54 protein-coding genes and 1 pseudogene (1 of these 55 running past the window's edge) are annotated in these 55,630 nt (G+C 70.9%); 28 read left to right on the top strand and 27 right to left on the bottom strand.

Annotation, left to right across the window (positions count from 1 at the left end):
• Window positions 1-337, bottom strand: partial view of a decaprenylphosphoryl-beta-D-ribose oxidase gene (gene dprE1 / locus AC2XR2_RS27740; protein WP_491516596.1) — the 5' portion only. The gene continues 1,037 nt to the left of window position 1, outside the view; only the first 337 of its 1,374 coding nucleotides appear in the window; it begins with the start codon at window positions 335-337; its stop codon lies beyond the left edge, outside the window.
• 276 nt (window positions 338-613) lie between these two features.
• Here dprE1 and AC2XR2_RS27745 point away from each other — a divergent pair, with 276 nt between their 5' ends.
• Window positions 614-1,675 (top strand): YihY/virulence factor BrkB family protein, encoded by a 1,062-nt coding sequence (locus AC2XR2_RS27745; protein WP_491516597.1) that lies wholly within the window; start codon window positions 614-616, stop codon window positions 1,673-1,675.
• On the opposite strand, the gene AC2XR2_RS27750 is transcribed toward AC2XR2_RS27745, so the two are convergent.
• Window positions 1,620-2,987 (bottom strand): D-alanyl-D-alanine carboxypeptidase family protein, encoded by a 1,368-nt coding sequence (locus tag AC2XR2_RS27750; protein WP_491516598.1) that lies wholly within the window; start codon window positions 2,985-2,987, stop codon window positions 1,620-1,622. The genes AC2XR2_RS27745 and AC2XR2_RS27750 overlap by 56 nt on opposite strands.
• 91 nt (window positions 2,988-3,078) lie before the next feature.
• Between AC2XR2_RS27750 and AC2XR2_RS27755 the strand changes: the two genes are divergently transcribed.
• The 4 genes from AC2XR2_RS27755 to AC2XR2_RS27770 all read left to right on the top strand — a co-directional run bounded on the left by AC2XR2_RS27755 (window position 3,079) and on the right by AC2XR2_RS27770 (window position 7,181).
• A complete protein-coding gene (locus AC2XR2_RS27755) occupies window positions 3,079-3,339 on the top strand; it encodes an SCO4848 family membrane protein (RefSeq protein WP_330264867.1) in 261 nt (86 codons plus the stop codon).
• A gap of 6 nt (window positions 3,340-3,345) precedes the next feature.
• Window positions 3,346-4,815, top strand: coding sequence for a metallophosphoesterase (locus tag AC2XR2_RS27760; protein WP_491516599.1), 1,470 nt, complete (start codon window positions 3,346-3,348; stop codon window positions 4,813-4,815).
• Between the two features lie 277 nt (window positions 4,816-5,092).
• Complete coding sequence (locus tag AC2XR2_RS27765; protein WP_449351808.1) at window positions 5,093-6,649, top strand: ABC transporter substrate-binding protein; 1,557 nt, start codon at window positions 5,093-5,095, stop codon at window positions 6,647-6,649.
• Window positions 6,650-6,782: 133 nt separating this feature from the next.
• Window positions 6,783-7,181, top strand: coding sequence for an ATP-binding protein (locus AC2XR2_RS27770; protein WP_330264864.1), 399 nt, complete (start codon window positions 6,783-6,785; stop codon window positions 7,179-7,181).
• 86 nt (window positions 7,182-7,267) lie between these two features.
• Here AC2XR2_RS27770 and AC2XR2_RS27775 read toward each other — a convergent pair whose 3' ends face one another.
• Together AC2XR2_RS27775 and AC2XR2_RS27780 are read right to left on the bottom strand one after the other, a co-directional pair.
• Complete coding sequence (locus tag AC2XR2_RS27775) at window positions 7,268-8,725, bottom strand: sensor histidine kinase (protein ID WP_449351807.1); 1,458 nt, start codon at window positions 8,723-8,725, stop codon at window positions 7,268-7,270.
• The gene (locus tag AC2XR2_RS27780) at window positions 8,722-9,423 is read right to left on the bottom strand and encodes a response regulator transcription factor (protein ID WP_381297443.1); all 702 of its coding nucleotides are present in this window, start codon (window positions 9,421-9,423) and stop codon (window positions 8,722-8,724) included. Before AC2XR2_RS27780 ends, AC2XR2_RS27775 begins: the two co-directional genes overlap by 4 nt.
• Before the next feature lie 167 nt (window positions 9,424-9,590).
• Here AC2XR2_RS27780 and AC2XR2_RS27785 point away from each other — a divergent pair, with 167 nt between their 5' ends.
• A complete protein-coding gene (locus AC2XR2_RS27785) occupies window positions 9,591-12,005 on the top strand; it encodes an MMPL family transporter (protein WP_491518510.1) in 2,415 nt (804 codons plus the stop codon).
• 5 nt (window positions 12,006-12,010) lie between these two features.
• On the opposite strand, the gene AC2XR2_RS27790 is transcribed toward AC2XR2_RS27785, so the two are convergent.
• From AC2XR2_RS27790 to AC2XR2_RS27805, 4 genes are all read right to left on the bottom strand, one after another.
• Window positions 12,011-12,754, bottom strand: coding sequence for a TetR family transcriptional regulator (locus tag AC2XR2_RS27790; protein WP_123762649.1), 744 nt, complete (start codon window positions 12,752-12,754; stop codon window positions 12,011-12,013).
• Window positions 12,755-12,765: 11 nt separating this feature from the next.
• On the bottom strand, window positions 12,766-13,260 hold the full coding sequence (locus tag AC2XR2_RS27795) for a thiol-disulfide oxidoreductase DCC family protein (protein ID WP_330264863.1): 495 nt from the start codon (window positions 13,258-13,260) through the stop codon (window positions 12,766-12,768).
• Window positions 13,257-13,652, bottom strand: a complete 396-nt coding sequence (locus AC2XR2_RS27800) for a hypothetical protein (protein WP_330264862.1) — start codon at window positions 13,650-13,652, stop codon at window positions 13,257-13,259. The genes AC2XR2_RS27795 and AC2XR2_RS27800 overlap by 4 nt, the downstream gene beginning before the upstream one ends.
• Window positions 13,653-13,794: 142 nt before the next feature.
• Window positions 13,795-14,205, bottom strand: coding sequence for a VOC family protein (locus tag AC2XR2_RS27805; protein ID WP_449351806.1), 411 nt, complete (start codon window positions 14,203-14,205; stop codon window positions 13,795-13,797).
• Window positions 14,206-14,331: 126 nt separating this feature from the next.
• Between AC2XR2_RS27805 and AC2XR2_RS27810 the strand changes: the two genes are divergently transcribed.
• The 5 genes and pseudogenes from AC2XR2_RS27810 (at window position 14,332) to AC2XR2_RS27830 (ending at window position 18,261) form a co-directional block, all read left to right on the top strand.
• Window positions 14,332-14,811 carry a TM2 domain-containing protein gene (locus AC2XR2_RS27810; protein ID WP_491516600.1) on the top strand — a complete coding sequence of 160 codons (480 nt, stop codon included), beginning with the start codon at window positions 14,332-14,334 and terminating at the stop codon, window positions 14,809-14,811.
• Entirely contained in the window at window positions 14,783-15,235 is a 453-nt protein-coding gene (locus AC2XR2_RS27815; RefSeq protein WP_449351804.1) for a DUF2752 domain-containing protein, read from the top strand. The genes AC2XR2_RS27810 and AC2XR2_RS27815 overlap by 29 nt, the downstream gene beginning before the upstream one ends.
• Before the next feature lie 161 nt (window positions 15,236-15,396).
• Window positions 15,397-15,789 (top strand): hypothetical protein, encoded by a 393-nt coding sequence (locus AC2XR2_RS27820; protein ID WP_356455574.1) that lies wholly within the window; start codon window positions 15,397-15,399, stop codon window positions 15,787-15,789.
• A gap of 2 nt (window positions 15,790-15,791) precedes the next feature.
• Window positions 15,792-17,453 (top strand): annotated as a pseudogene (locus AC2XR2_RS27825) (DUF4132 domain-containing protein); the annotation flags it as partial.
• A 286-nt stretch (window positions 17,454-17,739) separates the two neighbouring features.
• A complete protein-coding gene (locus tag AC2XR2_RS27830; RefSeq protein ID WP_491518511.1) occupies window positions 17,740-18,261 on the top strand; it encodes a DUF7737 domain-containing protein in 522 nt (173 codons plus the stop codon).
• A 21-nt stretch (window positions 18,262-18,282) separates the two neighbouring features.
• On the opposite strand, the gene AC2XR2_RS27835 is transcribed toward AC2XR2_RS27830, so the two are convergent.
• Together AC2XR2_RS27835 and AC2XR2_RS27840 are read right to left on the bottom strand one after the other, a co-directional pair.
• On the bottom strand, window positions 18,283-19,566 hold the full coding sequence (locus tag AC2XR2_RS27835; protein WP_491516601.1) for a M48 family metallopeptidase: 1,284 nt from the start codon (window positions 19,564-19,566) through the stop codon (window positions 18,283-18,285).
• A 97-nt stretch (window positions 19,567-19,663) separates the two neighbouring features.
• The gene (locus AC2XR2_RS27840) at window positions 19,664-20,449 is read right to left on the bottom strand and encodes a hypothetical protein (RefSeq protein WP_491516602.1); all 786 of its coding nucleotides are present in this window, start codon (window positions 20,447-20,449) and stop codon (window positions 19,664-19,666) included.
• A gap of 199 nt (window positions 20,450-20,648) precedes the next feature.
• Between AC2XR2_RS27840 and AC2XR2_RS27845 the strand changes: the two genes are divergently transcribed.
• Together AC2XR2_RS27845 and AC2XR2_RS27850 are read left to right on the top strand one after the other, a co-directional pair.
• On the top strand, window positions 20,649-21,290 hold the full coding sequence (locus AC2XR2_RS27845) for a Uma2 family endonuclease (protein ID WP_491516603.1): 642 nt from the start codon (window positions 20,649-20,651) through the stop codon (window positions 21,288-21,290).
• A gap of 171 nt (window positions 21,291-21,461) precedes the next feature.
• Entirely contained in the window at window positions 21,462-22,325 is an 864-nt protein-coding gene (locus tag AC2XR2_RS27850) for a hypothetical protein (RefSeq protein ID WP_449351798.1), read from the top strand.
• On the opposite strand, the gene AC2XR2_RS27855 is transcribed toward AC2XR2_RS27850, so the two are convergent.
• The 8 genes from AC2XR2_RS27855 to AC2XR2_RS27890 form a co-directional block, all read right to left on the bottom strand.
• Window positions 22,287-22,904, bottom strand: a complete 618-nt coding sequence (locus AC2XR2_RS27855; RefSeq protein WP_449351797.1) for a hypothetical protein — start codon at window positions 22,902-22,904, stop codon at window positions 22,287-22,289. The genes AC2XR2_RS27850 and AC2XR2_RS27855 overlap by 39 nt on opposite strands.
• A 162-nt stretch (window positions 22,905-23,066) precedes the next feature.
• Window positions 23,067-23,282, bottom strand: coding sequence for a hypothetical protein (locus AC2XR2_RS27860; protein WP_449351796.1), 216 nt, complete (start codon window positions 23,280-23,282; stop codon window positions 23,067-23,069).
• Window positions 23,283-23,316: 34 nt separating this feature from the next.
• Window positions 23,317-23,841 carry a hypothetical protein gene (locus tag AC2XR2_RS27865; protein ID WP_449351795.1) on the bottom strand — a complete coding sequence of 175 codons (525 nt, stop codon included), beginning with the start codon at window positions 23,839-23,841 and terminating at the stop codon, window positions 23,317-23,319.
• Between the two features lie 116 nt (window positions 23,842-23,957).
• Window positions 23,958-24,737 carry a succinate dehydrogenase iron-sulfur subunit gene (locus tag AC2XR2_RS27870; RefSeq protein ID WP_123762660.1) on the bottom strand — a complete coding sequence of 260 codons (780 nt, stop codon included), beginning with the start codon at window positions 24,735-24,737 and terminating at the stop codon, window positions 23,958-23,960.
• On the bottom strand, window positions 24,737-26,491 hold the full coding sequence (gene sdhA, locus AC2XR2_RS27875; RefSeq protein ID WP_020135646.1) for a succinate dehydrogenase flavoprotein subunit: 1,755 nt from the start codon (window positions 26,489-26,491) through the stop codon (window positions 24,737-24,739). The genes AC2XR2_RS27870 and sdhA overlap by 1 nt, the downstream gene beginning before the upstream one ends.
• Before the next feature lie 19 nt (window positions 26,492-26,510).
• Entirely contained in the window at window positions 26,511-26,993 is a 483-nt protein-coding gene (locus tag AC2XR2_RS27880) for a succinate dehydrogenase hydrophobic membrane anchor subunit (RefSeq protein ID WP_062023650.1), read from the bottom strand.
• Window positions 26,994-26,998: 5 nt separating this feature from the next.
• Window positions 26,999-27,379, bottom strand: coding sequence for a succinate dehydrogenase, cytochrome b556 subunit (sdhC, locus tag AC2XR2_RS27885; RefSeq protein ID WP_007384241.1), 381 nt, complete (start codon window positions 27,377-27,379; stop codon window positions 26,999-27,001).
• Between the two features lie 190 nt (window positions 27,380-27,569).
• Complete coding sequence (locus AC2XR2_RS27890; protein WP_491516604.1) at window positions 27,570-28,118, bottom strand: 2-oxo-4-hydroxy-4-carboxy-5-ureidoimidazoline decarboxylase; 549 nt, start codon at window positions 28,116-28,118, stop codon at window positions 27,570-27,572.
• Between the two features lie 155 nt (window positions 28,119-28,273).
• On the opposite strand from AC2XR2_RS27890, the gene AC2XR2_RS27895 reads away from it, so the two are divergent.
• From AC2XR2_RS27895 to AC2XR2_RS27910, 4 genes are all read left to right on the top strand, one after another.
• Complete coding sequence (locus AC2XR2_RS27895; protein WP_491516605.1) at window positions 28,274-29,923, top strand: beta-N-acetylhexosaminidase; 1,650 nt, start codon at window positions 28,274-28,276, stop codon at window positions 29,921-29,923.
• A 122-nt stretch (window positions 29,924-30,045) separates the two neighbouring features.
• Window positions 30,046-30,813, top strand: coding sequence for a DUF4328 domain-containing protein (locus tag AC2XR2_RS27900; protein ID WP_381297422.1), 768 nt, complete (start codon window positions 30,046-30,048; stop codon window positions 30,811-30,813).
• An 85-nt stretch (window positions 30,814-30,898) separates the two neighbouring features.
• Window positions 30,899-31,420, top strand: a complete 522-nt coding sequence (locus tag AC2XR2_RS27905) for a hypothetical protein (RefSeq protein WP_381297420.1) — start codon at window positions 30,899-30,901, stop codon at window positions 31,418-31,420.
• A gap of 76 nt (window positions 31,421-31,496) precedes the next feature.
• Complete coding sequence (locus AC2XR2_RS27910; protein ID WP_491516606.1) at window positions 31,497-32,105, top strand: hypothetical protein; 609 nt, start codon at window positions 31,497-31,499, stop codon at window positions 32,103-32,105.
• A gap of 56 nt (window positions 32,106-32,161) precedes the next feature.
• On the opposite strand, the gene AC2XR2_RS27915 is transcribed toward AC2XR2_RS27910, so the two are convergent.
• Complete coding sequence (locus tag AC2XR2_RS27915; protein WP_449351792.1) at window positions 32,162-32,623, bottom strand: DUF1877 domain-containing protein; 462 nt, start codon at window positions 32,621-32,623, stop codon at window positions 32,162-32,164.
• A 224-nt stretch (window positions 32,624-32,847) separates the two neighbouring features.
• On the opposite strand from AC2XR2_RS27915, the gene AC2XR2_RS27920 reads away from it, so the two are divergent.
• Entirely contained in the window at window positions 32,848-33,240 is a 393-nt protein-coding gene (locus AC2XR2_RS27920; protein ID WP_185093249.1) for a hypothetical protein, read from the top strand.
• A gap of 133 nt (window positions 33,241-33,373) precedes the next feature.
• Here the strand turns inward: AC2XR2_RS27920 and AC2XR2_RS27925 are convergent, their stop codons facing one another.
• On the bottom strand, window positions 33,374-35,518 hold the full coding sequence (locus tag AC2XR2_RS27925; RefSeq protein WP_491516607.1) for a peptidoglycan recognition protein family protein: 2,145 nt from the start codon (window positions 35,516-35,518) through the stop codon (window positions 33,374-33,376).
• A 283-nt stretch (window positions 35,519-35,801) separates the two neighbouring features.
• On the opposite strand from AC2XR2_RS27925, the gene AC2XR2_RS27930 reads away from it, so the two are divergent.
• The 4 genes from AC2XR2_RS27930 (at window position 35,802) to AC2XR2_RS27945 (ending at window position 39,441) form a co-directional block, all read left to right on the top strand.
• Window positions 35,802-36,419 carry an RNA polymerase sigma factor gene (locus tag AC2XR2_RS27930; RefSeq protein WP_381297413.1) on the top strand — a complete coding sequence of 206 codons (618 nt, stop codon included), beginning with the start codon at window positions 35,802-35,804 and terminating at the stop codon, window positions 36,417-36,419.
• Window positions 36,416-37,228, top strand: coding sequence for a hypothetical protein (locus AC2XR2_RS27935; RefSeq protein ID WP_491516608.1), 813 nt, complete (start codon window positions 36,416-36,418; stop codon window positions 37,226-37,228). The genes AC2XR2_RS27930 and AC2XR2_RS27935 overlap by 4 nt, the downstream gene beginning before the upstream one ends.
• A gap of 453 nt (window positions 37,229-37,681) precedes the next feature.
• Window positions 37,682-38,344, top strand: coding sequence for an RNA polymerase sigma factor (locus AC2XR2_RS27940; RefSeq protein WP_330264842.1), 663 nt, complete (start codon window positions 37,682-37,684; stop codon window positions 38,342-38,344).
• Entirely contained in the window at window positions 38,344-39,441 is a 1,098-nt protein-coding gene (locus AC2XR2_RS27945) for a hypothetical protein (protein WP_491516609.1), read from the top strand. Before AC2XR2_RS27940 ends, AC2XR2_RS27945 begins: the two co-directional genes overlap by 1 nt.
• Before the next feature lie 292 nt (window positions 39,442-39,733).
• Here AC2XR2_RS27945 and AC2XR2_RS27950 read toward each other — a convergent pair whose 3' ends face one another.
• Window positions 39,734-40,585 carry a L,D-transpeptidase family protein gene (locus AC2XR2_RS27950; protein ID WP_449351789.1) on the bottom strand — a complete coding sequence of 284 codons (852 nt, stop codon included), beginning with the start codon at window positions 40,583-40,585 and terminating at the stop codon, window positions 39,734-39,736.
• 146 nt (window positions 40,586-40,731) lie between these two features.
• On the opposite strand from AC2XR2_RS27950, the gene AC2XR2_RS27955 reads away from it, so the two are divergent.
• A complete protein-coding gene (locus tag AC2XR2_RS27955) occupies window positions 40,732-42,312 on the top strand; it encodes an acyl-CoA mutase large subunit family protein (RefSeq protein WP_491516610.1) in 1,581 nt (526 codons plus the stop codon).
• Between the two features lie 17 nt (window positions 42,313-42,329).
• On the top strand, window positions 42,330-42,980 hold the full coding sequence (gene leuE / locus AC2XR2_RS27960) for a leucine efflux protein LeuE (RefSeq protein ID WP_330264838.1): 651 nt from the start codon (window positions 42,330-42,332) through the stop codon (window positions 42,978-42,980).
• Here leuE and AC2XR2_RS27965 read toward each other — a convergent pair.
• Window positions 42,970-44,370 (bottom strand): FAD-dependent oxidoreductase, encoded by a 1,401-nt coding sequence (locus tag AC2XR2_RS27965; RefSeq protein ID WP_491516611.1) that lies wholly within the window; start codon window positions 44,368-44,370, stop codon window positions 42,970-42,972. The two genes, leuE and AC2XR2_RS27965, sit on opposite strands and share 11 nt — an antisense overlap.
• Before the next feature lie 70 nt (window positions 44,371-44,440).
• On the opposite strand from AC2XR2_RS27965, the gene AC2XR2_RS27970 reads away from it, so the two are divergent.
• A complete protein-coding gene (locus tag AC2XR2_RS27970; protein WP_381297336.1) occupies window positions 44,441-45,088 on the top strand; it encodes a TetR/AcrR family transcriptional regulator in 648 nt (215 codons plus the stop codon).
• Between the two features lie 176 nt (window positions 45,089-45,264).
• Here AC2XR2_RS27970 and AC2XR2_RS27975 read toward each other — a convergent pair whose 3' ends face one another.
• A complete protein-coding gene (locus tag AC2XR2_RS27975; protein ID WP_491518512.1) occupies window positions 45,265-46,380 on the bottom strand; it encodes an acyltransferase family protein in 1,116 nt (371 codons plus the stop codon).
• A 242-nt stretch (window positions 46,381-46,622) separates the two neighbouring features.
• On the opposite strand from AC2XR2_RS27975, the gene AC2XR2_RS27980 reads away from it, so the two are divergent.
• From AC2XR2_RS27980 to AC2XR2_RS27990, 3 genes are read left to right on the top strand one after another with little or no spacing between them, the layout of a single operon-like run.
• A complete protein-coding gene (locus tag AC2XR2_RS27980; protein ID WP_491516612.1) occupies window positions 46,623-48,086 on the top strand; it encodes a glycosyltransferase family 29 protein in 1,464 nt (487 codons plus the stop codon).
• Window positions 48,083-50,413, top strand: coding sequence for a glycosyltransferase (locus AC2XR2_RS27985; RefSeq protein WP_491516613.1), 2,331 nt, complete (start codon window positions 48,083-48,085; stop codon window positions 50,411-50,413). The genes AC2XR2_RS27980 and AC2XR2_RS27985 overlap by 4 nt, the downstream gene beginning before the upstream one ends.
• A gap of 9 nt (window positions 50,414-50,422) precedes the next feature.
• The gene (locus tag AC2XR2_RS27990) at window positions 50,423-52,114 is read left to right on the top strand and encodes a hypothetical protein (protein ID WP_491516614.1); all 1,692 of its coding nucleotides are present in this window, start codon (window positions 50,423-50,425) and stop codon (window positions 52,112-52,114) included.
• Here AC2XR2_RS27990 and AC2XR2_RS27995 read toward each other — a convergent pair.
• The 4 genes from AC2XR2_RS27995 to AC2XR2_RS28010 form a co-directional block, all read right to left on the bottom strand.
• Window positions 52,104-53,375, bottom strand: coding sequence for an NAD(P)/FAD-dependent oxidoreductase (locus AC2XR2_RS27995; protein WP_491516615.1), 1,272 nt, complete (start codon window positions 53,373-53,375; stop codon window positions 52,104-52,106). The two genes, AC2XR2_RS27990 and AC2XR2_RS27995, sit on opposite strands and share 11 nt — an antisense overlap.
• Window positions 53,372-53,794, bottom strand: a complete 423-nt coding sequence (locus AC2XR2_RS28000) for a GtrA family protein (protein WP_491516616.1) — start codon at window positions 53,792-53,794, stop codon at window positions 53,372-53,374. The genes AC2XR2_RS27995 and AC2XR2_RS28000 overlap by 4 nt, the downstream gene beginning before the upstream one ends.
• Window positions 53,784-54,806 carry a glycosyltransferase family 2 protein gene (locus AC2XR2_RS28005; RefSeq protein ID WP_491516617.1) on the bottom strand — a complete coding sequence of 341 codons (1,023 nt, stop codon included), beginning with the start codon at window positions 54,804-54,806 and terminating at the stop codon, window positions 53,784-53,786. The genes AC2XR2_RS28000 and AC2XR2_RS28005 overlap by 11 nt, the downstream gene beginning before the upstream one ends.
• Window positions 54,807-54,873: 67 nt before the next feature.
• Complete coding sequence (locus tag AC2XR2_RS28010) at window positions 54,874-55,548, bottom strand: FkbM family methyltransferase (protein WP_491516618.1); 675 nt, start codon at window positions 55,546-55,548, stop codon at window positions 54,874-54,876.
• Window positions 55,549-55,630: the final 82 nt, after the last annotated feature.

Consider the following 55,630-nt stretch of genomic DNA (forward strand, 5'->3'; position numbering starts at 1 on the left):
TGACATAGCGGGTGCCGGGCGTCACCGGCACGAACCAGCCGAGCGGCAGCAGCACCTCCATCAGCCGGTGCAGGGAGACGCCCGCGTCGCACAGCACGGTGCCGCCGTCCGCGTCGATCGCGTGAACGCGGTCCAGGCCGGTCATGTCTAACACCGCGCCACCGGCGTTCTGCGCCGCGTCCCCGTACGCCCGCCCCAGGCCCCTCGGGATGCCGCCGCGGGCCCCGCAGCCCCGCACGGCGGCCACGGCCTCCTCGTAGCTCCGGGGGCGGGTCAGACGGGCCGCGGTGGGGGCGGTGCGGCCCCAGCCCGTGACGGGAACGGTGTCGGCAGACATGCCGGTGACCGTATCGCCGCTATGGCTGCGATTCAGTCGTAAACATCCGCTTCCTCCCCAAAATGGGTGATTAGTGGGATGTCGCTCAATATTGCCGGAGTTCGGGTCATGGTCCCGTGAACGGTGAGTCCCGATGGACGGGATGGACCACCACGGCCGGGACGCCTATGGCGGGCCGACACTCCTGCCCGGGCTCCCACGCCACCTCGGCCGCGGCACCGCGTGTTTTCGGGGTACCCGCACATCGGTCGTCCGCACGGAGGGCAAGATCCGATCATGGACTGGCTGAAGAGACTCCCCGTCGTCGGGCCCCTCTGGGTGCGCCTGACGGCCACGCACGCGTGGCGGTCGTACGAGCGGCTGGACCGGGTGAAGTGGACCCGGCTGGCCGCGGCGATGACGTTCACCAGCTTCGTCGCGCTGTTCCCGCTGCTCACCGTGGCCGCCGCGATCGCCGCCGCCACGCTCAGCACCGAGCAGCAGAACGAACTCCAGGACAAGATCGCCGACCAGGTGCCCGGCATCTCCGACCAGTTGGACGTCGGCGCACTGGTCCAGAACGCCGGCACCGTCGGCCTCATCGCGGGCGCCGTCCTGCTGTTCACGGGTATCGGCTGGGCGGGTTCCATGCGCGAGTGTCTGCGCGCGGTGTGGGAGCTGCCCGACGAGGACGAGAACGTGATCCTGCGCAAGGGCAAGGACTTCGGCATCCTGGTCGGGCTCGGCGGCGCGGTCCTGGTCACGATCGCCATCTCCACGATCGCCTCCGCGATGGTCGGCTGGATCACCGACCAGCTCGGCATCGACCGTGAGGGCTGGGGGAGCCTGCTCCTGCAGGCCGCCGCCTTCCTCGTCGCCGTACTGGCCGACTTCCTGCTCCTGCTGTACGTCCTGACCCTGCTGCCCGGCGTCGAACCGGCCCGCCGCCGGCTGGTCGTCGCCGCACTGACCGGCGCGGTCGGCTTCGAGCTGCTGAAGCTGCTGCTGAGCGGCTACATGCAGGGCGTGGCGACGAAGAGCATGTACGGCGCATTCGGCGTCCCCGTCGCCCTGCTGCTCTGGATCAACTTCACGTCCAAGCTGGTGCTGTTCTGCGCCGCATGGACGGCGACAGGCAGCAAAGAGCAGGAACTCGAAAACGACGACCTCAAGGACCAGGAACTCGAAAACAGCAACCGCAACGATCAGGACCGCAAGGACGAGGACCGCAACAACCAGGACCGGGACGACCAGGACCGGAACGACCAGGACCGGAACGACCAGGACCGCAAGGCCCCGCAGCTCAAGGACGAGAAGAGCGGCGGCGTACCAAATCGGGCAGCGGCCAGCGGCGGTTGACGAGGAACGCGCCGGCCGCGAGCAGCACCAGCAGCCCGCCGGTGATCGCGACGGCCGTCCACACGCCTCCGGAGCCGCCGTCGGTCGTCGCGGACGCGACGGGCTTGGCCGAGGCCCCGGAGTCACCCGAGCTGTCCGAGCCGTCCGAGCCCCCCGACCCGCCTCCGGCCTCACCCGAGGTCCCCGGCTGGGTGCCGGACTGCGCCCCCTTCGGCGGCACCAGCTCACCCACCGGCTCCACCTTGCCGGCCGCCTTGAAGCCCCAGTCGAAGAGCTTCGCGGTCTCCTTGTAGACCTCGTTGTGCTCTTCCTTGGACGGGTTCATGACCGTGACGAGCAGCACCCTGCCATTGCGCTCGGCCACGCCGGTGAAGGTGGCGCCCGCATTGGTGGTGTTGCCGTTCTTCACACCCGCGATGCCCTGGTACTGCGCGATGTCGTAGTCGCCGCTCAGCAGCCGGTTGGTGTTCTGGATCTCGAAGGGCTTACGTACGGTCTTGCCCTTCTTGTTCTTCGTCGTCGCGCCGGGGAACTTCGCGGTGACCGTCGAGCAGTACTCGCGGAAGTCCTTCTTCTGCAGCCCTGAGCGGGCGAAGAGGGTCAGGTCGTAGGCGGAGGAGACCTGGCCGGGAGCGTCGTAGCCGTCGGGGCTGACCACGTGCGTGTCGAGGGCCTGGAGCTCCTCGGCGTGCTCGTTCATCTCGGCGACGGTCTTGGCGACGCCCTTGTTCATCGCCGACAGGACGTGCACGGCGTCGTTGCCGGAGCGAAGGAAGACACCGAGCCACAGGTCGTGGACCGTGTACGTCTCGCCCTCCTTTATCCCGACCATGCTGGAGCCGGAGCCGATTCCCGCGAGGTCGGAGGGGACGACCTTGTGCTTCTCGGTCTTGGCGAACTTCGGCAGCACGGTGTCCGCGAAGAGCATCTTCATGGTGCTCGCCGGAGGCAGCCGCCAGTGCGCGTTGTGGGCGGCGAGCACATCGCCCGACTCGGCGTCCGTGACGATCCAGGAGCGCGCGGTGATGTCCTTGGGCAGCACCGGGACCCCGCTCGCCAGATTGACCTGCGTGCCCGCCCGGCCGAGCCGCGCGCCGCCCACGGTCGACATCTTCGCCGGGGGAGTGACCGAGGGACTGGCACTCGGCGAAGCCGAGGCACCGCTCGGCGAAGGACTGCTCGGCGAAGGACTGCTCGGCGAAGGACTGGGAGCCGCGAGCGCGACGGGCGCGGTCAGCGCGAGGGACGACAGGGCGGCGACGGAGGTGACCAGCAGGGATCGCCCGATGGTCTTCTTCTGGGGAGCGGACACGTTCAGGAACGTACATGGCGCGGAGCGTGAAGTCCCACCGCCCTCCCCACCCCGGACGCCGAACCGGACATGGGGCCGCGATACTGGACCCATGAAGCTCAGCCGCCCCGTCTCCTGGTTCCTGCTCGCCTTCGGGGTGTGGAGCTGGATCATCTGGATCACTTTCGTCAAGAACCTCGTCAAGGACGCCAGCGGGCTGGCCTTCGACGACGCGGGTGACCCGACGGGGTACTTCTGGGTGCACCTGCTGCTGGCCGTCGTCTCCTTCGTACTGGGGACGGTCGTCGGGCTCATCGGGTTGCGTGGACTGCGCGCACTGCGTGGGAACTCACAGCCGACCCCCGAGAGTTGACACAGCGTGATCATCGTCTTCGCGCTGCTCGCGCTGACCGTCCTGGTGACGGCCAACTGGTACCTGTGGCGCCGCCTGTTCCGCGACACCACCGGCGGCCCCGGCCGGGCCCGCCGGGTGGGCGCGGCCGTCATCGGCGGCGGCTGGGTGCTGGCGATCGGTGCCCTGGTCGCGGAGCGCGCCGGCGCCCCCTTCTGGCTCCAGCGCGTGCTCGCGTGGCCCGGCTTCCTGTGGCTGGCGCTGTCGATCTACCTACTGCTCGCGGTCGTGGCGGGAGAGCTCGTACGACCCCTGCTGACACGTTTCCTCGAACGCCGGGACAGGCGCCGCGAGCCCGCCCCGGCCGCCGTACCGCATCCGGAGCCGGTGCCCGCGGGAGCGCCCGCCCAGGAGCGGCGGGAGGCCGAGGAGCAGCGCAAGCCCGACGGAGAGGGCCTGAGGCCGCCTCAGGGACCGCGCAGGGTCGGCCCGGCGGCACCGGCACCCGAGGAGCCCCGTCGGACCGGACCGGGCCCCCTGGAGCCCGCCGCGACCACCTCGGTCACCACCACGTCCGAAAACCCCCTCGCCACCTCGTCCGGCAACCCCGGCAACCCCGGAACCCCCGCCAACCCCGGAACCCCCGAAAACCCAGGAACCCCCACCCCCACCCCCACCCGCCGCCTCTTCGTCTCCCGCATCGTCGCCGGAGCCGCCGCCGCGGCCGCCGTCGGGACCGTCGGTTACGGCACCTACGGCGTCCTGCGCGGCCCCGGCGTCAAGCGCGTCACCGTTCCGCTGGCGAAGCTCCCGCGCGGGGCGCAGGGTTACCGGATCGCGGTGGTCAGCGACATCCACCTGAGCCCGGTGCTGGGACGCGGCTTCGCCCAGAAGGTCGTCGACACCATCAACTCCACCCAGCCCGACCTGATCGCGGTCGTCGGCGACCTCGTCGACGGCAGCGTGAAGGACCTGGGCCCGGCGGCCGCCCCCCTCGCCGGACTCCGCGCACGGCACGGCTCGTACTTCGTCACCGGCAACCACGAGTACTTCTCCGGCGCCGAGCAGTGGGTCGAGGAGGTACGGCGGCTCGGCCTGCGCCCGCTGGAGAACGACCGTACGGAACTGCCGTGGTTCGACCTCGCCGGTGTCAACGACATCGCGGGCGAGAGCGAGGGCCAGGGACCCGACTTCGCCAGGGCGCTCGGCGACCGGGACACGGCACGCGCGTGCGTGCTCCTCGCCCACCAGCCGGTCCAGATCCACGACGCGGTCGACCACGGCGTCGACCTCCAGCTCTCCGGCCACACCCACGGTGGCCAGCTCTGGCCCGGCAACTTCATCGCCGAGGCCGCGAACCCGACGGTCGCCGGTCTCGAGCGCTACGGCGACACCCAGCTCTACGTCAGCCGCGGCGCCGGCGCCTGGGGCCCGCCCACGCGCGTGGGCGCCCCCTCGGACATCACGGTGATCGAACTGGCGTCGCGGCAGGCCTGAACGGCGACTCACGGCACCCGGCGCCCAACACCCCGGCACCCGGCGCCAGGGCACCCAGCACCCGGCGCCCCAACACTCGGCACCCCAGCCCCCGGCACCCTCACGCGAAGCCCCTGTGAGAGCCCTGTGAAACATGGCCGGAATTTCTTGCGGTAACGTCTTGCCCAACTCGACAAATCCCTCTTCCCCCAGGTGAAACACCTGTGATTAGGTGATCCGCGCCACTAGGGGGTGGCATGTGCACTGGGGCCCACAGGGGCCCGGGGAGGGCAAACCGATGCGGTCGGTTCGCGTGCGGATTCTCGCGACGCTGCTTGTTCTGGGGGTCGTGGGAGTAGGCGGCTGGCAGTTGCTCCCGTCCGACGGGAGCACGGGCAGGACGATCAAGGTGGGGACGACCGACGAGGTCACCTCGCTCGATCCGGCCGGCGCCTACGACGCCGGTTCCTGGGCGCTGTTCAACAACGTCTTCCAGTCACTGCTGGCCTTCGAGCCGGGCAGTGCCACACCCGTGCCCGACGCCGCCGAGAGCTGCGGCTTCGTGGGCAGCGGCCTGCGCACGTACCGCTGTGAACTGCGGGAGGGCCTGAAGTTCCCGAGCGGCCGCGAGATGACCGCCGAGGACGTCAAGTACTCCTTCGACCGGGTCAAGAAGATCAACTCGGACGTCGGCCCGGCCGCCCTGCTGGACACCCTCCAGTCGGTCCAGGCCGACGGCCGCACCGTCACCTTCAGGCTGTCCTCGCCCGACGCCACCTTCCCGTTCAAGGTCGCCACGGGCGCCGGGGCCATCGTCGACAGCAGCAAGTACCCCGCCAACTCGCTGCGCAAGGACAACGAGGTCGACGGCACCGGACCGTACGAGCTGACGTCGTACAGCAAGGGCAAGAAGGCGGTCCTCGCGCCCAACCGCGACTACAAGGGCGAGATCAAGAGCACCGGCCGACCGGTCGAACTCGACTACTACGGCGACTCGGCCAAGCTGAACAGCGCCTGGAAGGCCAAGAAGCTCGACGTCGCCTACCGCCAGCTGCCGCCCAGCGTGCTCGCCGGACTCAATCCGAGCGACCCCGGCCAGCGCGTCTCGGAGGCCGACAGCTCCGAGATCCGCAACCTCTACCTCAACACGCGCGCAGGCAAGCCGCTGCACGAGACCAAGGTGCGCCAGGCCATGGCCTGGCTGATCAACCGCGAGCAGCTGGCCGCCTCGGTGTACGAGGGGACCGTCGACCCGCTCTACTCGCTGATCCCGACCGGTATCACCGGCCACACCACGTCGTTCTTCGACGCCTACCCGCAGCCGAGCGTCAAGAAGGCGCGCGCCCTGCTCGCCCAGGCCGGTGTGACCACCCCGGTCAGCTTCACCTACGGCTACGGCCTGAACAGCGGTTCCGCCGCCGCGGAGGCCAAGGAGCTCAAGAAGCAGCTGGAGGCGGGCGGCCTGTTCAAGGTGACGCTCAAGGGTTACGAGTGGACCGACTTCCAGAAGAGCTGGGCGAGCGGGAAGCTGGACGCCTACGCGGTCGGCTGGGTGGCCGACTACCCGGACCCGGACACCTACGGGTCCCCGCTCGTCGGCTCCGACGGCACCATGAACACCGGCTACAGCAGCCATGAGGTCGACCACCTCATCCAGGACAGCCGGCGGTACGCCGACCGCAACGAGGCCGAACAGGACTTCCGCGACCTCCAGGCGGACATCGCCCACGACGTCCCGGTCATCCCGCTCTGGCAGGCCAAGGACTATGTCGTGACCAGCGAGGACGTCGGCGGCGGCCAGTACCTCTCGGACGGCACCGGCGTCTTCCGTCTCTGGCGCCTCGACTGGATCTGACCCGACGGGATCGCGCCGCATCCGGCGTCGTGCGTGACGCATTTCCATGGAACCGGCATTCGCCCGAGTGACGCCGGGCAGCCACTCGACGCAGCACCATGTGACGGAGGTGTGCGTGGGGTGAGGAGCAAACGTGTTGAGACGCAACTCCTTCCGGCTGCCCCGGCATCCGGCTTCCGTCGGTCTCGCCCGGCGCCGGGTCCGTGACCATCTGGCCGACTGGGGGCACGGACCGGACGATCCCGCGCTGGCCGACGCCGTACTGCTGGTCTCGGAACTGGCCACCAACGTGGTGCGCCACGGGCCGCTCCTGGAGCGGGAGTTCGAGGTCGCGGTGACCGCCCTGGCCGACGGCTCCTGCCTCATAGAGGTCTCCGACGAGGGCCGCCTCGAACCCCGCCTGCGGGTCGTCGGCGAGTTCGAGGAGACCGGCCGCGGCCTGCACCTCGTCGAGAACATCGCCGCCGCCTGGGGCGTCTGGACCCGCGGCAGGCACGGCAAGACCGTCTGGGCCCTGATCCTGGCCAACTGACACCAGAGATACGGCCGTCCACCCCCGCCCCTCCCCCTACCCACCCGGCCCCCTCCCCGGCACCCCACCCCAGGAGAAGCCCGGCGTCAGGCGTCGGGCACCTGCCCCGCGTCCCGCAGCGAGACCGTCACCGCCAGCCCCTCGCCCGGCGCCGTGCGGACCGTCACCTCGCCGCCGTGGGCGCGCACCACGCCCTGCACGATCGCCAACCCGAGACCGCTGCCCGCGCCTCCGCCCGTCCGGAAGAACCGGTCGAAGACACGGGACGCGTCCTCCTCGCACAGCCCCGGCCCCTCGTCCGCGACACACAGCCGTACGACCCCGTCCTCGCGCTCCACCCCCAGCCGCACCGGCGCGTCGGCGGGCGTGTGCGCGCGGACGTTGCCCACCAGGTTGCCCAGGACCTGTCTGAGCCCGGACTCGTCGGCCCGCACCAGCAGGACGCCCGCGGCGGCGACCTCGACCGGCCGCTCGGGCTGCTGCACCCGCAGGTCCTCGGCCGCGTCCCGCACCAGCCGGTTCAGGTCGACGTTCCGGAAGCGCAGTTCGGGCTGCTGGTCGAGGCGGGCGAGGGTGAGCAGCTCGTCCACCAGCCGCCCCATCCGGTCGGTCTCCGCTAGGACCCGGGTCCAGGCCCGCTTGCGCTCGTCCGGGTCGGAGAGCATGCCCTTGTCGTACAGCTGGAGGTAGCCGCGTATCGCGGACAGCGGGGTGCGCAGCTCGTGCGAGGCGTCGGCGACGAAGCTGCGCAGCTGGGCCGCGCTGCGCTCGCGGGTGCGGTACGCCGACTCGACCTGGTGGAGCATGGAGTTCAGGGCCACCCGCAGCTGCTCGACCTCCAGGGTGGCCTCGCGGCTGGAGGGGACCCGCCGGGTCAGATCGCCCTCGGCGATCGCGGAGGAGGTCTCCACCATGTCCTCCAGCGGCCGCATCCGGCGCCGGACGCTGAACATCGTCAGACAGGCCAGCAGCGCCAGCAGCAGGCTGCCGATCGCGAGGTCGAGCTTGACGGCCTTGGCGACCCCTTGGTGGAGCACGGCGGTGGGCGCGGCCATCAGGGCGTAGCTGCCGTCGGCGAGCCGGGCCGCGGTGGCGCGGTAGGCGGAGCCCCCGAGGGTGACGTCGTGCGGCTCGGAGTCGTCGGCGAGCGTGCGCGGGTCGCCGGCCGCCTTCGCCAGGTCCCGCTGGAGGCCGGTCGGCGCGAAACCGAGGATCTCGACCGGGGTGCCCCGGCTGTCCACCGCGGCGAAGACCGTCTCCGGCGTACGGTCCTCCTCCTGGTCCTCCGGAACCAGCCGGTCGCGGACGAAGCTCATGGCGCTCAGCGAGTCGATCTGGCGCAGGGTGAGCCGCGAACCGCCCAGGGAGTCCCGGGTCTTGATGAGCTCGGTGTCGATCTGGTCGAGCAGGTAGTACCGCATGCCCATCACGCTCACGGCGGTCGCCGCCACGATGCCGATCGCGAGCAGCGCCACATTGGCCAGCGTCAGCTTGCCGCGCAGGGAGTGGATGCCGTGCCGGCAGCGCGGCGCGCGAGCCTTCATGCGAGCCCGTATCCGACACCGCGCCGGGTGGTGATCACCGGCGGTCCCAGGGTGTCCAGCTTGCGTCGCAGATAGCTGATGTAGGTCTCCACGACGGTCGACTCGGGCGGGGTGTGCTCGTACTGCCAGACATGGCGCAGGAGTTGCTCCTTGGGCACGATCCGGCCGCCGTTGCGCACCAGGAAACGCAGCAGCGCGTACTCGGTGGGGGTGAGCTCGACCGTGCGGCCGTCGCGGTGCACCGAGTACGTCGTCTCGTCCAGTTCCAGGTCGCCGTATCTGAGCGGCGGGCGCTGCGGCAGGACGTCGGCCGGGCGGGTGCGCCGCAGGACCGCGGTGATCCTCGCGATCACCTCGTCGATGTTGAACGGCTTGGTGATGTAGTCGTCGCCGAAGCCGAGCGCGCCGACGATCTCGGCGGGGGAGTCCCGCGCGGTGAGGAAGACCAGGGCCAGGCCGGGCCTGCGGGCGCGCAGTTCACGGCCGAGGGCGCGGCCGTCGCCGTCGGGCAGCATGACGTCGAGCAGGGCCACGTCCGGGCAGGTGCGGTCGGTGAGCGCGAGCGCCTCGCGGACGGTGCCCGCGACCATCACCTCGAACCGGTGGTAGCGCAGGGCGATCGCCAGGACGTCGGCGATGCTCTCCTCGTCCTCCACCACCAGCACCGTGCCCGGATGGGCCGTCTCTCCCCCAGTCATGCCCCCAGTATCGGCGGGGCCACTGACAGTCGGGCCGGTTCGCGCTTTGGAGTTCCTTGAGAGTCATGGGCCTCTCATGTCCACGCGCGCGTGCGCCGCCGATCCTGTTGCGCAGGACCTGGGGGACCAAGCGACCGACCTACTGAGGAGAGTTGAGCGTGGCGGCATTGGCACGCTGGTGCTACCGGCACCGGCTGGTGGTCCTGTTGCTGTGGGTGGGGGCGTTGTTCGGGCTCGGCTTCTCGGCCTCGACGGCGGGCACGAACTACGCGAACGTGTTCTCCCTCCCCGACACGGACTCCAAGAGCGCGTACGACCTGATGGAGAAGGCTTTCCCGGACACCTCCGGCGACACCGACACGGTGGTCTGGAAGGTCGACGACGGCTCGGTGCGCGACCGGACGGTCCGGGACCGGATCCGGCCCGCGCTGGAGGACATCGCGAAGATGCCGGGCGTCGGGGCGGTGACCAGCCCCTACGGCGACCGGGGCGCGGCCCAGGTCAGCCGGGACGGCACGATCGCCTATGCCCAGGTGACCTTCGTCAAGCGGGCCAACGAGGTGCCCAAGGAACTCGTCCAGGATGTCGTCGACACCGCGCAGCGGGCCGAGCGGGCCGGTCTCCAGGTGGAACTGGGCGGCCAGGCGATCCAGCGCGTGCAGGAGCCGCCCCAGGGGCTGTCGGAGACGGTCGGCATCGTGGCCGCGGCGGTCGTGCTGTTCCTGGCTTTCGGCTCCTTCTTCGCCATGACGCTGCCGATCGCGATCGCCGTCTTCGGTGTGGGCACGGGCCTGTTCGCCACACAACTGCTCAGCCACACCACCGACGTCCCCGACATCGCCCCCCTGCTAGCCTCCCTGATCGGTCTCGGCGTCGGCATCGACTACGCCCTGTTCATCGTCACCCGGCACCGGCGCGGCATCCTGCGGGGCCTCGACCCCGAGGAGTCGGCGGTCACCGCCCTCAACACCTCAGGCCGGGCGGTGCTGTTCGCGGGCGGCACGGTCTGCATCGCGCTCGCCGGCATGCTGGTGACGCGGCTTCGCTTCCTGGACGGCGTGGTCATCGGCACCTCCCTGACCGTGGTGCTGAGCGTGCTGGCCGCCACGACCCTCCTGCCGGCCCTGCTCGGCTTCCTCGGCCCGCGCGTGCTCAGCCGCCGCCAGCGGCGCAGGCTGGCCGCCCAGGGGCCCGAGCCGGAGCTCGCCGACGGCCTTGCCGCCCGCTGGTCGACGGGCGTCGAGAAGCGGCCCCGCAGGACCGCCGCGCTCGCCCTGCTCTTCATGGCGGTCCTGGCCATCCCGGTGCTCTCGCTCCGCCTCGGAGCCACCGACCAGGGCAACGACGACGCCTCGACGACCACCAGGAAGGCGTACGACCTGCTCGCCGACGGCTTCGGCCCCGGCTTCAACGGACCGCTCCAGGTGGTCACCGAGGGCGGCGAGACAGGCGCCCTGGTCACGAGCCTCAAGGACACACCGGGGGTCGCGCAGGTCGCCGCGCTCCCGCCCGCGCAGGGCGTGACGGTCATCCAGGTCGTCCCGACGACCTCACCGCAGTCCGTGGAGACGGACCGGCTCATCGACAGGCTGCGGGACGACGTCATCCCCGGTGCCGGGGTGGACGCCCACGTGGGCGGGGTGACGGCCGTGTCCAAGGACTTCTCGACCGTCACGGGCGACCGCCTGCCGTTGTTCATCGCGACGATCATCGGACTCGGTTTCCTGCTCCTGCTGGTCGCCTTCCGCTCGCTGGTGGTGCCGCTGACAGCCGCCCTGATGAACCTGATCGCCGCCGCGGCCTCCTTCGGCGTCCTGGTCGCGGTCTTCCAGTGGGGCTGGGGCCTGGAACTGCTCGGCCTCGGCAAGGAGGGCCCGATCAACGCCTTCCTGCCGGTCATCATGCTGTCCCTGCTCTTCGGGCTCTCGATGGACTACCAGGTCTTCCTCGTGAGCCGTATGCACGAGGAGTGGGTGCACACACGCGACAACGCGCGCGCCGTGCGCGTCGGCCTCGCGGAGACCAGCAGGGTCATCAACTCCGCGGCGCTGATCATGGTCTGCGTGTTCATGGCGTTCGTCCTCAGCGGTGACTCGGGCGCCGCCATGGCGGGCGTGGGACTGGCCGCCGCGGTCGCCCTGGACGCGTTCATCCTGCGCACCGCCCTGGTGCCGGCCGCGATGCACCTGCTCGGCGACTCCAACTGGTGGCTGCCGCGGTGGCTGGAGAGGCGGCTGCCGCACCTCGCGGTGGAGCCGAAGGAGGAGGTGGCGGCGCCCCAGGCCGAGGCCCGCCCGAAGAACGGCCCGGCCTCGGCCGTCCACGGCTTCGTCCGTACGACGGAGGGAGACCCGGTGGAGGGCGCGTCCGTCACGCTGCTGTCGGCCGGGGGCCGTCAGCTGGACCGCGTCGTGTCGCTGGCCGACGGCTCGTACATCGTCTCGGTCCCGGCGCCGGGAACGTATCTGCTGGCGACCACGGCAGCGTCGTACGGCTCACGCGCGCGGCACGTCGTCGTGGGGGAGGGCCCGCTGGTGTACGACGTGGAGCTCGCCGACGGTGAGCTGGACGTCGTCAACTGACGTGGCTACGGCTTCCCGCCGGGGTTCGGCATCACCTTCGTCATCCCCGGCAGGAAGTCCGTGAACAGCTCGTGCACCTCCCGCACGAGCGGCCGCAGCACCCGGAAACGGGCCAGTGACACGCCCCGCGCGGTGAGCCGGGCGCCGCGCTCCGCGAGCCGGTAGCTGCGCTCGCGGCCCTCGGTGCGGTCGAAGATCCAGTACAGGACGAGGCCCATCTGGGAGAGCCACAGCAACTCGGGCAGGACGTCCCGGAGTTCCTCGGGCACCTTGGTCTTCGTCGCGCCCCGCAGCACCTCCCGGTGCACCGAGATGGCCTCCACGCGCGCGTGCTCGGACTCGGGCGAGAAGGGGCTGAGCGGGCTGTCGGGGTCGGCGGCGTTCTTGAAGAACTGCACCGCGAACTCGTGGTACGGCTGCGCGATGTCCAGCCAGACCTTCAGCACCCCCGCGAGCCGCGCCTCCAGATCGCTCTCCCGGGCCAGCACCTCCCGGACCGCCACCTGGTGCTCGGCGGCGATCCGGTCGTAGAAGCCCTGGATCAGGTGCTCCTTGCCCGCGAAGTAGTAGTACGCGTTGCCCACGGAGACCCCGGCCTCCTGGGCGATGGCCCGCATGGTCGTCTTGTCGTACCCGCGCTCCTGGAACAGCCGCATGGCGGTCTCCAGGATCAGCGCGCGAGTCTGCTCGGACTTGCTCGAAGCACCGGGGGGAGCGCCCTCGTGGGGGCCGTCGTTGTTCGCAGGCACGACAAGAGAGCCTAACCAGTGGTGCAGCCGGCGCCGTCACAGCCCGGCGGGGTGTGGACCCAGCCCCGGCCCGGGTCGTACGACCAGCCGTCCGAGCGGCGGTACACCTTGCCGCCCCACTGGCCCCCCTGCCACTGCGCGCCGCGCCACTTGGCGGCGGCGAGCACCGCGCCCCTCGCGAGGCGGGCCCCCGAGGGGGTGCTGAGCCGGTGGGCCAGCGGCCGCTGCTCGCGCAGCGCCCACAGGGTCACGATCCAGGCGGCGGTGCCGCGGTAGACCTGGCCCGCGTCGCCGACGACGGTGATCTCCTCCAGGGTGGCGCCGTGGTCGAGCCCGGGAAACCGCCGCCGGGCCTCCTCGGACCCCGCCGGGACCAGTTCCAGGGGCACCAGCTGCGCTTGCCGTACGAGCCAGTCGCGCAGGTGGGCGCAGAGCGAGCACTGGGCGTCGTACAGGACGGTGAGCCGGCGGACCGGGGTGCGGTCCGCCGTGGTGCCGCGGTTCACGCCCGGGCCCAGTCCTGGGGCGCGACCGGCGGGACCTGCTCCCGCTCCATGGCGCCCCGCCTGCGGATCCGGTTGAGGACGTACACATTGGCCAGGTGCATCACGCCGAGCACCAGCAGGACGACGCCCAGCTTGGTGGACAGGGCCTCGAAGATGCCGCGGGTGTCCTCTATGGTCCCGTCGCCGCTGAGGTACAGCGCGACGAATCCGAGGTTCACGAGGTAGAAGCCGACCACCAGGAGGTGGTTGACGGCGTCGGCGAGCTTCTCGTTGCCGCGCAGCACGTCGGCGAGGAAGACCCGTCCGTTGCGGCTGAGTGTGCGGGCCACCCAGACGGTCAGGGCGATGCTGACGATGAGGTAGATGACGTAGGCGACGACCGTGCGGTCCATGCGCCTCCCCCTTCTTGAACACGTTCAAAAAGCTGACAGGAGAGACTGTAGACCTGCTTTTGAACATGTTCAACTCGCTTGCGGAGAGGCCTGCGTCACGTCGGAGCGCCGGTGTGCCCCGGGCTCGTGGGCCCGACTCGCCTCAGGTTCGCCGGGCGAGCTCCGGGCGCTTGGTGTAGTCGGTGAAGCCGAGGACGTTCCCCCACGGGTCGGCGATCTCGACCGTCCAGCCGGTGGCCACGGAGAAGACGTCGTCGAGCGGTGCGACGCCGGCCGAGCGCAGCTCCCGGGCGGCGGCCCTGGCGTCCGGAACCTCCAGCCACACGCGTGTGGCCGGCCACGGCGGCGGCCGGTGCCCGAGCGCCTCCTCCTGGCGGAGCAGGATCCCGGGCGTCTCGCCGCCGACCTTCAGCAGCGCGATCCCGGCCTCGTCGAGCCGGAAGCCGACCGTGAATCCGGCCCGTTCGTAGAAGGAGACGGCCTCCCCGAGGTTCCCGACGGGCAGCAGCACGTTGTCGAAACCGAGCAGTTCGTACGACTGGTCATCTGACATGTCGTCAGATTAAGCCGGGAGTCACGGAACGGGCTTCTGCGACGCGGTGTCCGTCGGGCATGATGACCGGGCGCATTGTCGTCTTTTCGCGGGTCCTCCCGCTTCGGTCCCCAGGAGCAGTCCCCCTTGAGCGAACAGCAGGGTCACGAGCAGCAGGACCCCAAGCAGGAGCCCTCGCAGGGCTACCCGCACCAGGGCCATCAGCAGCAGGGCCCCCCGCAGGGCCCGCCGCCCGGTCCTCAGCCGGGCTACCAGCAAGAGGGTTACCAGCAGCAGGGCTACCCGCCTCCCGGCTACCCGCCCCCCGGGTTCCCGCCGCCGGGCTACTACCCGCCCCCGGGGACCTACACGGGCGACCCCAACGCCCCCTACGGCTACGACCCCTACGGGCGCCCGTACTCCGACAAGTCGAAGATCATCGCGGGCATCCTCCAGCTCACCCTCGGCGGGTTCGGCGTCGGCCGCTTCTACCTGGGCAACGTCGGCATGGGGCTCGCGCAGCTCTTCACCTGCGGTGGGCTCGGCGTCTGGTCGCTGGTCGACGGCATCCTCCTGCTCACCGGGAACGACCACACCGATGAACACGGCCGGATCCTCCGCAGCTAGGACGGAGGGCGCCGGGACCGGGCCCCCGGCGCCCGTACGACGCTCCCCGCTGCGCCACCCCGCGGCGGGCCCCTCGGCCGTGCTCGCCGCGGGAGCCGCCGGCGCGGCGTACCTGTACCGCACCGACCCGCACGAGCCCGGGCACCTCCTGCCGCAGTGCCCGTTCCGCCTGCTCACCGGCCTGCTCTGCCCGGCCTGCGGCGGCACCCGCATGGTGTACGACCTGATGCACGGCCACTTCACCGAGGCCTGGCTGGACAACCGGGCCCTGCTGCTCGCCTCCCCGTACGCCCTCTACCTGCTGGGCCGTTGGGCGTGGGAGGGCCTGCACGGCCGCCGCTGGCGCCCCACGCTGAGCCCCCGGGCGCAGGTCCTGGTCCTCGCGCTCGCGGTGACGTGGACGGTGGTCCGCAACCTCGTCTAGCGGCCCCGCGACCCGTCCGTGCACAGGGCCGGGGACCGTCCGTGCACAGGCCCGGGAGACCGTCCGCCCACAGGCCCGGGGGACCGTCCGCGCACAGGCTCGGGGGACCGTCCGCGCACAGGCCCGGGGCCGTTGTCAGTGGTGCCTCGTACTGTCTCGGCATGGGAATCGTGATGTTCGTCGACGAGACGACAAGCGGGAGCCGCAGTGACGGCTGGGGGCTGGAGATCGCCGAGGAACGGCTCGCCGTGCGGGAGTTGATCCGGCGGCGGGTCTTCCAGGAGGTCGCCGAGTACAACGCGCGTACGCCCGAGGTCTTCCAGGGCCTGGTCCAGCCCGAGGACACCGAACGCGTGCTGAACGGCTACGCGTTGCGCACCCCCCGCCGCATAGACCCCGAGACCCAGACCGAACTCGCCCTCAAGGCCTTCGCCGGCAACGGCTTCCTCGTGCTGGTCGGTGACCGCCAGGTCACCGAGCTCGACGAGGAGATCGACCTCGTCCTCGGCACCGAGGTCACCTTCCTGAAGCTCGTCCCGCTGGTGGGGGGCTGACCATGGGCGAGATCCAGAAGTGCAAGGAACTGATCGGCCGCCGGATCGCGGAGGACGACTGGGAGGCCCTCGCCGGCGATCTGCTCAGGGCAGCGGTCACCAACAACGGCAACTGGACCGGCCTGTGGGGCGGCGTACTGGACCGCGTGCACAGACTGCCGGCGCAGGCGCGGTCAGGGGTCGCCGACGGCCTCGTGACCCACTACCACTCGGACCAGGCGGGCCCGATCGCCCGGGAGAACGCCCTGATCCTGCTGGGCATCGTCTCCCGCGACCTGCCGCCCCACGACCGCCTCGCCGCGGAGCGCCTCGCCCTGCTCGACGAGATCTCCCGCCGGCACTCCTTCTGGTACGGCGCCCACTACGAGAACCTCATCGAGGCCGAGCTGGCCGCGGGCCGCCCCATCGCGCCCGCCGTCGTCGCCACCGTCCGCCGCTCGGTCCTGCACGCCTACCTGAACGAGGACCTGCACCGGACGGTGAAGAAGCTGACCGAGCCACCCCTCAACGTCGGTGAGGCATGGGCCGACCAGGCCCTGCGGGACGCGGCCGAGAACTCCGACTGGCAGGCCCTGCTGGCGCACGCCGCTACGGCCACCGCCGCCAGGCCCACCCCCACATGGGACGAGCGGGCCACCGCCCTCACCGCCGTGCTCGGCCCCGACCGCGTCCGCGAGACCGTCCTCGCCTGGCTCGCCCTCGCCGGCCGCCCCCGCACCTTCGAGCTGGAGCGCGGGCCGTACGAACCGGACGTCAACAGCGCCTACGACCCCTACAACGCCGACGCCCTGCGGGGCCTGGCCTGGCTGCTGTCCCTGCTCCCGCCCCACCCCGACACCGCCCGCGCCCTCGGCGCCCTCGTCGAGACCTCCCTCAAGAAGGTCGCCGGACTCGGCCCCCGCAACCCGAAGGTCGCCAACGCCGGGGTCAACGCACTGGCCCGCATCGACAGCGAGGCCGCCCTCGCCGAACTGGCCCGCCTGGCCACCCGGGTGACGTACAAGAACACCCTGAAGCTGCTCGACGCGGCCCTGGAGGCCCGCGCCGAGGCCCTCGGCCTCAGGCGCGAGGAGATCGAGGAACTGGCCGTCCCCGCCTACGGCCTGACCGAGGTCGGACGCGCGGAGCACCGGCTCGGGGAGGTCACCGCCGTCCTCGAAGTCCAGGGCTCCAAGGCCGTGTTGACCTGGCGCAACGCGAGCGGCAAGCCGGTCAAGAGCGTGCCCGCGGCCGTCCGGCGGGACCACCCGGAGGAGGTGAAGGAGCTCAAGGCGGCCGCCAAGGACGTCGACAAGATGCTCTCGGCCCAGAGCGAGCGCCTCGACCGCCAGTTCCTCGCGGACCGCACCTGGTCCTACGCCACCTGGCGCGAGCGCTACCTCGACCACCCCCTGGTCGGCACTCTCGCCCGCCGCCTTTTGTGGACCGTCGACGGCACGACCGTCGGCCACGCCGAGGGCGCCCTGCGCACCCTCGCGGACGTCCCGGTCACCGAAGGCACCGAAGTCCGCCTCTGGCACCCGGTGGACCACGCCCCCGCCGAGATCGTCGCCTGGCGCGACTGGCTGGAGCGCCACGGCATCACCCAGCCCTTCAAGCAGGCCCACCGCGAGGTCTACCTGCTGACGGACGCCGAACGCGCCACCGGCACCTACTCCAACCGCTTCGCCGCCCATGTCCTGCGCCAGCACCAGTTCCACTCCCTGGCGGCGGTGCGGGGCTGGCGCAAAGCTCCGGCTGGCCGTCGACGACGAGGCGCCACCGGCCTCCCGCGACCTCCCCAGGTGGGGTCTGCGAGCCGAGTACTGGATCGAGGGCGGCGACGGCGGCGCGGACCACACGGACATCACCGACTCCGGCACCTATCTGCGCCTGCGCACCGACCAGGTCCGCTTCTACCCGATCGACGCCCCGGAGAACTCGGCGCACTGCGCGGGCGGCGAGTACCGCATGTGGCTGCGCGACGGCGCCGCCCCGGTGGACCCGCTGCCCCTGACGGACATACCGCCCCTGGTCCTGTCAGAAGTCCTGCGCGACGTCGACCTGTTCGTCGGCGTGGCCAGCGTCGGCAACGACCCGACCTGGCAGGACGGCGGCCCCGGCGGCCGTTTCCACGAGTACTGGACGTCGTACGGCTTCGGAGAGCTCAACCAGAGCGCCGAGACCCGCCGGCTCCTCCTGGACCGGCTGATCCCGAGGCTCGCGATAGCCGACCGCTGCACCCTGGAGGGCCGCTTCCTCCACGTCAAGGGCGACCGCCACACCTACAGGATCCACCTGGGCTCGGGCAACATCCTCCGCACCCCGAACGACCAGTACCTCTGCATCGTCCCGAAGTCCAACCCGGCCACCCCGCAGACCGGTTACCTGCCCTACGAGGGCGACCGCATGCTCGCGGTCATCCTCAGCAAGGCGATGATGCTGGCGGCCGACACGAAGATCACGGACCCGACGATCCTCAGCCAGCTGTGACCGTGGAGAGGGGCGAGATCGTCACAGGTTCCCGTAACCGTCCCTGACCACTTCCCGGGCCAGCGTCTGGCGGACGCCCGCCAGTTCACCGGCGATGCGCTCCGTCCGGTCGGCGTCCGCCGTCACCGCGGCGGGCACCGGCGTACCGCTCAGCAGGAGCCGGCGGCGCAGATGGGTGGGCGGGTGGGTGGCGTCGACGCTGTGCCCGCGCAGCGCCCCGAGCCGTCGCTGCCGTTCGAACTCGGACTCCGGGACGGAGTCCAGATGGGCGGCGAGCGCCTCCCACAGGCCGTCGCCGTTCCGCTGCCCGCCGCCGCCCGCACCGCGCAGCCGGCGGTTGTTGGTCTCGCGGTGCAGGGTGGTGACGATCGAGTCGGTGACCATGAGGCGGTCCATGAGACCGACCGCGCCCTCGGTGGACCCGGTGCGGGCCGCCGCCGTGTCGGCCAGGTACTCACCGCGCTGGGAGGCTCGCGCGGTCAGCAGCTCGAGCAGCGCCAGGACGCCCGTGATGAGCAGGCGCAGCGGGACGCAGGCCAGGTTGGCGATGGCCTGGATGGCATTGGGGTGGGGCGTCGGCTGGACGTAGTAGAGCCAGGTGTTCAGTGATCCGCACGCGGTGCCCACGACCATGCCGTGCCGGGTGTCGCCGTGCGTGAAGTGACCGAGCTCGTGCCCCAGGAGTGCGATCCGCTGCTGCGGGCTCAGCACCTCCCACAGCGGCAGCCCCAGCGTCAGGAGCCGCCGCCGCAGCCCGAGATGGGTCACGCCGGCATTGGCGTCGACATCGACCACGACGGCGTCCACGCTCCGGGTGCCCATGGCGGCGGCGACCTCGTCGACCAGCGCGTACAGTTCGGGCGCGTCCGCGCGCAGCAGGACACGGTCGTCGTCGGACAGCCGGTTCAGCCGGGGCCGCAGCGACCAGGCCAGCGCCAGCAGGAACAGCCCGAAGGCCATACCGAGCCCGCCCCAGCCGCGGATCACGCCCAGCAGCCCGATCGCGGCCAGGACGAGGGTCAGGCCGTGCACGGCGAGCGCGATCGCGTAGGCGAGCAGACCCGACGCCGTACGCCGACTCGGCCCGCCCCCGTCCCCGCTGCTCAGCTCGTCGAAAAGCTGTCCGCCGTACCGCTGGGCGATCCGGCGGCGCACCCCGTCCAGCCCGCGCTTGGGCCCGCCGGGCCCCTGCGGATCCACGTTCCAGTCACAGGCCGCGCACCACGTGGTGAACCGTCTGTCCGAACGGATCTCCACCCCGCACTGCGGGCACGACGACACGATCTCTTCTTCAGCGGTACGCACCGCTGCCTCCCCCGACCCCCGGCCCCTCCCCAGGGGCCGCTCCACTCATGACCGCCGCAGTGGATCACGCCCCGCGCGGCGACGCAATCCCAAATATTCAGCCGGCGTTCCCGCAACCGCCCACGCGCCGGGTGCCGAGCGCGATGTCGTCCATGCGGATGTCGTACGACGAAGGGGTCGGGTCGGCCTGGTAGAGCTGCCAGCCCAGCTTCACCTTGTCGAAGGCAGGGAAGACGAAGTCGTCCGCGGTGCCCCCGTGCTCCTTGGTGGACACGGTCAGGTCGGACCGCTCCACGCCGTCGAGATACACGGTGACGCGGTTGTCGCGGGCGTCGAGATGGAACTCGGCGCACTGCCACCTCCCGGCGACGGCCGGCGAGGAGGTCTTCCAGGAGGTCCAGTCCCCGGTGGGCCCGAGATCGGACCCGACGCCCCAGAAGTTGCCGTGGTCGGTCGGCGCGTACTGCCCCCCGAGCGGCCGCACCAGCGTCGGCGAGTCCGCCCCCGAGGCCTCGGCGATGGTCCAGTGGGCCCAGTCCGGAGCGGTGGGAAACCCCCCGACCCGCAGCCGCACCCGCCCCCAGAAGCTGTTGCCGGGAGCGGAGAGCCCGCCGAACACGAGAAAGGCCCGCCCGTTGCCTTCGGTACGGATGCGCAGCTCCCGCCCGTGCCCCGCGGCACTAGGCACGACGCTCAGCGTCCCGCCCGCCGAGTCGACGGTCCAGCCACGCCCCTCGCTGACCGGGCCGAGGGGAAGCCGGTCGAAGTTCTCCCGGGCGAGCAGTCCGTGGGAAGCGGGGGTGGCGGAGGCAGTGGGGGGTATCGCGAGCAGCGCGGCCGCGGCGACTGAGAGCGCGACGGCGACTTTTCTCTTGAGTGCCATGCCGTCAGCTTGAACCTGGTGCACCACAAGTCACAGTGCCCACAGTGCAGTTGGCCGGATGAGAGCGCCCGCGGTGTCCTGATCATGTGCTTGGGGGTGGCTGGATCTCCGTATTCGATCACTCTTTGAGGTGAGGCGGCCGACGTTTCCGCTGGATACGCTGAAGCGACTCGCGAGACTCCGTCCCATGGGAGCAGTGATGAGCGCCGCATCCGACAACGGCATGGACGACGAGACGGCATACCACTGGCCGATCCCCCCTGCCGAAGGTTGGACCGCCGACGACCTCGACCGGATTCCGGGCCTCCCTCCGCACACGGAGTTGCTCGACGGGAGCCTCGTCTTCATGAGTCCGCAGACCCGATTCCACAGCCGGACGATGCGTCTGCTGGACAACGCTCTGCTGCGGCAAGCGCCCGACCACCTGGACGTGGACCGTGAGATGACGGTCAGGCTGGACGCGAAGAATCGCCCCGAGCCGGACATCGTCGTCTTCCCGGTGGACGCGGTGACGGGTCCGAACCAGACCTGGTACGAGCCGGAGGACCTCGTCCTCGCCGTGGAGGTGGTCTCCGCCGATTCCCGCGAGCGGGACCGCGAGGTCAAACCGCGTAAGTACGCGGCAGCCGGCGTACCGCACTTCTGGCGAGTGGAACAGGACGAGAAGAAGGGCCTGCCCGTCGTCTACGTCTACGCACTCGACCCGGCCACGAAGTCCTACGGCCTCACCGGCATCTTCCACGAGCACCTCAAGGTCTCGGTCCCCTTCGACATCGAGATCGACCTGACGGCGGTGGACCGGCGACCCGGGCGCCTCGCGGACGAACCGGACCAGAGCTGAACCCGCCGACCGTTGTTCTGGGCATGCCACCATGCGAGTCCTGAAGTCATACTGATGAGTGGTCAGTGACTGGTGTGACAGGTGAGCAGGTCGGGCCGGGCAATAGGGGGCGGCTTCGTGCGGCGGGTGTTGGTGGTGCACTTCGTTCCGTGTGCGCTCTTCAGCGCGTGCGTGTACGCACTCGTACGCAGCGGCAGCTTCTCGGGCCGTGCACGCTGGCAGGCCGTCCTGCCGGTCGACGCGAGCGCCGTCATCGGGTCACTCCTCGTCATCGGTGCCGGAGCGGTCGTTCTGGGGATATTGCTGCACCCGTTCCAGGTGAGGGCGGTGCGGGTGCTCGAGGGGTACTGGGACCGCTGGCCGGCGACCGCCGGACTGGCCGGGGTGCTGACGGAGATGCAAAGACGCCGCAGACAGGCGCTCTCGGCACGGGCCGCAAGCGCGCTCCGAGGGGGAGTCAACGCCCGAAGGGTGGCGGCCGACGCATACCGGCGCATGGCGTCGGGAGCCCCGGAGGATGTCCTCCTGCCCACGGCGCTCGGCAACGCGCTACGCGCCGGGGAACTCACCGCCGGAGAGCGTTACGGGCTGGCGACCCTCTCCTCCTGGCCGCGCATCCTCATGCAGACCTCAGACCGGCTGTCCGAGGTACTGCGCTCGGCCAGAACCGCCCTCGACGCCTCGGTGAACCTGTGCTGGAGCTTCCTCGCCTCCGGGACGCTCGCGGCGGTGGCCCTCTACGACGAACCGGTGGCGCGATGGGCGCCGCCGGCGTCCTTTCTCCTGGCGGCCGTCGCGTACAAGGGCGCTGTGACCGCCGCACAGGCGTACGCGGGCCTGATGCATGTCGTCTACGACCTGCATCGATTCGATCTTCTGGATGCCCTGCACCACCCGCTGCCCGAGGCGGAGGAGGAGATCGAGACGTTCTGGCGCGTCTCACAGCTTCTCGCCGGACGATCCGACGCGGGTCTTCCCTACGATCACCCGCGCAGGTCAGCCCCGGACCACGTGGACGGCTCCGCAGACTCCTAGCACGTGGATGACGAACGTGCCGCTCTCACGGGGATCGCTGTTCCCGGGCTCTGGCGCGGTCACACGAGTGAGGAGGGTGCCGGCGGTGTGCACCGTGATCCGGCTGTCTCGGGGGACCACGAGACGCACGTGTCCTGCCAGCGCGGTGACGTTCACGTTCACGGCCGACGCACCGTCCAAGTGCCGCAGATCGGCTCGCAGTTCGCCGAGGACGGCTCGCACGGTCAGTACGTCTCCGGCGTCCTGTGGGATCACCACCACGCCGGTCGTGAGGACCCTCGTCCACCGGGTGGCGGGCCCATGAGCAGTCGCCGACAGCACCAGCGCGGCTCCGCCCAGTGCCAGGACTACGGGAAGCAGGTCCTGCACCAGCCGCCGGCCGGCTCCGTGGGCAGCGACCAGGGCGGCCGACGCGATACCTGCGAGGAGCAAGGGCCCTATGAGCGAACCCGTCGGGACGGCCGACCTGAGCAGGTTCAGTGAGGCGAGCGCGAGGAGCAACCACGGCCACCAGGTCGTGGCCCACTCCAGTGCGGCGTGGGCCCGGCGGCCCGGATCCCCGGCAAGCAGAGCGCCCACGGCCACTGCGGACAGCCCGATCCATGTCCGGGTACGCGTGGTCCGGCCACCGCCCCGGCCCTCCGCCATCGCTCCGTGCCTCCCGCTCGTGCGGGACCTGGCGGTGCCGCAGCGACATGCTAGCCAGGGAGGCGGGGAGCGATATTCGGGGGTGGGTAACCGTTACGCCTCGGGGCCGTCGGGGTCGGTGTCGTATCCCAACAGCTCGTTCGGCGTCTCGGTGTACCGCGAGCAGCTCCTGAGGTGTTCCACCTTCAGCCCCTCCGGCCGACGGCCCCGCCCGATGATGCCGCGGCGGCCTCGGGGGATCGGAGCTCCGCACTCGGGGCACGCGTCCTGCGGCGGATAAGTGCCGGGCAGTACTGTTTCCAGGTACATGGTCCCCCCTGAGGGTCGGTATGGGAGTGGCTGGCTAGTCCGTACGCAGGTAGAGCAGCCAGAGGCCGTCCAGGACGGTGCACACCAGCACGAGAACGGCGGCGGCCGTGCGCCACCACAGCTGCCTTCCGTCCGGCTCGGGGACGAGCGAAGCGGCGATCCCGGCCCCCAGCATCAGCGTGCCCCAGTTGAAACAGGCGTTGGCGAGCCCCAGACGGTACTCGTAGTACTCCTGAGCCTTCTTGACCGTCGCGTTGCGCTCATCGTCGTCGTGCCCCGGGTAACCCCGGAGCGCGAGATCGGCGTCCAGATCAGCCCGGGTGAATCTGAAATGGAAAGCGTGATAGCTGAGTTGGATACTCGCGATCAGAGTCATCGCCGTGGTGACGAGGAGCAGCAGAGTGATTCCGGGCCATCGGAACCTCTCGTCCGCCCCACCCACGACACCCGCCAGTGAGAGCGCGGTCGCCGCCAGCAGCGGAGCGGCTATGAAGTGCGCCTGCTTGGCGGCCTCGTGTGTGCCGAGTCGTCTGTGCGTGTGCCCGTCCCCCCGTGTCATGTGGGGAGTGTGCGGGACACATGACGTCCTCGGCATCAGCGCAAATCGGCCAAAACGCCTGAGGGCCCTGTTTCCCGTGGTGCGGGAAACAGGGCCCTCGGACAAGTGGCGGAAGATCAGAAGCGGCGAGTGATCAGTGCTCGCTTCACTTCCTGGATCGCCTTCGTGACCTCGATGCCGCGCGGGCAGGCGTCCGTGCAGTTGAAGGTCGTGCGGCAGCGCCACACGCCGTCGCGGTCGTTGAGGATCTCCAGGCGCTGCTCGCCCGCCTCGTCGCGCGAGTCGAAGATGAAGCGGTGCGCGTTGACGATGGCGGCCGGGCCGAAGTACTGGCCGTCGTTCCAGAAGACCGGGCACGAGGAGGTGCAGGCCGCGCAGAGGATGCACTTCGTGGTGTCGTCGAAGCGCTCGCGGTCCTCGGCCGTCTGGAGGCGTTCCCGGGTCGGCTCGTTCGTGTCCTTCGTGATGAGGAAGGGCATGACGTCGCGGTACGCCTGGAAGAACGGCTCCATGTCGACCACGAGGTCCTTCAGGACCGTCAGGCCCTTGATGGGCTCGACCGTGATCGGCTTCTCCGGGTTGATGTCCTTGATCAGCGTCTTGCAGGCCAGACGGTTCTTGCCGTTGATCCGCATGGCGTCCGAGCCGCAGATGCCGTGGGCGCACGAGCGGCGGAACGTCAGCGAGCCGTCCAGGTCCCACTTGATCTTGTGGAGGGCGTCGAGGACACGCTCCTTCGGGTCGATCTCCAGCTGGAAGTCTTCCCAGGTGGCCTCCGCCGAGACCTCCGAGTTGAAACGGCGGACCCGGATGGTGACCGTGATGTACGGGGAGTCGGCGAAACCGGGCTCGGGCTCGCCGGCCGCGTCCTTCTTGTCCAGAACAGGAGTTGCCATCAGTACTTACGCTCCATCGGCTGGTAGCGGGTCTGGACGACCGGCTTGTAGTCGAGACGGATCGACTCGGCGCCGTCGTCGCCCACCTCGCGGTACGCCATGGTGTGGCGCATGAAGTTGACGTCGTCGCGGTTCGGGTAGTCCTCGCGGTAGTGACCGCCGCGGGACTCCTTGCGGGCCAGCGCGGAGACCGCCATGACCTCGGCGAGGTCCAGCAGGTTGCCGAGCTCGATCGCCTCCAGCAGGTCCGTGTTGAAACGCCGGCCCTTGTCCTGGATCGCCACGTTCTTGTAGCGCTCGCGCAGCTCCGCGATCTTCTCGACCGCCGTCTTGATCGTCTGCTCGGTGCGGAACACCATGACGTTGGCGTCCATGGTCTCCTGCAGCTCGCGGCGCAGGACCGCCACGCGCTCGGTGCCGGTCGAGTTGCGCAGCGCCTCGACCTGCCCGACGACCAGCGAGGCCGGGTCCTCCGGCAGCTCGACGAAGTCCGCCTTCTGGCTGTACTCCGCCGCCGCGATACCGGCACGGCGACCGAACACGTTGATGTCCAGCAGCGAGTTCGTGCCCAGACGGTTCGCACCGTGCACCGACACGCACGCGACCTCGCCGGCCGCGTACAGGCCCGGGACGACGGTGGTGTTGTCCGCCAGGACCTCACCCTCGACGTTCGTCGGGATGCCGCCCATCGCGTAGTGCGCGGTGGGCTGGATCGGGATCGGGTCCGTGTACGGCTCGATACCGAGGTAGGTGCGCGCGAACTCGGTGATGTCCGGGAGCTTGGCGTCCAGCTGCTCCGGCGGGAGGTGCGTGAGGTCGAGGTAGACGTGGTCGCCCTCGGGACCGCAGCCGCGGCCCTCACGGATCTCCGTGTAGATGGAGCGGGACACGACGTCACGGGACGCGAGGTCCTTCATGACCGGCGCGTACTTCTCCATGAAGCGCTCGCCGTCCTTGTTGCGGAGGATGCCGCCCTCACCGCGGGCGCCCTCCGTCAGCAGGATGCCCATGCGCCAGATGCCGGTCGGGTGGAACTGGAAGAACTCCATGTCCTCGAGCGGCAGACCCCGGCGGTAGACGGCAGCCTGGCCGTCACCGGTCAGCGTGTGCGCGTTCGACGTCACCTTGAAGAACTTGCCGCAGCCGCCGGACGCGTAGATCACGGCCTTCGCCTGGAAGACGTGGATCTCGCCGGTCGCCAGCTCGTACGCCACGACACCGGCCGACCGCTTCACGCCGTCGACCTCGGTGATCAGCTGGTCCAGGACGTAGAACTCGTTGAAGAACTCCACGCCCTCCTTCACGCAGTTCTGGTACAGCGTCTGGAGGATCATGTGGCCGGTGCGGTCGGCCGCGTAGCAGGACCGGCGGACCGGCGCCTCGCCGTGGTTGCGCGAGTGACCGCCGAAGCGGCGCTGGTCGATCGTGCCGTTCGGGGTGCGGTTGAACGGCAGGCCCATCTTCTCCAGGTCGAGGACCGAGTCGATGGCCTCCTTCGCCAGGATCTCGGCGGCGTCCTGGTCGACCAGGTAGTCACCGCCCTTGACCGTGTCGAAGGTGTGCCACTCCCAGTTGTCCTCCTCCACGTTCGCCAGCGCGGCGGCCATGCCGCCCTGTGCGGCGCCCGTGTGGGAGCGGGTGGGGTACAGCTTGGTCAGCACTGCGGTGCGGCTGCGCTTCGTGGACTCGATGGCCGCGCGCATGCCCGCGCCACCGGCGCCGACGATGACGGTGTCGTACTTGTGGATCTTCATGATTCTCGCAGCCCCGTGCCTAGCGGATGTTCGGGTCGAAGGTGAAGATCACCAGCGTGCCCAGCAGGATGGTGAACACCGTGGCCGTGTAGAGCAGGCCCTTGAGCCACAGCCGGGTGTTGGCGCGCTCCGCGTAGTCGTTGATGATCGTGCGCAGACCGTTGGCGCCGTGCAGCATCGCGAGCCACAGCATCAGCAGGTCCCAGACCTGCCAGAACGGGGAGGCCCAGCGGCCGGCGACGAACGCGAAGCCGATCTTGGAGACGCCGCCGTCCAGGACGAGCTGGATCAGCAGGTGCCCGATGACCAGGACGACCAGCACGATGCCGGACAGCCGCATGAAGAGCCACGCGGCCATCTCGAAGTTGCCGCGGGTCGAGCGGGGGGTCTTCTTGGTGCGCTTGCGCGGAGCCTCGATCAGCGGCGCCGGGTTGTCGACGCCGTAACCGGAGGAGCCCTCGACGGGGCCGATGCCGGAAGCGGTGGTTTCAGTGGTCGCCATCGGTATCAGCTCCCGAAGAGTTCACGAGCGGCGTGGCCGAGGACGGGGTAGATCGCCCCGATCATGAGTACGACCCACAGGCCGACCACGGACCAGAGCATCTGCTTCTGGTAGCGCGGGCCCTTCGACCAGAAGTCGACGGCGATGACGCGCAGGCCGTTGAGCGCGTGGAAGAGGATGGCGGCCACCAGGCCGTACTCCAGACACGCGACGAGCGGGGTCTTGTACGTGGCTACGACCTTGTCGTAGTCCTCGGGGGAGACACGGACGAGAGCGGTGTCCAGCACGTGAACGAACAGGAAGAAGAAGATGAGGACGCCGGTGACTCGGTGAGCCACCCAGGACCACATTCCTTCCCGGCCGCGGTACAGCGTTCCAGCCGGCACGGAAGTCCCTCCGGGAGCGGGGTGTCGGGGCCGCGCCGGCTTGTGCGGTCGGTGGGCCCGGCCGGGTACGGTCCACCGGCCCCCAGCATCGTAGCGAGGCGCTGCCGCTGGGCTGAGCCGGGGCCCATCTGTGTGATCAAAGTGGCACGCAGATGGCGGAACTGGGCGGCTAATGGGGTGGTCTGAGCTGCTATGTGCCGGGTGCGGGTTGTGAGTGGCTGGTCGCGCAGTTCCCCGCGCCCCTGAGGGAAGACACCAATCGGCCCCTTGCCAAGCGGCGGAGCTCCTCCGCCGCCACCACGCGTTCCTCCTCCGGATCGTTTGCCAAACGTGACCGGATGCCTGCCAGGACGTGATCGAGGGCCTCGGCCGGAGGCAACCCGTCCAGGCAGATCACGAAGGCGTGGCCGAAGCGGGCCTCGTAGGCGGCGTGGGCCGCGTCCAGCGCCATGTGGGCGGCGACATAGGCGCCGTCCGGCAGGACCGGGAGCGTCTCTCCCGCCAGCGCCTCCGACAGGTCCACGGGCGTCAGGTCGTAGGCCGCCTCGTCCGACGCGGCCAGCAGGGCCTCGACGGTCGGGTAGGGGCGGTGGGCCGCGACGCGGTCCGCCCAGCGCAGGCTGCGGAGGCAGTCCAGCAACAAGCCCCGGGCCTCGTCGGGCGGGGCGGTGTTGAAGGCGTCCAGGACGGTGGGCAGGGACGGTATGGCCACTCGGCCAGAGGTATGTGTGGGCGTCACGTGTGTTTCGGCAGGGGAAGCTGTGAGCGATGTGACGTCACGTTATCGAGAGTGGACATGACCTGTCCGACGGATGCCCGAATTTCACCCGCAAGGGAGAGTTTCGGAACGGGCGGTGGACGCGTCCGTTCCCCCGAGGCCCTAGCGTGGAGAGTGTGAGCCAGCACAGGAAGCGACCGGAGAAGCAGACGAGGGGGCTGATCGCCGGGGCGGTCGCCGTGACCGTCGTGGCCGGGGTGGGCCTCGGGCTGTGGGCGGGGAACGACGACAGCGCCCCCGCCGGGTCCGCGCGGACGCAGCCACAGGCACAGGCGGAGCAGCGCTCGACCTCGCCGTCCGCCGCCGCGCCGAGCCCGACCCCCAGCCCCACCCGCTCGTACCCGCTGTCCACCACCCCCCGCACCATCCCGGCCGTCCGTGCCCACACCCCGGCGCGCGGCCCCGGCTGGCGGCCCGCCGCGGGGCTGCGCGTGGTCGTGAACGACGCCGGCCTCGCCGACGAGGGACGCCTGGTCGCCGGTGAGCTGGGGCTGACGTACGCCGGGAAGAAGGACGACGTGCGTCCCGGGGACGTCCGACTGGCTGTCGACCACGGCAAGGGCGCGGCCCCGGAGTCGTACCGCATGACCGTGCGCGGCGGACAAGTCGACATCAGCGGGCCGGACGACGCGGGTGTGTTCTACGGCACCCGCACGCTCAAGCAGGAGGTGCACGGTGGCGGTACGGCGCCGGAGGGCGTCGTACGGGACCAGCCGGCCAAGCCGGTGCGCGGGTTCTTCCTGGACATGGCCCGCAAGAGCTTCACGGCCGGCTGGATCGAGGACCGGGTCCGGGAGCTGGGCGACCTGAAGTACAACCGGCTCCAGCTGCACTTCTCCGACGACCAGGGGTTCCGGATCGCGTCCGACACGCACCCGGAGATCGTCTCGGAGCAGCACCTGACCAAGGCCCAGGTGCGGAAGATCGTCGCGCTCGCGGCGCAGCGGCACATCACCGTCGTACCGGAGATCGACTCGCCCGGGCATCTGGGCGCGGTCATCGCGGCGCACCCCGAGCTCCAGCTGCGCAGCGCGGCGGGGCGGACTCCGCAGGGGACGATCGACATCTCCAAGCCTGCGGCCGCCGCGATGGTCGACGACCTGCTGAAGGAGTACGCGGACCTGTTCCCCGGCGCCGACTGGCATCTCGGTGGGGACGAGTACCGGGCGCTGATGGTGTCGAACCCGGCGGCGACCTACCCCCAGCTCGCCACCGCCGCCCGGAAGGCCTACGGCGCCGGCGGCACGGTCGCGGACCTGACGACGGGGTGGCTCAACGACCGCGCCGACACCGTCCGGGCCGCGGGAAAGACGCCGCTCGCCTGGAACGACGGCTTCTTCCGGGGGACGTCCGTGCGGCCCGCCGGCGACATCCGGGTCGCCTACTGGACGGGCAAGGAGATCGGCGCGCGGCAGCCGGTGGAGTATCTGAGCGCGGGCCGCAAGGTCGTCAACTACAACGACGAGTTCCTCTACTACGTCCTCGGGCAGCCCAACAAGTTCTTCTATCCGAGGGGTCAGCGGATCTACGAGCAGTGGACGCCGCGCGTGGTGCGGGGCACGACGGCCGTCTCCTCGACGTACGACGGCCAGATCCTCGGCGGGTACTTCGCGGTGTGGTGCGACTTCCCGAACGCGCAGACGCAGGCCCAGGTCGCGGCCGGCGTCCGGATGCCGCTGCGGGCGACCGCCCAGAAGCTGTGGGACCCGGGGAAGCCCGCTCTGACCTGGACGCAGTTCAAGGCGCTCGGGGACCGGCTCGGCTGACCGACCGGGAATTCACGGTGGACGTACGGGGCCGGCGAACCGTATGTTCCGCATGCCGCGCGTGAGGCTCTGGGGAGAGGCCGCGCGGTCTGCCGCTCATCCACATCACGGGGGACCCCACCATGCTCTGCACGCGCTGCCATCACTTCGAAGCGGCACCGGACGGTGTCCTGTGCACCTCGTGTGCCACACCCGCCGGCTTCGCCGCCCCGCCGGGCGCGGGCACGCCCAAGGTCTGGCTGCGCTCGCCGGTCGGGCTCGGGTGGGCCACGGTGGCACTGCTCGGGCTGGCCGCCGCCGTCGACCTCTTCGCCCTCGTCGCGGACTTCCTCCGGTACGACGTCACGGGTGACCTCGCCGGGGGCGACACCGGAGCCGCGGCGCTGGACCGGGCCGACGTGTCCGACGTGCTGACCTCCCTGGCGGCCTCCGCGCAGATGGCCGTGCTGCTGGCCTGCGCCGTCGTCTTCGTGATCTGGCTCTGGCGGGTGCGGGTCAACGCCGAGGTGTTCGCGCCGGACGGGCACCGCAAGGCGCGCGGCTGGGTGATCGCGGGCTGGGTCGTGCCGTTCGCGAGCCTCTGGTACCCGCGCCGGGTCGTGCTGGACGTCTGGAACGCGAGCAGCCCCGAGGACCGGCCGAGGGGGCACGCGCTGGTCAACGTGTGGTGGACGTTGTGGCTGCTGACCAACGTCATCGGGCGGTTCCTGGCGAGCATGGCCGGGGAGGCCGACACCTACCAGGAGGTCCACGACGCCGCGTTCCAGCTGCTGTTCGCCGACGCCGTCGACCTCGTCGCCGCCCTGGTCGCCGCCGTGATGGTGCTGCGGCTGACCCGGATGCAGGACGAGAAGGCCCGCCGGGGACCGGTGGTACCCGTCGCCGCCTGACGGATTTGGTCCATCCTGCTGCGAACTGCCGTACGAATGTGGTGTATTCGGGCCCGAACCGTACCGAGCAGCCGGGGGGACCGGGATGGGCTACTGGGGTTACTTCGTCGTGGGCCGCGGGGAGCGGCCGCTCGCCGAACGGGACGCACTGGCCGGCGCGGAGGGCATGGTCCTGCGCGAGTCGGCGCCGGGCGGATGGCAGGTCTGGGAGTACGCGAGCGGCGAGGGCGGCATCGGCAGCATGAACTCCCTCGCCCTGGAGACCGGTTCGCCCGCGCTGTTCGGATACGTCATGGACAGCGCGTCGGTGGTGGTGGAGGCGGCGGGCCCGGAGAGCGGGGGCTGGACGACCTGTCTGGCGCGCGGCGCCATGGCCAGGTTCATCGGGGCCGGTGGCGCCGGCGAGTCCGGTGCGGACGGGCTGACCCTCGAGGACTACTTCCTGGAGCCCCGGGACGCGGCCGCGCGGGCCGTCGCGTGGGCGGCGGAGGCGGGGCACGCGGTGGCCGAGGAGCCGCTGCTCGACGTCCTGAGCTCCGACCCCGACCCGTTGGCCGAAAACCTCTTCTTCCGTATGCTCGACCGGCTCGGTGTGGTGCCCCTGTGACACTCCCGGGCCATCGCGCGCAGTAAGGGGAAGTGCGGGTTCCGTGAGGGGATACCGCTCGGCGAGGGAGGCGTGGATGAGTCTGGTGGAGCTGATCGGCCAGGCCGACGAACGCGGACTGGCCGCCAGCGGGTTGGCTTGTTTGGATCGCTGTGTACCGCTGCTGGGCGGCGACGACGAGGTCCTGCGCCCCCTGTGGGCCGACCTCGCGACCGACACCGGCGACGCCGGGCAGTGGGCCGGACTGCTGGACCAGGTCCGCGGAAAGCTGGGCGGCACAGGGGGGTTCGGGCCGGGGGGAGAGCCGGGCGCGGACGACTCCGCCGACGGCGCCGGGGAGGACGAGGCCGTGTCGCTGGCCCGGCGGATGCTGGACGCCGCGCCGGCCGAGCGGTCCGGTGCCGGGGTGCGGGAGTGGGCCGACGCCTGCTCGGTCGCCGCGCTCCGGATCCACCAGCTGCTCGACCCCCTGAAGGACGCCGCCGACTCGCTCGACGCCCACCGCGAGGGCCGTACGGAGGGCATGTCCCCGCTCGTGGCCGCCGAACTCCGCCGCCAGGTCACCGTCCTGGAACTCCTCGCGGGCCACGGCCCGGCCGGCCTGCGCCCCGCCCTGGAGGTGTGCACGGAGGGCCGCCGGGTCCTGCGCGCGGTGGTGTCACGGAGGAGCCGGCGGCGGGGGTGAACGGGGACGGAGGGCCTCGGTCAGCGGGCACGGAGGGAATGGGGGCGGGGCGCTGCTCAATGGACCAGCCATTTGACGACCGCGTCCCCGTACCGGGCCGTCTGGCCGTAGAACGCCGTCAGGTCCCGGTGCGCCGCCGCGAACACCCCCCGCGCCTCCCGCTCGGCGCCCGCCCCGCCGTATCGCGGCAGCAACTCCTCGCGGGCGAGCCGCCACAGGGTCTCGAAGTCGGCGGCTCCCAGGTACGACGAGACCTGGTTCGCCCGGGCCGCGGTCAGCAGGAGGAAGGGCGGCTTGTCGCGGTCGCCGGGGTGGACCGGCAGTCCGCCCAGGACCACCTCGGCACCGGCGTAGAGGAGTTCGTGGTCCAGGTAGGACTTGTCCAGCACCTCCTCCCGGTGGCGTCCGATGCGTTCGCGTACGGCGTCCCAGTCGTCCTCGAACAGCCGTTGCAACCAGTTGGCGCTGTTGCGCAGGGCCGAGGGCGGCACCGCGCGCAGATGGAAGTAGTCGCTCATCAGAGACAGGAGCGCACCGGGGCGCCGAAGCGTCACTCTGTCGTCAACCTCGCTCCCGAGAGGGTCCTGTGACCGTCCGGGGAGGGATGCGGTGAAGGTGCGTCGGTCCTGCGCCGGTCTCGCCGAAGCCCCCCGAATCGTGTGACGAACGGTCCCTCCGGAACGCTGTCACCCGTGTGACGACTGATGTGACCGCTCATACGACAGCCCGTTCGACCGCCGATGTGACGACCCACCAGGCGCACCGGCCCTCCGCCGCGGCCAGACCCGTGCGGTGGGCGGCCGACGCGGTCTCGACCCTGCGCGAGGGCGCCCGGGTCCGGCTCGACTACTCGGCGCAGAGCCTGTGGCGCGTCGACCGGCTCATCGAGGAGATACGCCGGGAGGGAGCGCCGTACGCCGCCCTGGAGACCGTGCTGCGCGGGCTCGGGGCCTACGCCGGTGAGGTCGTCGTCCGCCAGACCGGTGCCGAGTGGTGGGCGAGCGGCGGTGAGTACTGGGTCCGGACGCCCGACGGCCGCCTGTGGGACCCGGTGGACGAGGCCCGCCGTTGCTTCGCCGGGGACGGCTCGCTGCGGCTGCTGTGCCGGGACGCGACGGGGGCCGTACGGCGATGAGCGGGCCGGCCGGGGCCGCTGGGCGGTAAGACCCCGGACCCGCCGTCGAGACCCCGTGAACGCGGAACGGGCGTCCGCCCCCCGGATGCGGGGAGGCGGACGCCCGTCGCGGTGAACTCGGCGCTCCGGACGGCTACTTGATGTAGACCAGGCCGTCCGTCGTGATCGTCGGGCGGCCGCTGGTGCCGACCACCACGATCTTGATCTTGTGCTGGGCGCTGGACGCCCAGGACTTGGTCCAGATCGCCTGGCGGTACTTCGTGGTGGCGGACTTCAGGTCCACGGTCGCGACCTTGGTGCCGTCCACGTAGACGTACGCCTGCCCGGAGGTGGACGCCCGCGAGACCACCCACGCGGCGGACTTGCCGGTGAACGTCCAGGTCAGGCTCGCGCCCTTGGAACCGCTGGAGTACGACTTCCCGCCGAGGTAGCTGGACGAGGAACGGGCGGTCCAGCTCCCGGACTTCGTGGCCGAGGTCTCCTGGAGGATCATCGGCGTGTAGGCGGGCGACGAGGTGCGGGTGTTGCCCGCGACGTCGTACGCCTTCATCGACCAGGTGCTCGCCGAGCCGGACTTGGCGGTGCGGTTGGAGCTGGTGGTGGTCGGGCCGAAGGTGGCCGTCGTCGGCGACAGCAGGCTGACCTGCTTCAGGGCCTGCGCGTCGGTGGCCTTCCAGCCGAGGGTGACCGGGACGGCGGCGGTCTCGACGGTGCCCGCGCGCAGGGTGATCTTCGGGGTGGTGGAGAAGACCGGCGCCGTGGTGTCCGCGACGACGGTCAGCGCGGTGGTGGCCGGGGCGGTCTTGCCGGACTGGTGCACCGCCCGCACGGCGACCTTGTGGGTGCCCGCGGCCAGGGTCGTGCTCGCCGAGGTGGCCGTGCCCGCGGTGGTCTTGACGACCGTGCCGTCGACCAGCAGCTCGAACTTCGAGATCAGCGAACCCGGCGTGGTCGTCGACCACTTCGCGGTGATCGCGCCCTTGGTGTAGTACGTCGAGCCGGACAGGGTCGCGCCGGTCAGCGAGGTGACCTTCAGGCCCTGCACCGGGCCGGACGCCCAGGCGCGGATGGTCGGCAGCTGGCCGTAGAGCGTGGTGCCGGGGCACTCGGTGGCGTAGCCGTCGCGGTGACCGGAGATCCGGTTGAAGGTGTAGAGGCTGCCCGCGGTGAAGCTGGTACCGGCGAGGTTCTTCTGGGTCGCGCCCGCCTTCAGCTGGACCGTGGAGTTCGGGTCGACGCCGTACTGGCCGAGCTTCCAGGCCGCGATCCGGGCGACCGAGGTGAGGGCGGCGGTGGAGGCACCCGCCGAGGTGTACTCGCCGATCACCGCGATGCCGGTGGACTCACGGTTCCAACCGTAGGTGTGGGCGCCCAGGACCGGCTGGTCGACACCGCCCTTGCGGCCCTCGAAGATCGTGCCGCACTTGTCGACCAGGAAGTTGTAGCCGAGGTCGTTCCAGCCGTTGCCGTCGGGGGCCGGGGCGGTGTGGTACGCGTAGATGGCCCGCACGATCGACGCCGACTCGGCGCAGGTGTAGTCGTTCGACCCGGCCGTGTGATGGACGAAGACGGCCTTCACGTCCGCGTTGTACTCCGACGGGTCGGGGCTCAGCGACTCGTCGGCGCCCCAGTCGGCGCGCGAGACGATCGGCGGCTCGGGAACCGTGGAGGCCGGGGCGGTGGGCGTGGTGGCCGTGGGGGCCGGGGAGGTGGGTGTGGTGGCCGTGGGGCTCGGGGTCACGTCCTCCGTGTAGGCCGCCGGCTCGGTCGCGGCGTCGGCCGCTTCGGCGGCGGTCACGCCCGGGTCGACCAGGTTGACCTTGAGCCCCGAGGGCAGTCCGGCGCTGGTGGTGCCGTCCTCGTGGACGACCTGCACCTCGACACCGTCCGAGGGGCCCACCCACAGCGGTTCGGACGCGCCGCGTGCCCCGGCCCGCTCGTCGGCGTCCTCCACCGGGTCCGCGTCCGTCTCCAGGTCCTGCCAGGGCGTCCACGCGCCGGTGTCGAGGCTCCGGGTGCGTACCTGCGCCTTGCCGTCGAGCTGCTTGGTCGCCCCCGTCCAGGAGATGCCGAGCAGCGAGAACTGCTTGGTCTCGGTGCGCGGCAGCTCGCGCTCGCCGGTCTCGGGTGCCTTCAGCGCGAGGTCGTAGACCTTCACCGGTCGCTCGGCCCGCTGATCCCCCGCCGCGTCGGTCGACGGACTGGCGACGGCGTAGCTCGCGATACCCCCGCCCCCCAGGACCACCGCGCCGAGCGTCAGCCACGCCCGCCGCTTCATGCTGAGCGGTCTGTACGCACGGCTTCTACGACGACTCACTACCTACCCCACCCCTGATTCAGTTGAACTCGGTCACAGAAGTGCCACCTCTTGCACAGGTGGCACTCACACAGCGTCCAAACGATCGCAGACGTCACAGGCGTCACATGCGGAGGCCCTGGGGACAGGTACGGGACTGTGACACTTCTGTGCGGTCGGACGCTGTTGACCGTGGGGGACATGGGCAAGGGCGACCCCGCCGACAGTGCGGAATCGCCACGAACCGGTACGGACAGGAAAGTTCTTGGGCCAGGGAGGGGAACCCCGCCGCGCGCAGGCGTACGACGGGGAACTGGGCGCGGCCGTCGCGCGGGCCCAGGAGGGCGACGAGTCCGCGTTCGCGGTCGCCTACCGGCTGGTGCAGCCCGCACTGCTCGGGTATCTGCGCGGGCTGGTCGGGGACGACGCCGAGGACGTGGCCTCCGACGCCTGGTTGGAGATCGCCAGAGACCTCGGCCGGTTCCGGGGGGACGGGGCCGGGTTCCGCGGCTGGACGGCGACCATCGCCCGGCACCGGGCCCTGGACCATCTGCGCCGGCAGAAGGTGCGGCCCCGGTCGGCGGCGCTGGAGCAGGACATGCTGGACCTGCCCGGCCCGCACAGCACCCACGACCAGGCGCTGGAGTCCCTCTCCACCGAGTACGCCCTGGAGCTGGTCCGGGCACTCCCGCGCGACCAGGCCGAGGCGGTGCTGCTCCGGGTCGTCGTCGGACTCGACGGCCCCGCCGCCGCCCGCGTCCTCGGCAAACGCCCCGGCGCGGTGCGCACCGCGGCCTACCGGGGCCTGAAGCGGCTGGCGCAGCTGCTCGGCGCCGAGAGTGTGACGGATGAGCGCCCCCGGACGCTGGGGGAGTCGACATGACAGGCGAGGACGGCACGGCGGACAGGAACGGACACGGCATGAGCGACGAGCGGAGGGAGGGTGCAGCGCCGGGCGCGGAGCAGCCGTACGACGACAGGATCCTGAGCGACCTCCCCGAGCCGTCGTACGACCGAGGTCGGCTGGAAGCGGTGCTCGGGGCGGCGATCCTCGCGGAGAAGACGGACGGGGAGGCCGAGCGGCGGGCCCTGGAGGCCTTTCGGGTGGCTCGGGACGCCGGGGCGCACCGGGCGCGGACGCGGCGGCGGGACGACTGGCGGCCCCGTGCGCGACGGCGCGGGGCGCGGTCCTGGAAGGCGACGCTCTCCGTGCTCCTGGCGAGTCTCACCCTCGGCGGAGTCGCCTACGCGGCGATCGGTGCCGGTGGCGGTGACGGCGGGTCGGCCAAGGGTGCGGCGGACGACGGGGGCGCACGTCCGAGTGTCACCACGAGCGCCCCGGTCCGGTCGCCGAGCGACTCCCGGCCCTCCGTGTCCGCCCCCGCCGACCGTCCGGCCACCGCGAAGGACACCCTGGCCCACTGCCGCGCGTACGAGAAGCTTCAGGGCCGCGGCAAGGCGCTCGACTCCACGGCGTTCCAGAGGCTCGTCGCGGCGGCCGGCGGCGAGGCCGACGTCAGCGCCTACTGCACCACGCTGACCGACCCGGCGACGGCCACGGCGAAACCCGGGAAGACGCCGGCGCCGACGGAGGCGACGGAGGCGAAGCCGGGGAAGGCGAAGCCGGAGGAGGCGGCGGGGCAGGGCACGGCGGGGCCGAACACGGACAAGAACCAGTCCCGGAAGCACTGACGCACGTCTCGCCGAGGCGCTCCTCCGCGCCGGCGCCGGGGTGTGAGCGGGTGATCGCCGGGATCAGGGGCGCGAGGCGTCCGCCGGCAGCGACAGCACGCAGCACGCGAAGCTGAACACGCCGGTACCGCGGAGACGGCCAGGGCCGCCACCCCCCACAGGAGAGGCCCCGGCCGTCGCGCGGCACGGGCCGCGCGGCGGCCCGTAATTCCTTCAGCGTCAGGAGTGCGGTTTCTGTCACACCCCGCCGTCATACCCACCCGGCCGCGCCCCCGGATCACGAGGTAGTTGCGTTTTGTGCGGACATGGACGAGCAGCGGTTTCAGGTCGTAACGTGCCTTTCGCGCCGGGCGCGGATGTTGAATGATCAACGCGACTCTCGAACGATCACCACCACCCTCGACGGCTCGAAGCGGCGACCATCGATCGCGACCATGTATTGAGGATTCACGGGTGCTGGGGGACGACGCGGAGTTGACTGCCGCGGTGCTTGCGGCACAGGACGGGGACGAGACCGCGTTCCGTACTGTGTACCGCGCCGTGCACCCGCGGCTGCTCGGATACGTCCGGACACTGGTCGGCGATCCGGACGCCGAGGACGTGGCCTCCGAGGCCTGGCTCCAGATAGCCCGTGACCTGGACCGCTTCGACGGCGACGCGGACCGCTTCCGCGGCTGGGCCGCCCGGATAGCCCGCAACCGGGCCCTCGACCACATACGGATGCGCGGCCGCCGCCCCGCCATCGGCGGCGACGAGACCGAGCTGACCGGCAAGCCCGCCGAGTCGGACACCGCGGGCGAGGCCATCGAGGCGCTCACCACCGGCACCACCCTCTCGCTCATCGCCCGGCTGCCCCAGGACCAGGCCGAGGCCGTGGTGCTGCGCGTGGTCGTCGGCCTGGACGCCAAGACCGCCGCCGAGACCCTGGGCAAGCGTCCGGGCGCCGTACGGACCGCCGCGCACCGGGGTCTGAAACGGCTCGCGGAACTCCTCGGCGCGGATCCGGAATCCGCCGGTGCGCTCGATGCCCTGCCGCCCCAGAGAGAACCGCAGGACCGTGCGGTGACGTCCGCGAGTGTGACGCATATGCGTCCGCGGACGCAGAAGGACATGTGATGGCCGACGAGAGCTACGAGTGGCTGGACCTCGAGACAGCCGAGCGGTTGCTGCGCGGCGAGCCACTGGAAGCTGTCGACGAGGCCACCCGCGACCGGGCCGAGCGCCTCGCCGAGACCCTGGCCGCACTGACCGCGGAACCCGCGCCGACCAGCACGGAACTGCCCGGCGAGGAGGCCGCGTTGGCCGCCTTCCGCAAGGTGCGCGCGAACCGTGCCGACGACTGGGTGAGCCCTCCCGAGCAGGGCCGGCACCCGGTCGGGGGCGACCTGGCCGACGCCGGTCTCGTACGCATCGGCGCTCCCGGTCCGAAGGCCGGGGCATCCCGCCGGCGCCGCCCCGCGCATTTAGGCCTGGCTGCCGTACTGGCCGCCGGGGTGGTGGGCGGGGCCGCGGTCGTGGCCGGAACCGGAGTCCTCGCGCCGTCCGGACACGACACACCGGAGCCCGGCTCCTCGGTGTCGACGGACGCCTCCCCGGACCGCCCCCTCGTCTCGCCCTCCCCGCGGGCCCCCAAGGCGGTGCCCTCGCCGAAGGGCTCCCCGTCCGGCGCGGGCGGCTCGCGCGACACCGCCCGCGGTGAAACCGGCGCGGCCCGCGGCTCGGCCTCCGAGGGACTCGGCGTCCGCCCGGGCAGTGGCGGGGACTTCGCCGTCTCGGCCTGCCGTGACCTGCGCGAGGGCAAGGAGCTGACCCCGGCCCGCAAGCACTTCCTGGAGGGCGCGGCGGGCGGCTCACCGCGGGTGTGGAAGTACTGCAAGGGCGTCCTGTCCGAGGACGGCGGCAAGGCGGGCTCCGAGGACCGCAAGGGTGGCGGCCGGGGCGAAGGCGGAGGCCGGGGCGAGAACGGCGGCAACGACCGGAGCGGCCCGGGCGACGGGAACGGCCGGGGCGACCAGGACGGCGGCAACGGCGGCGGTGGCCGGAACGGCGGTCGCGGCGACGGCCAGTTCATGGCCCCGGACAACAACCGGCCCGGCCCGAACGGCGGCACCACCGCCCCCGCCTCCGGCACCCCGCTCGTCCCGAGCCGGGCAACGATGTCACCGGGCCCCGGCCCGGCCCCGGAACCGAGCCCGTCGTACAGCGCGCTCTGACCCCGACCCACCACGCCCTGCCCCTGACCCAACCGGGCTCTGCCCCCCGACCCACCCCGCTCTCCCCCCCCCCGCCTCAACACGCTGACCTGCATCTTTCGCACCCACCGCGGTTCCCGTCGCGGTGGGTGTGACGTTTTCGGTCGTCGTGGCGCAGTAATGAGTGAGCCGACTGGTCATCGGCCGTCGCACAGAGCCGGGGTTCCCCCCGTACCTACGGCTCGTGCACCTCGGCGCGGGCGGGACACGTTCCCCCGGTCCCGTCCGCGCCCCTGACTCCTCTTCGCGCGCGTCACCAGTGGACGACGACCTTGTCGCCGTTCCGTACCTGGGCGAACAGGTTCGCGATCGCCGCCTCGTCCCGTACGTTGACGCAGCCGTGCGAGGCGCCCGCGTAGCCGCGGGCCGCGAAGTCCGCCGAGTAGTGCACCGCCTGGCCGCCGCTGAAGAACATCGCGTACGGCATCGGGGAGTCGTAGAGCGTCGACACATGGTGCCGTGACTTCCAGTAGACGCTGAACACACCCTCCCGGGTCGGTGTGCCCACCGAGCCGAAACGGACCGACACGGTGGTCAGCGTGCGGCCGTCGATCATCCAGCGCAGGGTCCGGCTGGTCTTGCTGATGCACAGCACCCGCCCGGTCAGACAGCGCGGGTCCGGCGCGTCGGCCGGCTGCCCGCCCATCAGGTACAGCTCCCACTTGCCCGGCTCGTGCGTCATGGCCTTCAGCCGCTGCCAGGTGACCGCGTCGGTCTTCCCGGTCCTCGGCAGCCCGCGCTTGCCCTGGAACCCCTTCACCGCCCGCTCGGTGAGATCGTCGTACGACCCCGTCGGGCCGTCGTAGAGCCAGGCGACCTGCCGCAGCCGGGCCTGGAGCTCCCGCACGCCGCGCCCGGAGTCGCCGCGCGACCACAGCACGGCGGCGGGCGCGGCGGAAGTGCTCGGCGGTGCCGAGCCGGCCTTCGGATCGTCCGGGTCGCCGTCCGACGGGGACGCCGGCGGTGGCGTACTGCGCTGGGGCACCTCGATCCGCACCGGCAGATGCCGCTTGCCGTCGCCGCCGGTGCCCTGCACCGTGCAGCCGCAGGCCATCGCCAGGACCAGCAGTGCCGCGAACCCTCGCCCCATGCCCGTAGTACGCATCCGGCCCCCTGCCGTCTCACCGACATCTCCTGGACCCTGGATGTCTCCCCACGCCCGCCCAGCCCCGAACGACCCGGCCGCGATCCGCCCGCCCGCTCACGAACGACCGGCGGCGATCCGCCCGGGACCGCAATACCGTGGTGGGCATGACGCGTGAGTCGGAGTCCGGACTGCCCATCGAACCCGTCTACGGTCCCGAGGCCCTGGAGGGCTGGGACCCGTCGGTGAAGCTCGGTACGCCGGGCGCGTACCCCTTCACGCGGGGCGTGTACCCGACGATGTATACCGGGCGCCCCTGGACGATGCGGCAGTACGCCGGTTTCGGCACTGCCGTGGAGTCCAACGCCCGTTACCGGCAGCTGATCGCCCACGGCACCACCGGCCTGTCGGTCGCCTTCGACCTGCCCACCCAGATGGGCCACGACTCGGACGCGCCGATCGCGCACGGCGAGGTCGGCAAGGTCGGTGTGGCCATCGACTCGGTCGACGACATGCGGGTGCTGTTCGGGGGCATCCCGCTGGACCAGGTGTCGACCTCGATGACGATCAACGCGCCCGCCGCGCTCCTGCTGCTCCTGTACCAACTGGTGGCGGAGGAACAGGGCGTGAGCGCGGACCGCCTGACCGGCACGATCCAGAACGACGTGCTGAAGGAGTACATCGCGCGCGGGACGTACATCTTCCCGCCGAAGCCCTCGCTGCGGCTGACCGCCGACATCTTCAAGTACTGCGGGGCCGAGATCCCGAAGTGGAACACCATCTCGATCTCCGGCTACCACATGGCGGAGGCCGGCGCCTCGCCCGCGCAGGAGATCGCCTTCACCCTGGCCGACGGCATCGAGTACGTCCGTACGGCCGTCGCCGCCGGCATGGACGTCGACGACTTCGCGCCCCGCCTCTCCTTCTTCTTCGTCGCCCGTACCACGATCCTCGAAGAGGTCGCCAAGTTCCGTGCCGCCCGCCGGATCTGGGCGCGGGTGATGCGCGAGGAGTTCGGCGCGAAGAACCCCAAGTCCCTGATGCTGCGCTTCCACACCCAGACCGCGGGCGTCCAGCTGACGGCCCAGCAGCCGGAGGTCAACCTGGTCCGGGTGGCCGTGCAGGGCCTGGCCGCGGTCCTCGGCGGCACCCAGTCCCTGCACACCAACTCCTTCGACGAGGCCATCGCCCTGCCGACGGACAAGAGCGCACGGCTGGCGCTGCGCACGCAGCAGGTCCTCGCCCACGAGAGCGACGTGACCGCGACGGTCGACCCGTTCGCCGGCTCGTACGCCGTCGAGAGGATGACCGACGACGTCGAGGCGGCCGCGCTGGACCTGATGCGCAAGGTCGAGGACCTCGGCGGCGCGGTCGCCGCGATCGAGCACGGCTTCCAGAAGAACGAGATCGAACGCAACGCCTACCGCATCGCCCAGGAGACCGACTCCGGCGAACGGATCGTCGTCGGCGTCAACCGCTTCCAACTGGACGCGGAGGAGCCGTACGAGCCCCTCCGAGTCGACCCCGCCATCGAGTCCCAGCAGACCGAACGCCTCGCCCGCCTCCGGGCCGAACGCGACCCCGTGGCGGTGAACTCCGCCCTCGCGGCCCTCAAGAAGGCGGCCGAGGGCGAGGACAACGTCCTCTACCCGATGAAGGACGCCCTCAGGGCCCGGGCGACGGTCGGCGAGGTCTGCGACGCACTGCGCGAGGTGTGGGGGACCTACGTACCCTCGGACGCGTTCTGAATGCGACACTCGTCCCCATGTTCGGTGTCATAGACCTCCCCACCTACCTGGCAGGCCTGGTCCTGATCGTCCTGCTGCCCGGGCCCAACTCGCTCTACGTCGTCTCCGTCGCCGCGCGGCGGGGAGTACGGGCCGGGTACACCGCCGCGGCCGGGGTGTGGTGCGGGGACGCCGTGCTGATGACGCTGTCCGCCGCCGGGGTCGCCTCGCTGCTCCAGGCCAACGCCGTGCTGTTCGGGATCGTGAAGTACGCGGGGGCCGGGTATCTGACGTGGCTCGCGGTGGGGATGCTGCGGGCCGCGTGGGGGCTGTGGCGCTCGCGGCGCTCACCGGTGGCCGAGGCGGAGGTCCCCGACGCCGGTCCGGGGGAGCGGCCGTACCGCAGGGCCCTGGTGATCAGCCTGTTCAACCCCAAGGCGATCCTGTTCTTCGTCGCCTTCTTCGTGCAGTTCGTCGATCCGGCGTACGCCTACCCGGCGATCTCGTTCGTCGTCCTGGGCGCCTTCGCCCAGCTGGCCAGCTTCCTGTACCTCACCGCGCTGATCTTCGGCGGGACGAAGCTGGCCGACGCGTTCCGCAGGCGCCGGCTGCTGTCCGCGGGGGCGACCTCGGCGGCGGGCGCGCTGTTCCTCGGCTTCGCCGTGAAGCTGTCGCTCGCTAGCGCGTGATCCCCCGGCCGAGGTAGCCCGCGAGCTGTGCGGGGTCCTCGCCCGCCCAGCCCACATAGCCGTCCGGACGCACCAGGAACAGCCCCTTCCCGTACGACGGCTGCTCGTCACCGGCGACCACCCGCACCGGCTCCGGCACCTCGGGTGCCTCGACGCCGACCGTCACCAGCGTCCAGTGCGGGCCCCGGAAGGCGTCGAAGAGGCGTACGCCGGCCAGCTTGCCGTCGGGGGCGCGGTCGCCCGCGCGGAGCCCGGCCGGTGCCGTACGGGTCTCCTCGGTGAGGGACGAGTCCCGGTATCCCAGGCCCAGCTGACGGGTCGCGTCCCCGCGGCGGACCTCCCCGCGGTGCACGCCCGTCGAGATGCCGAGCATGTGCGCGGCGACGGGCCGGCGCTCCTCCTCGTAGCTGTCCAGCAGGGTGGCCGGGGCCCCGGACCGCAGGACCGCGCCCAGCTTCCAGCCCAGGTTGTAGGCGTCCTGGACGCTCGTGTTCAGGCCCTGGCCGCCCGCCGGGGAGTGGACGTGGGCCGCGTCGCCCGCGAGGAAGACCCGGCCGGAGCGGAAGGCGTCCGCGAGGGCCGCGCGGGGCCGGAAGTCGGAGGCCCAGCGGACCTCCGTGACGGCCTCGGGGGCGAGGTGGGAACGGGCCGCGACGACCTCGCGGATCGCGTCGGGGGAGAGGTCCACCCGCGTGCCCTCCGGGAACTGCGCCACGACCTGGAAGTCCTCGGTGCCGGCCAGCGGGCAGATCGCGAGGTAGCCGGCGTCCTCGCCGCGCGGCGGGAAGACGTGCCAGTTGTCCCGGTCCAGGCCCGTGATGCGGACGTCCGCGACGAGCATCGGGTTCGGGTCCACGGTCTCCCCGGTCATGCCGATGCCGAGGGCCCGGCGCACGACCGAGCGGCCGCCGTCGGCGGCGACGAGGTAGCGGGCGCGGATGTCGGGGCCGGTCGCGAAGCGTACGGTCACGCCGTCGGCGTCCTGTTCGAGGCCCACGGCCTCCCGCCCGAAGGCCACCCGCCCGCCCAGTTCCTCGAGGCGGGCGAACAGCACCTCCTGGGTGCGCCACTGCGGCACCATCCACGGCGCGTTGTACGGCGCGTCGTCCGTCACCTCGACCGGGTCGAACATCCGGTGCTCGCCCACCCGCTCGCCGTCCTGCCAGATCATCCCGACCGGGTAGGTGCCGCCGACCGCGTGGATCGCGTCGAGCACGCCGAGGTCGTCGAAGACCTCCATGGTGCGCGGCTGGAGGCCCTTGCCCCGCGAGCCCGGGAACAGCCGGTCCGCCTTCTCCACGACCAGCGCGTCCACGCCCCGCCGGGCGAGGTCGATGCCGAGGGCGAGACCGGTGGGGCCGGCGCCGACGACCAGTACGTCCGTGTTCATGTCCTACTCCTTAACGCTGTTAAGTGCCGTCGACCACGAGCGTGCCCTTAACGCTGTTAAGCTGTCAAGTGTGAGCACCGAGAAACGCCCGCCCCTCGACCGCGCGAGGGTCGCCGACACCGCCCTGAAGCTCCTGAACGAGGTGGGCCTCGACGGCCTCACCCTGCGCGCCATCGCCAAGGAGCTCGACGTCAAGGCGCCCGCCCTGTACTGGCACTTCAAGGACAAGCAGGCCCTGCTCGACGAGATGGCGACGGAGATGTACCGGCGGATGGTCGCGGACGCCGACCTCGACCCGTCCGACACCTGGCGGGAACGGCTGCTCAAGGCCAACCGCGGACTGCGCGCCGCCCTGCTCGGCTACCGCGACGGCGCCAAGGTCTACAGCGGCTCACGTTTCACGGGCCTGGTCCACGTCGAGCAGATGGAGGACACCCTGCGCCTGTTCACCACCACCGGATTCACCCTCGCCCAGGCGGTCCGCGCCACCTCGACGTCGTACCTCTACACACTCGGTTTCGTCACCGAGGAACAGGGCGTGGAGCCGATGCCGGGCGAACGCCGAGAGGGCTTCGACGTGACGGAACGCGCCCACGTCATGGCCGACTTCCCCCTGTCGGCGGCGGCGGGCACGGAGATCTTCCAGAACTTCGACCGGCATTACGAGGAAGGGCTGGAGTTGGTGATCTCGGGGATCGCGGCGCGGTACGGCGGGTGACCGAGAAAGCTGTCGCGGGGCGTGTCGGTCGCGTAGTCGTCGTATCGACGAAGTCCGCACCGTGATCGCTGAAGGTGCCCGAGTATCCGAAACAGGGTCGATGTCCTGCGGAATTCAGCGTGGTGTCGTGCGGTCGGCCGTCAAGTCGGCCGAGAAGACACGGAAGGACGCCCGGGTCAGCGTTGCAGGGCGTTGCGCAGTCGTGGGGTCAGTGGCTTTTCGACGAGCTTGTTCAGCAGCCAGGCCAGCACCAGCATCGAGGCGATCGTCAGGGCGAAGGTCACCGACGACGGGATGCCCAGACTCCGGTGCAGGACCCGGACGGCCACCCAGCCCAGGTGCTCGTGCACCAGGTAGAAGGGGTACGTCAGCGCCCCGGCCACCGTCAGCCAGCGCCAGTCGGCCCAGTTCAGCCAGCCCAGCGCGATGGCCGCCACCGCGACGAAGCCGAAGGCGACCACCAGCACGATGCCCAGCGAGGTGCGGTGCGCGAAGGCGTTGGGGTCGGAGGCGTTCCACAGCGACTTGACCGCGTAGTGCTGCCCGATCAGGAAGCTGACCACCACGATGCCCCACGCGTACACGTCCCGCCGGTCGCGGTGGACGAGGTAGAGGCCGACGCCGCCGATGAAGAAGGAGGCGTACTCCGGCATGAACACCGTGTCGAGCAGCGGCAGGTGGGCGGTTTGCGTGATCGCCGCCGCCAGCGTCCAGCCGGCACAGAACATGATCACCCGGCGCCGGGAGGCCCCGGGCAGGACCACGCACAGCGCGAACAGCACGTAGAAGCGGACCTCCGCCCACAGCGTCCAGCAGACCCCGAGCACCCGGTCGACGCCCAACGGCATCTGGAGCATCGTCATGTTCACCATGACGTCGCTCGGCGACAGCGCCTTCTGGGCGGCCACCGGCAGCGCGAACACGGCCGTGACCAGCAGGACCGCGACCCAGTAGGCGGGCAGCAGCCGGGAGGCGCGGGAGGCGAAGAACGACTTCAGGGGCCGGCCCCAGCCGCTCATGCAGATCACGAATCCGCTGATCACGAAAAAGACCTGGACGCCGAGGCAGCCGTAGGAGAAATAGGTGTGCAGCGTCGGGAACTGGCGTTGCGCGGAACTCCCCCAGGACTGGGTGATTTCACCGCCGCGGCCGCCGTAGTGGTACACGGCCACCATCAGTGCGGCCACCAGTCGCAGTCCGTCCAGGGCCCGCAGCCGGGTCTCCCGGGGGCGCGGTGCGGGCGATGGCCCTTCCGGCCGCCGGGGCAGGTCGGGTGCCGGCCGGACGGTCATGCTGGTCACGGGTTTTCCCTTCGCAAGCTCTGCAGAGCCTAAGTCACTCCTGTGGATGCGCCTCAGCACGTTAGTCCGAATCACGGCGATGTCTTACGTGCCGAGTCAACGATTGGCCTTCTGGTCCCGGCGAGTTCACCTGCATGTCGTTTTGGCTTCCTAAGTTCGCCCAGAATCCCCCCACGTCGCAGTAAACCCGTGAACTTGTCTTTGCTTTGGCAAGAAAAATCAACAGGAGAGCCATGACGACGGTCCAGAAGAGGCGTGCACGCGCGCGTGGAGGGGAGCTGGACGACTGCCTGCGCGCCTGTGCGGCGCACAGCGGCAAGGTCGTCGGCAGCGTCGACCGCCGCCGCGTCGAACTCGGCGAACAGCTGCGCAAGCTGCTGGTCGTCTGGGGCACGACCGCCACCGCCGCCCCGGCCACGCCCGCCCCCTCCGGTGCGACCGCCCTGCTGAAGCGGGCCGTCAAGGGTGCCGCGACCCCCACGGCGAACATCCCGGCCGAACTGCTCGACGCCCTCCTGGCCGTCGGCAGCAAGGCCCTGGAGTGCGGCTACGACGACGAGCTGAACCTCGCCCTGATCATCAGCGACACCGTGCTCGCCCAGCGAAAGAACTCCCGCGCCGGCTGGCGGCTGCGCGCCCGCCTCCTGGAGGCCCTCGGCGAGGAGGCCGAGGCCCTGGAGGCGTACGAGAAGTACCTGAGCCTCACCGACGACGACGGTTTCGGCGTCCGCGCCCGCATCGCGGGCCTGCGCATCGCCGGCGAGAAGGAGCGCGAGCTCCTCGGACTCCTCACGCGGCAGGTCCCCGGCGCCCGCGCCTTCGCCGACCGCCCCGCCACCGACGTGTGGGCCGAGGGCCTGGCCGCGCACGCCGTCGGCGACTGGACCGAGGCCGAGCCCCGGCTGGTGGGAGCGCTCCTCGCGCTGTACGACGAGAACGCCCCGGTGCAGGAGCGGCAGGAACTGCTCAGCCAGTACCTCGACCTGCGCTCCACCGAGGACACCGACGGCGCCGCGCTCACCCGCGCGGTCGAGCTCTACGCCGAGCAGCGCCGCAACCGCATGCGCGGTCCGGTCGACGACCCCACCATCGGCGGCGTGCAGTGGATCACCCTCGGCGAGTTCCGCAACCAGATCGCCGGCAAGTCGATCTGCCTCATCGCCAACTCCGGCCGTGTGGGCGCGAGTTCACTGGGCGCCGAGATCGACGCGTACGACCTCGTGGTCCGCTTCAACTCCTACCGGATCGACCCGAGGCACACCGGCGCCAGGACCGACATCCACGTCACGATCCACAAGCACGGCTTCAACTGGGACCAGCGGGTCACCACCCGGCTCGTCTTCGGCGGAGTCTCCGGCGACTGGAAGTACTCGCTGCGCAACCGCCTGGTGCCCGGCGCCCAGACCTACCTCGGCGACGAGTCGCTGCGCTGGCCCCTGCGCAACATCGGCAAGGTCGGCACCGACGTCTGGTCGGGCATCCCGACCTCCGGCTTCAACATGCTGTGGCTGCTGGACTTCCTCGACGTGAGCCCGAAGCTCGACCTGATCGGCTTCGACTTCTACGAGAGCGGCGCCTACCGGGTCCAGGACGCGATGAAGCTCGCCATCACCTCCGTGCACGAATACACCAGCGAGAAGGCATGGGTCATGGAGCGGGCCCAGAGCGTGACCGACACGAGGATCTCCCTGCGATGACCACCAACTCCCTCACCGCGACCGCCCCCCTGGCCCCGGTCACCGACGCGCACGCGCTCACCGGCAAGCGGAAGATCGCCTTCGCCAGCTTCGTCGACGAGAACTACCTGCCCGGCTTCCTCGTCCTGCTGCGCAGCCTCGCGCTGACCAACCCGGACGTGTGCGAGGACTTCGTCGTCCTCTACGACGACCTGCGGCCCGGCTCGATCGCCCGGATCCGCGCGCTGCACCCGAGGATCGTCCTCAAGCGCGTCGACGCGGACCACTACGACTCGTACAAGAAGGGCGACCAGGACAACTACCTGGTCCGCAAGGCGTACTTCATCCTGGACGTCTTCAGGATCCGCGAGTACGACACCATCATCACGCTGGACACCGACATGGTCGTCCTGGGCGACCTCGGTGAACTCCTCCGGCTGCGCGAGGGCCTCGCGGCCGTCCCGCAGTTCTTCTACGGGCAGCACAAGCTCAACTCCGGTCTGCTGGTCATCCAGCGCGAGTACCTGAGCGACTCCTTCTGCGCCCGGCTCGACACGTGCGGACGCTCCGGCGACTACGAGCTCGACAAGCACGACCAGGGCATCCTCAACGCCGTCCTGGACGGCGACTTCGTGCGCCTCGACGCCCGCTACAACTTCGTCAAGCGGCGGCTGTCCGGCGACCTCCCGGTCCCCGACGACACCGCGATCCTCCACTTCACCGGCCGCCACAAGCCCTGGCAGGGCGGCGAGGCCGGGTACAGCAAGGCCGAGGAGCGCTGGCGCGAGTTCGAGCTGTCCGACGCCGAGTTCCAGGCCGCCTACCTGGACCGGCAGGGGAGCCTGCACCACGACCTGCTCGTGCACTACGGCACCCCGCACGTCGCCCGGACCGGTGATGTCGAGGCCGCCCGCAAGGTGGCCGCCGCCCACATCTCCACCGGCGACTACCAGGACGCCGTCGACATCCTGAGCAGCGTCCGCATCCCGCTCGACGAGGCCTGGCCGCACGAGGTCCTCGGCCACGCCCTGATGAGCGTCTCCCGCTACGACGAGGCGAGGACCCAGCTCCTGCTGGCCGCCGCCGCCCCCAACCGGGCCGCCACCGCCTACGCCCGCCTCGCCCAGATGGCCTGGGTGCACGGCGACAACACCGAGGCCCTGCGGTACGCCACCGCGGGCATGGCCGTCGATCCCACCCACCGCTCCAGCCGCCTGTGGGCCCAGCGCGCCTCCGCCGTGCCCGCCCAGGAACTGGGCGCCCCCGAGGACCAGTTGGCGCACGTCGCCTTCTACATGGACCGGCAGGGCAACGCGGGCGACAAGCTCCTCCCGGAGAGCGTCCGCTCCGCCTTCGGCCCGGACACCACCTCCCGCCGCTGGCACTCGGTGCACGCCCACCGCCTCTTCGACGAGGGCGCCCTCCAGCGCGTCAACCGCCGTCGCGGTCTGGTCATCGGCGGCGGCGGTCTGTTCATCCCGGACACCATGCCCAACGGCAACAGCGCCTGGCAGTGGAACGTCCCGGACGAGCTCCTGAAGCGCATCGACGTGCCCGTCGCGGTCTTCGCCGTCGGCTTCAACGCCTTCGACGGCCAGTCCTACCGCGCCAACCGCTTCCGCGACTCGCTCCGGCTCCTCGTCGAGCAGTCCTCCTTCTTCGGGCTGCGCAACCACGGCTCGATCGAGAAGGTCCGGGCCATGGTCCCCTCCCACCTCCACGACAAGATCCGCTTCCAGCCCTGCCCGACCACGGTCACCCGCCGGCTGGTGCCCGGCTGGCAGGATCCCGGCAAGCGCGACGACACGATCCTCATCAACGCCGCCTACGACCGGGCCGGCCTGCGCTTCGGCCACGACTACGGCTACTTCCTGGCCCAGATGGCCAAGGCCGTCCGTGACCTCGGCGAACTCGCCGAAGTCCAGTGCGTGGCCCACTCGTTGGACGACGAGAAGATCGTCTTCGACCTGCGGCGCGAGCACGGCATCTCGATGCCGGTCATCCCGATGTACGACTTCGAGAACAAGGAGATCCTCGACCTCTACGCCCGCACCAAGCTGGTCATCGGCATGCGCGGCCACGCGGGCATGATCCCCTTCGGCTGCGGCACCCCGATCATCAGCCTCATCTCCCACCCGAAGATGGCCTACTTCCTGCGGGACATCGAGCGGCCCGAGTGGGGCGTCTCGGTCCACGACCGCCACCTCGCCGACCGGCTGGTGGAGCGCTCGAAGGAACTGCTCGCCGACCACGACAGGACGGTCGCCGACGTCCACGGCCGCCAGCAGGAGCTGTGGAAGGTCACCGAGGCCAACGCGGCGGACCTGCGGGTCCTCCTGGGCGGCTGAGCACACACCATGACGACGACCCTGGCCGACGACACCTCCGTACGGCCCGCCTCGCCCGCCGGCCGCCGCTCACCCCTCAGGTGGGCGGCGGTCGCCGTGCCGTCCGCGGCCGCCGTGGTGTACACCGTGCTCACCCGCGGTCTCACCGGCGACCTCCACTACGTCCTGGCCGCCCTGCGCACCGGCCGGGCGGCCGGCTACTCACCCTCCGAGGTCTTCACCCACCGCCCGTTCTTCTACCGGTGGTTCGTCGCCCTCCTCGACCGCCTCGCCTTCTTCGGCGGTACGGCGGTGCGCGAGGCGGTGATGAACGCGGCGGGCGTCCTGCTCGCCGCCGCCGCGGCCTACGCCCTACACGCGGCACTGCTGCGCCGGACCACGCCCCGCGAGGCCGCGCTGACGGCCGGCGCCACCGGGCTCGCCCTGGCCCTCGCCCCCCGCAACGACTTCCTCCAGCCGGAGTGGACGGCCGTCGTCCTCACGGTGTTCGCCGTCGCCGCCGCCCTCGGCCCCCGCCGCCCCTGGCCCGCGGCCCTGCTCGCCGCGCTCCCGCTGGGCCTCGCGGTGATGATGAAGTACTCCACCGCCGCGACCGCCGCGATCGGGGTGCTCCTCCTCTACGCCGTCGACCGGGGCCGGGCGGTACGCATCACCCTGGTCGGCATCCCGGCAGCCCTGGCCCTGTTCGGGCTGAGCGTCCTCGCGGGCACCCGTGAGTGGCAGTGGACCGAGGACATGCCGCAGATCAATCAGTCGGCACTGAGCCGGACCGGCATCCGCCCGCACTTCATCCTCGACCGCACGGTGGACTTCCTCGCCGACCGCGCGGTCACCAGCCCGGTGCTGCTGCTCCTGCCGGGCGCGCTACTGCTCGTCCTGACCCGGGTGCGGGGGCGGCTGCGCCGCACCGAACTCCTCGTGATCGCCGCCCTCATCGGCCTCGCAGCGCAGGCCGTCGTGGTCGTACAGGGCAACTGGTTCCTCTACCACGGTGCCCAGATGCCGGTGGTGGCGGCGGTCGCCTGGGGGGTCGCGGTGGGCGGGGCGCGCAAGGCCCCGCCGTGGTGCTTCGGGTTCGTGTCCCTGCTCTACGGCGTGCTGCCCGTGGTGTACGCCCAGCTGCCCGGCAGGTTCCAGCGGCCATGGGAGGTCTGGGCGGCCGGACTGGTCGCGCTGCTCGCGGCCGGGGTGGACGTCCTGTGGGAGAAGCGGCTGCGGAACCGCTCGGCCGTCCTGGTCGCCCTGTCCGGTGTCGTCCTGCTGGCCGCGAGCATCTGGCCCGGCTCCCCGCACCTGGTGCTGCACGGCAAGGTCACCGTCACCGGCGCCGGGTACCTGGAGCAGCAGCGGCGCACGGCCGACCAGGTCGACCGGATCGCCGCCGAACTGCCTCCCGGCGCCCCGGTGCTGTACCTGGCCTTCGGGGAGACGGCGTACGACCTCGACCACCCGGCCCAGTGCCGGTACCCGATCGCCACCTTCCTCCAGCGCACCCGCTATCTGCCGGACGTGGCCGAGCTGAGGTCGTTCAAGGAGAACGCCGACTGCGTCGACCACGACCCGGCCCCGTACGCGGTGCTGGAGCGGCCCTGGTTCCAGCCGGGCCACGTCGACCCGGAACTGTGGCGCCGGGTCACCGCCGTGTACGACTGCCCGCCCGGGAGCCCGGGGGAGCGGCTGGTGCTGTGCGTCAGGCGTTGAGGCCGAGCGCGGTAGTGACCTCGCGGGCCATCGCCACCGAGTAGCTCTGCCCCCGGTCCTGGGGGTAGATCTGCGCCATCGTGGCCAGCGTGACCCGGCTCATGGGCGTCTCATGGGCCGGGATCAGCGCCCGGTACTCGGGCGTCACCACCGGCTGGGCGAACCCGGCCTTCGAGAAGTGCCAGGTCTGGATCCAGGACCTGTCGAAGGCCGGGTTGATCCGCTTGAGGTACGGCACGAACTCGTCGAGCAGCTGACCCGGGTCCGTGGTGAACCGCCGGTCCTCGCGCTCCACGTAGTTGCCGACGTAGAGGATGTGCCGGCCGCCGTACACGGACGGGTCGATCATCTTGGTGTGCTCGACCACCGCGAGGAACGGGAAGTCCGGCTCGTTGATGTTGAGCCAGTAGTACGGGATCACGCTGCGGTCCAGCTCCAGGACGAAGCAGGTCGCGCCCAGGTACTGGTTCTTCCACACCGCGCTGTCGTCGGGCAGCCCGGCGGCCTTCGCGAAGGCGGGCTGCGGGGTGGTGACGATCAACCGGTCGAAGGCGTACGACGATCCGTCCGCGCAGGTCACGACGGCCTCCTCGGCCCCGTCCTGCCGGATCGACTGGACCGCCTTGCCGAACTCCACCTTCCCGCCGCGCTCCTCGATCCCGTCCCTGAGCGCCGCGTACACCCGCTCGAACCCGCCGTCCACATAGCCGAGTTCGAAGGTCCGGCAGTGGATCCGCGCCCACAGCCACGCCATCGACACCTGCTCGGCGCGGTCACCGAACTTGCCGCGCAGCAGCGGCTCCCAGATCGCGGCGGTGGCCTTCCGGCCGGCCCACTTGCGCAGCCAAACAAGGGCGGTGAGGTCGTTGTAGCGGTCGCCGCCGTTGCGGACCGCCTTCAGCACCGCCGAGGAACCCGCGAAGCGCACGGCGTCGACCGGGCCGAACTCCGGGAAGCGCAGCATGTCGAGGGGGGTGGTGAAGTCGATCAGCTTCCCGCCCCGGTAGATGCCGGTGGTCGGCCGGTGGAAGCGCAGGGCGTCACCCAGCCCCAACTCCTCGATGAGCGCGATCATCGCCTTGTCGCTGCGGAAGATGTGGTGGTAGTAGCGCTCCAGGGGGACCCCGCCGACGTCCAACGAGGCGGCCAGACCGCCGAGTTCGTCGGCGGCCTCCAGGACGGTGACCTGGTGTCCGGCGCGTACGGCGTCCCAGGCGGCGGTGAGGCCGGTGGCACCCGCGCCGATGATGCCGAGGTTCATGCGAAGCTCCACTTTCTGTTGAGCACGAACTGCATCGCCAGGACCAGCGGCAGCGAAGCCGCCTTGATCAGGTTGGCGTCGATCCCCAGACCGTCGGTGAAGGCGAGGAAGAGCAGGTTCGTCAGGACGATGCCGGTCAGGCCGACGGCGTAGAACCGCAGGAAGCGCACGACGAGGCGGTCGCGGCGCTCGAAGGTGAACCGTGCGTTGAGCACGAAGTTGTTGGCGATGCCGAGCGTGGTGCTGATCGCGTTGGCGAACTGCTCGTTCATCCCGGCCGTGTTGTGCAGCAGCAGGAAGACGACGAGGTCGAGGGCGACCCCGCTGCCGCCGATCAGGGTGTAGCTGAGCAGCTGCCGGGAGAGCCGCCGCGGGGCCGGAGCCGTCGTGGTCCCGGGCGCCGTGGTGTCAGCGGTCACCGTCGCCGCCGATCACCTCGCGCACCAGATACAGCGGCCGGCCCTGCGCCTCGCTGTAGATGCGCCCCACGTACGCGCCGATGACGCCCAGCGACAGCATCTGCGTGCCGCCCAGGAACAGCACGACGCACATCATCATCGTCCAGCCGGAGACGGTGATGTCGGGGCGGAAGAACTTCATCGCGAGCGCGTAGACGATCCCGAGCAGCGACAGCGCGAGCACCACGAAGCCGAGCCGCGTGATCATCTTCAGCGGGGCGGTGGAGAAGCTGGTCATGCCGTCGATCGCGAGGCGGGCCATCTTGCGCAGCGGGTACTTCGTCTCGCCCGCGAAGCGCTCGTCCCGGTCGAAGGCCACCTCGGTCTGCCGGTAGCCCATCGAGGCGACGATCCCGCGGACGAAGCGGCTGCGCTCCCGGTACTTGCGCAGCTCGTCCGCGACCCGCCGGTCAAGGAGCCGGAAGTCCCCGGTGTCCAGCGGGATGTCCACGTCGGTCGAGGAGCGCAGCACCCGGTAGTAGGCGTGGGCGGTGGCCCGCTTGAACGCCGTGTCCTGCCGGGAGCGCCGGCGGGCGTGCACGATCTCGGCACCCTCCCGCCAGGCGTCCACCAGCTCCAGGCTGACCCTCGGGGGATCCTGAAGGTCGGTGTCCATCACGATCACGGCGTCGCCGCGGGCGACGTCGAGACCGGCCGTGATGGCGATCTGGTGCCCGAAGTTGCGGGCGAAGTCGACGACCCGGACCCGCTCGTCGTTCTTCGCGAGATCCTTCAGGATCGCCAGGGAGCCGTCGCCGGAGCCGTCGTTGACGTAGACCAACTCGAAGTCAAGTTCGGGGCGTTCGGCGAGCGCCGTGACCAGCTCGGTGTGGAACGCCGTGATTCCGTCCTCCTCGTTGTAGACGGGGAGGACGTACGAGACGAGGGAGCGGCGCACCGGCTCCGGTCCCGGCGGCGCCGGCTGTGCCGGGACGACGTCGGGTATGCGCGGTCGGATGTCCTGCTGGGGCATTCGGAGAAGCTATGGAAGGTCTGTGAACTTCCGCCCAACTGGCCGTGGCCGGGAGCCGTCCGCACTCTCAATCGTTGGGCGTGAACAGCAGGTTCCGCGTCTTGGCCGGCCGGGGCGCGTACCACGGCACGAGCGTGCCGTCGTGCTCGGTGACCCAGTGGCAGTCGTAGCCGAGGGGGTCGAACTCGTCGAAGAGGATCCGCATGTCCGCGTCCCGCAGCGCTTCGAGCAGTACCGTCGGCCGGTCCCGCTTGAGGACCTGACGAGCCCCCTGGAGGACCGACATCTCGTGACCCTCGACGTCGATCTTCACCAGGTCCAGCCTGGTCTCCGCGAACACCTCGTCGAGGCACACCAGCCGGATCCGCTTCCGCTCGGCGTCGGCGGCACCGCCCTCCAGGGTCGAGCCCGTGGACAGCAGGTTGCCCGCGAAACGGACGCTGATCTCGGCCCAGCCCGCCTCGCTGGAGACACCCGCCTGGTACAGCTTCACGTTCTGGGCGGCGTTCGACCGGACGTTCACCGAGAGCCGGGCGTGGATCTGGTCCACGGGCTCGAAGGAGTGCACCTTCGCCTTCGGGTTGGCGAGGGCGGCGATCATCGAGAAGTAGCCGACGTGCGCCCCGACATCGGCGATCGTCGTGCTTTGCGCGGCGAGCCGGGACCAGGTGGCGAGACTGCCGGGCTCATAGCCGAACCGGCCGTTCCACAGTGTGTCCAGGCCGACCGCGTCGTCATTCACGCAGAACATCACGAAAGGCGGGCAATAAGGGGAGTCGATCTCCACATAGCCGCGATAGGGAAACTTTTTCCGATGGGTTCGG

The organism is Streptomyces sp. LS-MS-L19 (assembly GCF_058382285.1).

What these genes read in the sequence shown, in the direction of transcription:
- AC2XR2_RS27745 (WP_491516597.1), top strand. Translation starts at nt 614, where the DNA reads ATGGACTGGCTGAAGAGACTCCCCGTCGTCGGGCCCCTCTGGGTGCGC.
- AC2XR2_RS27985 (WP_491516613.1), top strand. Translation starts at nt 48,083, where the DNA reads ATGACCACCAACTCCCTCACCGCGACCGCCCCCCTGGCCCCGGTCACC.
- AC2XR2_RS27820 (WP_356455574.1), top strand. Translation starts at nt 15,397, where the DNA reads ATGGGAATCGTGATGTTCGTCGACGAGACGACAAGCGGGAGCCGCAGT.
- AC2XR2_RS27805 (WP_449351806.1), bottom strand. Translation starts at nt 14,205, where the DNA reads ATGTCAGATGACCAGTCGTACGAACTGCTCGGTTTCGACAACGTGCTG.
- AC2XR2_RS27845 (WP_491516603.1), top strand. Translation starts at nt 20,649, where the DNA reads ATGAGCGCCGCATCCGACAACGGCATGGACGACGAGACGGCATACCAC.
- AC2XR2_RS27945 (WP_491516609.1), top strand. Translation starts at nt 38,344, where the DNA reads ATGGCCGACGAGAGCTACGAGTGGCTGGACCTCGAGACAGCCGAGCGG.
- AC2XR2_RS27905 (WP_381297420.1), top strand. Translation starts at nt 30,899, where the DNA reads ATGGGCTACTGGGGTTACTTCGTCGTGGGCCGCGGGGAGCGGCCGCTC.
- AC2XR2_RS27800 (WP_330264862.1), bottom strand. Translation starts at nt 13,652, where the DNA reads ATGGACCGCACGGTCGTCGCCTACGTCATCTACCTCATCGTCAGCATC.
- AC2XR2_RS27975 (WP_491518512.1), bottom strand. Translation starts at nt 46,380, where the DNA reads ATGACCGTCCGGCCGGCACCCGACCTGCCCCGGCGGCCGGAAGGGCCA.
- AC2XR2_RS28005 (WP_491516617.1), bottom strand. Translation starts at nt 54,806, where the DNA reads ATGCCCCAGCAGGACATCCGACCGCGCATACCCGACGTCGTCCCGGCA.
- AC2XR2_RS27755 (WP_330264867.1), top strand. Translation starts at nt 3,079, where the DNA reads ATGAAGCTCAGCCGCCCCGTCTCCTGGTTCCTGCTCGCCTTCGGGGTG.
- AC2XR2_RS27865 (WP_449351795.1), bottom strand. Translation starts at nt 23,841, where the DNA reads ATGACACGGGGGGACGGGCACACGCACAGACGACTCGGCACACACGAG.
- AC2XR2_RS27935 (WP_491516608.1), top strand. Translation starts at nt 36,416, where the DNA reads ATGACAGGCGAGGACGGCACGGCGGACAGGAACGGACACGGCATGAGC.
- AC2XR2_RS27990 (WP_491516614.1), top strand. Translation starts at nt 50,423, where the DNA reads ATGACGACGACCCTGGCCGACGACACCTCCGTACGGCCCGCCTCGCCC.
- AC2XR2_RS27860 (WP_449351796.1), bottom strand. Translation starts at nt 23,282, where the DNA reads ATGTACCTGGAAACAGTACTGCCCGGCACTTATCCGCCGCAGGACGCG.
- AC2XR2_RS27765 (WP_449351808.1), top strand. Translation starts at nt 5,093, where the DNA reads ATGCGGTCGGTTCGCGTGCGGATTCTCGCGACGCTGCTTGTTCTGGGG.
- AC2XR2_RS27830 (WP_491518511.1), top strand. Translation starts at nt 17,740, where the DNA reads ATGTGGCTGCGCGACGGCGCCGCCCCGGTGGACCCGCTGCCCCTGACG.
- leuE (WP_330264838.1), top strand. Translation starts at nt 42,330, where the DNA reads ATGTTCGGTGTCATAGACCTCCCCACCTACCTGGCAGGCCTGGTCCTG.
- AC2XR2_RS27980 (WP_491516612.1), top strand. Translation starts at nt 46,623, where the DNA reads ATGACGACGGTCCAGAAGAGGCGTGCACGCGCGCGTGGAGGGGAGCTG.
- AC2XR2_RS27950 (WP_449351789.1), bottom strand. Translation starts at nt 40,585, where the DNA reads ATGCGTACTACGGGCATGGGGCGAGGGTTCGCGGCACTGCTGGTCCTG.
- AC2XR2_RS27840 (WP_491516602.1), bottom strand. Translation starts at nt 20,449, where the DNA reads ATGGCACTCAAGAGAAAAGTCGCCGTCGCGCTCTCAGTCGCCGCGGCC.
- AC2XR2_RS27910 (WP_491516606.1), top strand. Translation starts at nt 31,497, where the DNA reads ATGAGTCTGGTGGAGCTGATCGGCCAGGCCGACGAACGCGGACTGGCC.
- AC2XR2_RS27870 (WP_123762660.1), bottom strand. Translation starts at nt 24,737, where the DNA reads ATGGCAACTCCTGTTCTGGACAAGAAGGACGCGGCCGGCGAGCCCGAG.
- AC2XR2_RS27815 (WP_449351804.1), top strand. Translation starts at nt 14,783, where the DNA reads ATGAACACGGCCGGATCCTCCGCAGCTAGGACGGAGGGCGCCGGGACC.
- AC2XR2_RS27995 (WP_491516615.1), bottom strand. Translation starts at nt 53,375, where the DNA reads ATGAACCTCGGCATCATCGGCGCGGGTGCCACCGGCCTCACCGCCGCC.
- AC2XR2_RS27900 (WP_381297422.1), top strand. Translation starts at nt 30,046, where the DNA reads ATGCTCTGCACGCGCTGCCATCACTTCGAAGCGGCACCGGACGGTGTC.
- AC2XR2_RS27780 (WP_381297443.1), bottom strand. Translation starts at nt 9,423, where the DNA reads ATGACTGGGGGAGAGACGGCCCATCCGGGCACGGTGCTGGTGGTGGAG.
- AC2XR2_RS27915 (WP_449351792.1), bottom strand. Translation starts at nt 32,623, where the DNA reads ATGAGCGACTACTTCCATCTGCGCGCGGTGCCGCCCTCGGCCCTGCGC.
- AC2XR2_RS27775 (WP_449351807.1), bottom strand. Translation starts at nt 8,725, where the DNA reads ATGAAGGCTCGCGCGCCGCGCTGCCGGCACGGCATCCACTCCCTGCGC.
- sdhA (WP_020135646.1), bottom strand. Translation starts at nt 26,491, where the DNA reads ATGAAGATCCACAAGTACGACACCGTCATCGTCGGCGCCGGTGGCGCG.
- AC2XR2_RS27955 (WP_491516610.1), top strand. Translation starts at nt 40,732, where the DNA reads ATGACGCGTGAGTCGGAGTCCGGACTGCCCATCGAACCCGTCTACGGT.
- AC2XR2_RS27925 (WP_491516607.1), bottom strand. Translation starts at nt 35,518, where the DNA reads ATGAAGCGGCGGGCGTGGCTGACGCTCGGCGCGGTGGTCCTGGGGGGC.
- AC2XR2_RS27880 (WP_062023650.1), bottom strand. Translation starts at nt 26,993, where the DNA reads ATGGCGACCACTGAAACCACCGCTTCCGGCATCGGCCCCGTCGAGGGC.
- AC2XR2_RS27965 (WP_491516611.1), bottom strand. Translation starts at nt 44,370, where the DNA reads ATGAACACGGACGTACTGGTCGTCGGCGCCGGCCCCACCGGTCTCGCC.